Origin of the sequence: Noviherbaspirillum suwonense (genome assembly GCF_900182955.1) — a bacterium.
Lineage (GTDB): Bacteria > Pseudomonadota > Gammaproteobacteria > Burkholderiales > Burkholderiaceae_D > Noviherbaspirillum_A > Noviherbaspirillum_A suwonense.
The window spans coordinates 57,672-114,027 of record NZ_FXUL01000005.1; the positions used below are offsets into that span (position 1 = coordinate 57,672).

Annotated in this window: 50 protein-coding genes, 1 tRNA gene and 1 other RNA gene (2 of these 52 only partly in view); 31 read left to right on the plus strand and 21 right to left on the minus strand. The window is 63.8% G+C overall.

Annotated elements, in window-relative coordinates; genetic code table 11:
* Positions 1-325, plus strand: the final stretch of a protein-coding gene (locus QOL82_RS09000; RefSeq protein ID WP_283441921.1) for a D-amino acid dehydrogenase. The gene continues 992 nt to the left of window position 1, outside the view; only the last 325 of its 1,317 coding nucleotides appear in the window; its start codon lies beyond the left edge, outside the window; the stop codon is at positions 323-325.
* 63 nt (positions 326-388) lie between these two features.
* Here the strand turns inward: QOL82_RS09000 and QOL82_RS09005 are convergent, their stop codons facing one another.
* On the minus strand, positions 389-898 hold the full coding sequence (locus tag QOL82_RS09005) for an Lrp/AsnC family transcriptional regulator (RefSeq protein WP_283441922.1): 510 nt from the start codon (positions 896-898) through the stop codon (positions 389-391).
* A gap of 211 nt (positions 899-1,109) precedes the next feature.
* Between QOL82_RS09005 and QOL82_RS09010 the strand changes: the two genes are divergently transcribed.
* Positions 1,110-2,255: a branched-chain amino acid ABC transporter substrate-binding protein gene (locus QOL82_RS09010; RefSeq protein ID WP_283441923.1), complete on the plus strand. Its 1,146-nt coding sequence runs from the start codon at positions 1,110-1,112 to the stop codon at positions 2,253-2,255.
* Positions 2,256-2,339: 84 nt separating this feature from the next.
* Here QOL82_RS09010 and QOL82_RS09015 read toward each other — a convergent pair whose 3' ends face one another.
* Positions 2,340-2,648, minus strand: a complete 309-nt coding sequence (locus QOL82_RS09015) for a c-type cytochrome (RefSeq protein WP_283441924.1) — start codon at positions 2,646-2,648, stop codon at positions 2,340-2,342.
* Positions 2,649-2,766: 118 nt separating this feature from the next.
* Here QOL82_RS09015 and QOL82_RS09020 point away from each other — a divergent pair, with 118 nt between their 5' ends.
* The gene (locus tag QOL82_RS09020; protein ID WP_283441925.1) at positions 2,767-2,988 is read left to right on the plus strand and encodes a TIGR04438 family Trp-rich protein; all 222 of its coding nucleotides are present in this window, start codon (positions 2,767-2,769) and stop codon (positions 2,986-2,988) included.
* A gap of 84 nt (positions 2,989-3,072) precedes the next feature.
* Here QOL82_RS09020 and ilvD read toward each other — a convergent pair whose 3' ends face one another.
* Positions 3,073-4,746: a dihydroxy-acid dehydratase gene (gene ilvD, locus QOL82_RS09025; protein WP_283441926.1), complete on the minus strand. Its 1,674-nt coding sequence runs from the start codon at positions 4,744-4,746 to the stop codon at positions 3,073-3,075.
* Positions 4,747-4,847: 101 nt separating this feature from the next.
* Here ilvD and QOL82_RS09030 point away from each other — a divergent pair, with 101 nt between their 5' ends.
* The 3 genes from QOL82_RS09030 to QOL82_RS09040 are packed head-to-tail and all read left to right on the plus strand — an operon-like array spanning position 4,848 to position 8,114.
* Positions 4,848-5,750 carry a LysR family transcriptional regulator gene (locus QOL82_RS09030; RefSeq protein ID WP_283441927.1) on the plus strand — a complete coding sequence of 301 codons (903 nt, stop codon included), beginning with the start codon at positions 4,848-4,850 and terminating at the stop codon, positions 5,748-5,750.
* Positions 5,744-6,559, plus strand: a complete 816-nt coding sequence (lgt, locus tag QOL82_RS09035) for a prolipoprotein diacylglyceryl transferase (protein ID WP_283441928.1) — start codon at positions 5,744-5,746, stop codon at positions 6,557-6,559. Before QOL82_RS09030 ends, lgt begins: the two co-directional genes overlap by 7 nt.
* Before the next feature lie 34 nt (positions 6,560-6,593).
* Complete coding sequence (locus QOL82_RS09040) at positions 6,594-8,114, plus strand: malonate--CoA ligase (RefSeq protein ID WP_283441929.1); 1,521 nt, start codon at positions 6,594-6,596, stop codon at positions 8,112-8,114.
* A 112-nt stretch (positions 8,115-8,226) separates the two neighbouring features.
* Here QOL82_RS09040 and QOL82_RS09045 read toward each other — a convergent pair whose 3' ends face one another.
* The 6 genes from QOL82_RS09045 to QOL82_RS09070 form a co-directional block, all read right to left on the minus strand.
* Positions 8,227-8,721, minus strand: a complete 495-nt coding sequence (locus QOL82_RS09045; protein ID WP_283441930.1) for an EVE domain-containing protein — start codon at positions 8,719-8,721, stop codon at positions 8,227-8,229.
* 84 nt (positions 8,722-8,805) lie between these two features.
* Positions 8,806-8,985, minus strand: a non-coding RNA gene (gene ssrS, locus QOL82_RS09050) — 6S RNA.
* 58 nt (positions 8,986-9,043) lie between these two features.
* Positions 9,044-9,343, minus strand: coding sequence for a cell division protein ZapA (locus QOL82_RS09055; protein ID WP_283441931.1), 300 nt, complete (start codon positions 9,341-9,343; stop codon positions 9,044-9,046).
* Complete coding sequence (locus QOL82_RS09060) at positions 9,340-9,582, minus strand: DUF904 domain-containing protein (RefSeq protein ID WP_283441932.1); 243 nt, start codon at positions 9,580-9,582, stop codon at positions 9,340-9,342. Before QOL82_RS09060 ends, QOL82_RS09055 begins: the two co-directional genes overlap by 4 nt.
* 163 nt (positions 9,583-9,745) lie before the next feature.
* Positions 9,746-13,030, minus strand: a complete 3,285-nt coding sequence (locus QOL82_RS09065) for a UvrD-helicase domain-containing protein (RefSeq protein ID WP_283441933.1) — start codon at positions 13,028-13,030, stop codon at positions 9,746-9,748.
* A complete protein-coding gene (locus tag QOL82_RS09070) occupies positions 13,030-15,720 on the minus strand; it encodes a PD-(D/E)XK nuclease family protein (RefSeq protein WP_283441934.1) in 2,691 nt (896 codons plus the stop codon). Before QOL82_RS09070 ends, QOL82_RS09065 begins: the two co-directional genes overlap by 1 nt.
* 271 nt (positions 15,721-15,991) lie before the next feature.
* Between QOL82_RS09070 and trxA the strand changes: the two genes are divergently transcribed.
* The 6 genes from trxA (at position 15,992) to QOL82_RS09100 (ending at position 22,648) form a co-directional block, all read left to right on the plus strand.
* Positions 15,992-16,318: a thioredoxin TrxA gene (gene trxA / locus QOL82_RS09075; protein WP_283441935.1), complete on the plus strand. Its 327-nt coding sequence runs from the start codon at positions 15,992-15,994 to the stop codon at positions 16,316-16,318.
* A 101-nt stretch (positions 16,319-16,419) separates the two neighbouring features.
* Positions 16,420-17,685, plus strand: coding sequence for a transcription termination factor Rho (gene rho, locus QOL82_RS09080; RefSeq protein WP_283441936.1), 1,266 nt, complete (start codon positions 16,420-16,422; stop codon positions 17,683-17,685).
* 192 nt (positions 17,686-17,877) lie between these two features.
* On the plus strand, positions 17,878-18,150 hold the full coding sequence (locus QOL82_RS09085) for a type B 50S ribosomal protein L31 (protein WP_283442105.1): 273 nt from the start codon (positions 17,878-17,880) through the stop codon (positions 18,148-18,150).
* Between the two features lie 110 nt (positions 18,151-18,260).
* Positions 18,261-19,970 (plus strand): ArnT family glycosyltransferase, encoded by a 1,710-nt coding sequence (locus tag QOL82_RS09090; protein ID WP_283441937.1) that lies wholly within the window; start codon positions 18,261-18,263, stop codon positions 19,968-19,970.
* Positions 19,967-21,343 carry an MATE family efflux transporter gene (locus QOL82_RS09095; RefSeq protein ID WP_283441938.1) on the plus strand — a complete coding sequence of 459 codons (1,377 nt, stop codon included), beginning with the start codon at positions 19,967-19,969 and terminating at the stop codon, positions 21,341-21,343. The genes QOL82_RS09090 and QOL82_RS09095 overlap by 4 nt, the downstream gene beginning before the upstream one ends.
* Before the next feature lie 150 nt (positions 21,344-21,493).
* Positions 21,494-22,648 carry an F-box protein gene (locus tag QOL82_RS09100; RefSeq protein WP_283441939.1) on the plus strand — a complete coding sequence of 385 codons (1,155 nt, stop codon included), beginning with the start codon at positions 21,494-21,496 and terminating at the stop codon, positions 22,646-22,648.
* Between the two features lie 152 nt (positions 22,649-22,800).
* Here QOL82_RS09100 and QOL82_RS09105 read toward each other — a convergent pair whose 3' ends face one another.
* Complete coding sequence (locus tag QOL82_RS09105) at positions 22,801-23,025, minus strand: hypothetical protein (RefSeq protein WP_283441940.1); 225 nt, start codon at positions 23,023-23,025, stop codon at positions 22,801-22,803.
* 97 nt (positions 23,026-23,122) lie between these two features.
* Positions 23,123-23,341: a hypothetical protein gene (locus QOL82_RS09110; RefSeq protein WP_283441941.1), complete on the minus strand. Its 219-nt coding sequence runs from the start codon at positions 23,339-23,341 to the stop codon at positions 23,123-23,125.
* 311 nt (positions 23,342-23,652) lie between these two features.
* Between QOL82_RS09110 and QOL82_RS09115 the strand changes: the two genes are divergently transcribed.
* A complete protein-coding gene (locus QOL82_RS09115; protein WP_283441942.1) occupies positions 23,653-24,537 on the plus strand; it encodes a transglutaminase-like domain-containing protein in 885 nt (294 codons plus the stop codon).
* Positions 24,538-24,540: 3 nt separating this feature from the next.
* Here QOL82_RS09115 and QOL82_RS09120 read toward each other — a convergent pair whose 3' ends face one another.
* The 3 genes from QOL82_RS09120 to tkt all read right to left on the minus strand — a co-directional run bounded on the left by QOL82_RS09120 (position 24,541) and on the right by tkt (position 28,615).
* A complete protein-coding gene (locus QOL82_RS09120; protein ID WP_283441943.1) occupies positions 24,541-25,359 on the minus strand; it encodes a DUF4198 domain-containing protein in 819 nt (272 codons plus the stop codon).
* Positions 25,360-25,565: 206 nt separating this feature from the next.
* Positions 25,566-26,576 (minus strand): type I glyceraldehyde-3-phosphate dehydrogenase, encoded by a 1,011-nt coding sequence (gap, locus tag QOL82_RS09125; RefSeq protein ID WP_283441944.1) that lies wholly within the window; start codon positions 26,574-26,576, stop codon positions 25,566-25,568.
* 71 nt (positions 26,577-26,647) lie between these two features.
* Positions 26,648-28,615: a transketolase gene (gene tkt, locus QOL82_RS09130; protein ID WP_283441945.1), complete on the minus strand. Its 1,968-nt coding sequence runs from the start codon at positions 28,613-28,615 to the stop codon at positions 26,648-26,650.
* 245 nt (positions 28,616-28,860) lie between these two features.
* On the opposite strand from tkt, the gene QOL82_RS09135 reads away from it, so the two are divergent.
* The 8 genes from QOL82_RS09135 to QOL82_RS09170 all read left to right on the plus strand — a co-directional run bounded on the left by QOL82_RS09135 (position 28,861) and on the right by QOL82_RS09170 (position 37,915).
* Complete coding sequence (locus QOL82_RS09135; protein WP_283441946.1) at positions 28,861-29,586, plus strand: 16S rRNA (uracil(1498)-N(3))-methyltransferase; 726 nt, start codon at positions 28,861-28,863, stop codon at positions 29,584-29,586.
* A 10-nt stretch (positions 29,587-29,596) separates the two neighbouring features.
* Positions 29,597-30,436 carry a M90 family metallopeptidase gene (locus tag QOL82_RS09140; RefSeq protein WP_283441947.1) on the plus strand — a complete coding sequence of 280 codons (840 nt, stop codon included), beginning with the start codon at positions 29,597-29,599 and terminating at the stop codon, positions 30,434-30,436.
* A gap of 82 nt (positions 30,437-30,518) precedes the next feature.
* The gene (locus QOL82_RS09145) at positions 30,519-31,496 is read left to right on the plus strand and encodes a bifunctional riboflavin kinase/FAD synthetase (RefSeq protein ID WP_283441948.1); all 978 of its coding nucleotides are present in this window, start codon (positions 30,519-30,521) and stop codon (positions 31,494-31,496) included.
* Between the two features lie 102 nt (positions 31,497-31,598).
* The gene (gene ileS / locus QOL82_RS09150) at positions 31,599-34,481 is read left to right on the plus strand and encodes an isoleucine--tRNA ligase (RefSeq protein WP_283441949.1); all 2,883 of its coding nucleotides are present in this window, start codon (positions 31,599-31,601) and stop codon (positions 34,479-34,481) included.
* A gap of 78 nt (positions 34,482-34,559) precedes the next feature.
* On the plus strand, positions 34,560-35,066 hold the full coding sequence (gene lspA, locus QOL82_RS09155) for a signal peptidase II (RefSeq protein WP_283441950.1): 507 nt from the start codon (positions 34,560-34,562) through the stop codon (positions 35,064-35,066).
* Positions 35,067-35,098: 32 nt separating this feature from the next.
* Positions 35,099-36,295 carry a bifunctional phosphopantothenoylcysteine decarboxylase/phosphopantothenate--cysteine ligase CoaBC gene (gene coaBC / locus QOL82_RS09160; RefSeq protein WP_283441951.1) on the plus strand — a complete coding sequence of 399 codons (1,197 nt, stop codon included), beginning with the start codon at positions 35,099-35,101 and terminating at the stop codon, positions 36,293-36,295.
* A gap of 50 nt (positions 36,296-36,345) precedes the next feature.
* The gene (dut, locus tag QOL82_RS09165; protein ID WP_283441952.1) at positions 36,346-36,795 is read left to right on the plus strand and encodes a dUTP diphosphatase; all 450 of its coding nucleotides are present in this window, start codon (positions 36,346-36,348) and stop codon (positions 36,793-36,795) included.
* Between the two features lie 19 nt (positions 36,796-36,814).
* Positions 36,815-37,915, plus strand: coding sequence for a M48 family metallopeptidase (locus QOL82_RS09170; RefSeq protein ID WP_283441953.1), 1,101 nt, complete (start codon positions 36,815-36,817; stop codon positions 37,913-37,915).
* Between the two features lie 194 nt (positions 37,916-38,109).
* Here the strand turns inward: QOL82_RS09170 and clpA are convergent, their stop codons facing one another.
* Together clpA and clpS are read right to left on the minus strand one after the other, a co-directional pair.
* The gene (clpA, locus tag QOL82_RS09175) at positions 38,110-40,410 is read right to left on the minus strand and encodes an ATP-dependent Clp protease ATP-binding subunit ClpA (protein WP_283441954.1); all 2,301 of its coding nucleotides are present in this window, start codon (positions 40,408-40,410) and stop codon (positions 38,110-38,112) included.
* Positions 40,407-40,721, minus strand: a complete 315-nt coding sequence (clpS, locus tag QOL82_RS09180; protein WP_194712279.1) for an ATP-dependent Clp protease adapter ClpS — start codon at positions 40,719-40,721, stop codon at positions 40,407-40,409. Before clpS ends, clpA begins: the two co-directional genes overlap by 4 nt.
* A gap of 328 nt (positions 40,722-41,049) precedes the next feature.
* Between clpS and QOL82_RS09185 the strand changes: the two genes are divergently transcribed.
* Positions 41,050-41,256: a cold-shock protein gene (locus tag QOL82_RS09185; protein ID WP_217345357.1), complete on the plus strand. Its 207-nt coding sequence runs from the start codon at positions 41,050-41,052 to the stop codon at positions 41,254-41,256.
* 114 nt (positions 41,257-41,370) lie between these two features.
* Here QOL82_RS09185 and icd read toward each other — a convergent pair whose 3' ends face one another.
* Entirely contained in the window at positions 41,371-42,624 is a 1,254-nt protein-coding gene (gene icd, locus QOL82_RS09190) for an NADP-dependent isocitrate dehydrogenase (RefSeq protein WP_283441955.1), read from the minus strand.
* A 288-nt stretch (positions 42,625-42,912) separates the two neighbouring features.
* Between icd and QOL82_RS09195 the strand changes: the two genes are divergently transcribed.
* Positions 42,913-43,470 (plus strand): pseudouridine synthase, encoded by a 558-nt coding sequence (locus QOL82_RS09195; protein WP_283441956.1) that lies wholly within the window; start codon positions 42,913-42,915, stop codon positions 43,468-43,470.
* Here QOL82_RS09195 and QOL82_RS09200 read toward each other — a convergent pair whose 3' ends face one another.
* Both QOL82_RS09200 and QOL82_RS09205 read right to left on the minus strand, forming a co-directional pair.
* Entirely contained in the window at positions 43,471-44,601 is a 1,131-nt protein-coding gene (locus QOL82_RS09200; protein WP_283442106.1) for a HupE/UreJ family protein, read from the minus strand.
* Entirely contained in the window at positions 44,601-45,794 is a 1,194-nt protein-coding gene (locus QOL82_RS09205; protein WP_283441957.1) for a tetratricopeptide repeat protein, read from the minus strand. Before QOL82_RS09205 ends, QOL82_RS09200 begins: the two co-directional genes overlap by 1 nt.
* 192 nt (positions 45,795-45,986) lie before the next feature.
* Here QOL82_RS09205 and QOL82_RS09210 point away from each other — a divergent pair, with 192 nt between their 5' ends.
* Positions 45,987-46,205: a hypothetical protein gene (locus QOL82_RS09210; RefSeq protein ID WP_283441958.1), complete on the plus strand. Its 219-nt coding sequence runs from the start codon at positions 45,987-45,989 to the stop codon at positions 46,203-46,205.
* Between the two features lie 64 nt (positions 46,206-46,269).
* The gene (locus QOL82_RS09215; RefSeq protein ID WP_283441959.1) at positions 46,270-46,713 is read left to right on the plus strand and encodes a DUF192 domain-containing protein; all 444 of its coding nucleotides are present in this window, start codon (positions 46,270-46,272) and stop codon (positions 46,711-46,713) included.
* Positions 46,714-46,902: 189 nt separating this feature from the next.
* Here QOL82_RS09215 and rpsT read toward each other — a convergent pair whose 3' ends face one another.
* Positions 46,903-47,166: a 30S ribosomal protein S20 gene (gene rpsT / locus QOL82_RS09220; RefSeq protein WP_283441960.1), complete on the minus strand. Its 264-nt coding sequence runs from the start codon at positions 47,164-47,166 to the stop codon at positions 46,903-46,905.
* A gap of 178 nt (positions 47,167-47,344) precedes the next feature.
* Here rpsT and murJ point away from each other — a divergent pair, with 178 nt between their 5' ends.
* Together murJ and QOL82_RS09230 are read left to right on the plus strand one after the other, a co-directional pair.
* A complete protein-coding gene (gene murJ / locus QOL82_RS09225; RefSeq protein WP_283441961.1) occupies positions 47,345-48,895 on the plus strand; it encodes a murein biosynthesis integral membrane protein MurJ in 1,551 nt (516 codons plus the stop codon).
* A 53-nt stretch (positions 48,896-48,948) separates the two neighbouring features.
* Positions 48,949-49,782, plus strand: coding sequence for a SirB1 family protein (locus QOL82_RS09230; RefSeq protein ID WP_283441962.1), 834 nt, complete (start codon positions 48,949-48,951; stop codon positions 49,780-49,782).
* 164 nt (positions 49,783-49,946) lie between these two features.
* On the opposite strand, the gene QOL82_RS09235 is transcribed toward QOL82_RS09230, so the two are convergent.
* The gene (locus QOL82_RS09235; RefSeq protein WP_283441963.1) at positions 49,947-51,845 is read right to left on the minus strand and encodes an ATP-binding cassette domain-containing protein; all 1,899 of its coding nucleotides are present in this window, start codon (positions 51,843-51,845) and stop codon (positions 49,947-49,949) included.
* Between the two features lie 124 nt (positions 51,846-51,969).
* Here QOL82_RS09235 and QOL82_RS09240 point away from each other — a divergent pair.
* The 4 genes from QOL82_RS09240 to QOL82_RS09255 all read left to right on the plus strand — a co-directional run.
* A tRNA-Arg gene (locus tag QOL82_RS09240) sits at positions 51,970-52,044 on the plus strand.
* 623 nt (positions 52,045-52,667) lie between these two features.
* Positions 52,668-54,239 (plus strand): excalibur calcium-binding domain-containing protein, encoded by a 1,572-nt coding sequence (locus QOL82_RS09245; RefSeq protein ID WP_283441964.1) that lies wholly within the window; start codon positions 52,668-52,670, stop codon positions 54,237-54,239.
* 645 nt (positions 54,240-54,884) lie between these two features.
* Positions 54,885-55,103 carry a DUF3606 domain-containing protein gene (locus tag QOL82_RS09250; RefSeq protein WP_283441965.1) on the plus strand — a complete coding sequence of 73 codons (219 nt, stop codon included), beginning with the start codon at positions 54,885-54,887 and terminating at the stop codon, positions 55,101-55,103.
* 415 nt (positions 55,104-55,518) lie between these two features.
* Positions 55,519-56,356, plus strand: partial view of a type IV pilus assembly protein FimV gene (locus QOL82_RS09255; RefSeq protein ID WP_283441966.1) — the 5' end (the start) only. 1,067 nt of this gene lie beyond the right edge of the window; only the first 838 of its 1,905 coding nucleotides appear in the window; the start codon lies at positions 55,519-55,521; its stop codon lies off the right edge, out of view.

A 56,356-nucleotide genomic window follows, 5' to 3' on the forward strand; every position in this document is an offset into this window, starting at 1 on the left:
CGAACTCAACACCACCCGCTGCGAAGCCATCACCCGCCGCACCCGCGAACTGTTCCCCGGCGCCTGCGACTACGACAACCCCGCCTACTGGACCGGCCTGCGCCCGCTGACGCCATCCAACGTCCCCTATATCGGCCGCAGCCGCTACGGCAACCTGTTCCTGAACACCGGCCACGGCACGCTGGGATGGACCATGGGATGCGGTTCGGGCCGGGCCATTGCCGACATCGTGTCCGGCCGGCAGCCCGAGGTGGATTTCGCATTCACCGGAATGCCGCGCGGACAGCATGTCGCCCCGGTGGGCAAGCAGGTTGTGCAAGCCTGAGCGGCGAACGCAAGCAGCGGCGGCCGTCAGCGCATCCGCTGCATTAATACAGCGCGTTTGCCCTCAGCGTTCGGTCCGAACCTGCACTTCCGCGGTCTTTTCGTCGAATGCGACGCGGGTGACGAACTTCGCACGCTTCATCGGGAAGCGCGACTGGAAATGCCGGACGTTCCCCGAGCCGGAAATTGCCCGCCGGACGAACTGGTAATACGCGTCCATGTCCAGCACATGCACCACCAGGAAATAATCGTAATCGCCTGACACGAAATAGCATTGCAGCACTTCGGCCTCGCGGTTCATACGGCTTTCGAACGCCTTCATGTGCTCGTCGGACTGGTTGGTCAGCGACACTTCCAGAAAGGCCATCATCCCGTAGCCCAGCGCGAACGGGTCCACCATCGCCACGTCGTCGCTGATGACGCCGGCCTCGCGCAGTTCGCGCACCCGGCGCAGGCAGGTCGGCTGCGACACATGCACCTTCTCGGCCAGTTCCCGGGTCGGGATCTGGTTGTCTTTTTGCAGCAGGTTCAGCAGCTTTCGGTCGACCTTGTCGAGCGTACGGAATTTGGGCATGGTGGGGCAGGCATGGAGTGGTAGCCCAAGAGTGTTACAGCAAGCGCGGCCAAATTCAATTGCCAGCGATTAATTTATGCATACTCGTCTTTGGATGGGTTGAGCCGGGCCGGAAAAGTTAAGAAAAACCGCAAAAGGCGGCATAATGACGCGGCATTGATTCACAGTGTCGCAGCGCTCGTCGCCCCTATCTATCCTCAGGAGGAAAGTCATGCAGTTGATTACAAAAATGCTTCCGTTGGCAGCCGCCATCGCGCTGTTCGCCGGTTCTGCCCAGGCGCAGGAAATGGTGGTCAAGCTTGGCCACGTGGCGCCGATGTCGGGCGGACAGGCCCACTACGGCCGCGACAATGCCAATGGAGCGATCCTGGCAGTGGAAGACCTCAACGCCAAGGGCTTCATGATCGGCGGCAAGAAGGTGAAATTCGAGCTGCTGAACGAAGATGACGCGGCCGACCCCAAGCAGGGCACCGCGGTTGCGCAGAAGCTGGTCGACGCCAAGGTCAACGGCGTGATCGGCCACCTCAATTCCGGCACCACGATCCCCGCATCGCGCATCTACCATGACGCCGGCATCCCGCAGATCTCGCCGTCGGCCACCAATCCGAAGTACACCCAGCAGGGCTACAAGTCGGCCTTCCGCGTCGTCGCCAACGACGGCCAGCTTGGCGGCACGCTGGGCAAGTATGCGATCACCACGCTCAAGGGCAAGAACATCGCGGTCATCGACGACCGCACCGCCTACGGCCAGGGCGTCGCCACCGAGTTCGTCAAGGGCGCCAAGGCCGCGCTGCCGGGCGTGCAGATCACGCAGCAGTACACCACCGACAAGGCAACCGACTTCAATGCGATCCTGACCGCGATCAAGGGCAAGAATCCGGACATCGTGTTCTTCGGCGGCATGGACAACGTCGGCGGCCCGATGCTGCGCCAGATGAAGCAGCTGGGCATCAATGCGAAATTCATGGGCGGCGACGGCCTCTGCACCGCGGAACTGCCGAAGCTCGCGGGCGACGGCCTGTCCGACAACCAGGTCGTCTGCGCGGAAGCGGGCGGCGTCACCGGCGCCAAGGAAAAAGCGATGGAGCAGTTCGTCGCGCGCTACAAGAAGCGCTTCAACATGGACGTGCAGCTGTATGCGCCCTATGTCTACGACGCGGTGATGACCATGGCGACCGCCATGCAGAAGGCCAATTCGGCCGAGCCGGCGAAATATCTGCCTGAGCTGACGAAGATCAATTACGACGGCGTCACCGGCCCGATTTCCTTCGATGACAAGGGCGACATCAAGGATGGCACGCTGACCCTGTTCACCTTCAAGGAAGGCAAGAAGGAAAAGATCGCCGTGGTGAAGTAAGCAGGACAGGCGGCATCGGTTGCGCCTTGAATGAAAACGCCGGCTTCGCGCCGGCGTTTTTGCATCGTCAGACCTGACTCCGCATTATTTCTGGGACAGGATCCACTTGACCAGGGTGTGGGCTTCCGCGTCGTTGACCTGCGTGTTGGCCGGCATGGGCACCGGCCCCCAGACGCCGCTGCTGCCCTTCAGGACCTTCTGCACCAGCTTGTCTTCCGCGTCCTTCTGGCCCGCGTATTTGGCGGCGACGTCCTTGTAAGCCGGACCGAGCACCTTCTTGTCGACCGCGTGGCAAGCCATGCAATTCTTGGCCTTCGCCAGGTCGGCATTTGCAAGTGCGGCATTCGATGCCAGCGCACTGGCAGCCAGACCGATGAACAACAGTGCTTTCATTGAAGTTTCTCCAGGGTATCCATATGGGTTATTGTTGCGGGGCTACTTTATCACACGGTGCAAACCGGCCGGGTAGCCGTTACAACGCCTGACAATATGCTGCCGCAAAGGAGTTCTTATGCTGTTGATCGTCCTCATCGTCGGATTGAGCGCCCTTCGATTTTTCGAAATCGGCCCGTTCGCCACGCTTTCCTGGTGGTGGATAGGCGCGCTGTTCGCCGCCGCATTCATCTGGTTCGAATATATCGAAAAAATGCTCGGACGCGACAAGCGCCGTGCGCACGATGAATCGGAACAGGCGAGACGGAAACGGGTTTCGTCGACCTTCAAGAAAAAATAAAAGCCGGGAAGACCCGGCTTTCGGAAAAACGCAGAATCCGGGCTATGCCGGTTCGCCGCCGGCCGGGCCGGCGACGATGCGCTGTCAGCCGGTGACGGCGCCCTTGCTGGCCGAACTTGCCAGCGCAGCATACTTGGACAGGATGCCGCGGGTATAACGCGGCGCCGGCTGCTTCCATTCGGCGCGGCGGCGGGCGATTTCCTCGTCCGGCACGTTCAGCTGGATCAGCTGCACGTGCGCGTCGATCGTGACCGAGTCGCCTTCCTGCACCAGCGCGATGGTGCCGCCGGCATAGGCTTCCGGCGCGACGTGGCCGACCACCATGCCCCAGGTGCCGCCGGAGAAGCGGCCGTCGGTGATCAGGCCGACCGACTCGCCCAGCCCCTTGCCGATCAGCGCCGACGTCGGCGCCAGCATTTCCGGCATGCCCGGCCCGCCCTTCGGTCCCAGGTAACGCAGGATCAGCACGTCTCCCGCCTTGATCTTGTCAGCGAGGATCGCGTCCATTGCCGAATACTCGTCCTCGAAAACCCGGGCCGGCCCGGTGATGGACGGGTTTTTCAGGCCGCTGATCTTGGCCACGCAGCCTTCCGGCGCCAGGTTGCCCTTCAAAATGGCCAGATGGCCCTCGTCGTAGAGCGCCTTGTCGATGGTGCGGATCACGTCCTGGTCGGCGCGCGGCACGTCCGGCACGTCGGCCAGCTCCTCGGCAATGGTGCGGCCGGTGATGGTGATGCAGTCGCCATGCAGCAGGCCGGCCTTCAGCAGCACTTTCATGACCTGCGGAATGCCGCCGGCCTTGTGCAGGTCGGTCGCCACGTATTTGCCGGACGGCTTGAGGTCGCAGATCACCGGCACCTTCTTGCGCATGCGCTCGAAATCGTCGAGGTTCCATTCGATCTCGCCGGCATGGGCAATCGCCAGGTAATGCAGGATGGCGTTCGTGGAGCCGCCCGTCGCCATCAGCACCGCCACCGCGTTCTCGATCGACTTGCGGGTCACGATGTCGCGCGGCTTCAGGTCGCGCTTGACCGCGTCCACCAGCACCCGCGCCGACTCGGCGGCCGAGCCGACCTTCTCGTCGTCCGGGTTGGCCATCGTGGATGAATACATCAGCGCCATGCCCAGCGCCTCGAACGAGGACGACATGGTGTTGGCGGTGTACATGCCGCCGCAGGAACCGGACGACGGGCAGGCATTGCGCTCGATGCCGTCGAAGTCTTCCTGCGACATGCGCCCGGCGGTGAACTCGCCGACCGCCTCGAAGGCCGACACGATGGTCAGGTCGGTGCCCTTCCACTTGCCCGGCTTGATGGTGCCGCCGTAGACATAGATGCTGGGCACGTTGGTGCGCAGCATGCCTATCATCCCGCCCGGCATGTTCTTGTCGCAGCCGCCGATGACGACGCAGCCGTCCATCCACTGGCCGTTGACCGCGGTCTCGATGCAGTCGGCAATGACTTCGCGGGAGATCAGCGAATATTTCATGCCCTCGGTGCCCATCGACATGCCGTCGGAGATGGTCGGCGTGCCGAACACCTGCGGATTGGCGCCGGCGTCCTTGACCGCCTTGATGGCGACATCGGCCAGCTTCTGCAGGCCGGAATTGCAGGGGGTGATGGTGGAGTGGCCATTCGCAATGCCGATCATGGGCTTGTCGAAGTCAGCCTTTTCGTAACCCATCGCGTAATACATCGAGCGGTTGGGACTGCGGGCGACGCCCTGGGTAATATTTTTCGAGCGGCGATTGAATGCCATGATGCCTCCTGGAGCCTGCGTAAGTGAGCCGCTACAGTGCCTTGCCATCAAGTCCCTGTCAAATATATCATTCACGTTTCATCCATATAAATTGCATATCGATGAATCTTGAATTGCGCCAGTTGCGCTACTTTGTCGCAGTCGCCGAAGAGATGCATTTCGGCCGCGCCGCGCAGCGCCTGCACATGACGCAGCCGCCGCTGTCGCAGAGCATCCAGGCGCTCGAAGCACTGCTCGGCACGCCGCTCTTTGCGCGCACCAGCCGCAGCGTCACGCTGACGCCGGCCGGCGCCGCGCTGCTGCCGCACGTGCGCCAGCTGCTGCACGATGCACAGGCGCTGCCCGACCTTGCGCGGCGCGCCGCCGCAGGCGAGTCCGGCCGGCTGTCGCTGGCCTTCGTGTCGACCGCGGACTACAGCGTGCTGCCGCGCTTCCTGCACCGGTTCCGCAGCGCGTATCCGCAGGTGCAGATCGAGCTGCGCGAAGCGACGACCGACCTGCAGCTCGAGGCGCTGGAGCAGAACGAGATCGATGTCGGCCTGCTGATCCCGCCATTGACCGACCGCATGAAAGACCTGCTGGCGTATCGCCGGGTGCTGTCCGAACCGCTGGTGCTGGCCGCGCCGGAGGACGCCGCCGCGCTGCGCGCGGAAGGGCCGGTGCCGCTGCAGGCGGTGGCCGACCTGCCGCTGATCATCTTCCCGCGCCGCATAGCGCCCGCCTTCCATGACGCCATCCTCGGCTGCTACCGGGATGCCGGGCTGACGCCGCGCATCGGGCAGGAGGCGATACAGATGCAGACCATCGTCGGCCTGGTTTCGGCGGGCATGGGCATCGCTCTTGTGCCACAATCTGTCTCCAATTTGAAAAGGCCGGGCGTGGTCTACCGCGCGCTGGCCGGCACGACCGCCGTGATCGAGACCGGCCTGGCCTGGCGCCGGGACAATCCGTCGCCGGTATTGCACGCATTTTTAGAACTCCTCGAAAAGACCACCCTATGCTGATACATCCGATGCCCGACCCGATCGCCATTGCGATCGGCCCGATTGCAATACGCTGGTACGGGCTGATGTATCTGCTGGCCTTCGCCCTGTTCATCGGCCTCGGCCGGCTGCGCGTGAAGCAGCCGCATATCGCCGCCGCGGGCTGGAAGGCCGAGCATCTCGACGACATGCTGTTCTACGGCGTGCTGGGCGTGGTGATCGGCGGCCGGCTGGGCGAGGTGCTGTTCTATAACCCGGTGTACTACCTCGCGCATCCGCTCGACATCTTCGCGGTATGGAAAGGCGGCATGTCCTTCCACGGCGGCTTCCTCGGCGTGATGGCGGCAATGGCGATATGGGGCCGGCGCAACGGCCGCCGGCTGATGGACATCATGGACTTCATCGCGCCGCTGGTGCCGCTGGGGTATGCTGCGGGCCGCATCGGCAACTTCATCAATGCCGAACTGCCGGGCCGGGTCGCCGACGCCACCCTGCCATGGGCGATGATCTGGCCCAATGTCGACCAGCTGCCGCGCCATCCGTCGCCGATCTACCAGGCGCTGATCGACGGCGTGCTGCTGTTCATCGTGCTGTGGCTGTACGCAAGGAAGCCGCGCCCGCGCCTCGCGGTGTCCGGCGTGTTCGCCCTTGGCTATGGCTGCGCGCGCTTCTTCACCGAATACTTCCGCATCCCCGACTACGAAGTGCATTTCGCCGGCGTCACCATCTCGGCCGGCCAGATGCTGTCGGTGCCCATGATCGTGCTGGGCCTGGCGCTGCTCTTTATTGCCTACCGCCGCCAGGGCAGCGCCGCCGCCTCCACCGTCTGACCACTACTCACTCGACAAGATCGAACAAGATCGCATGAACGCCAACCTCTACGACATATTCGCCGCACGCTTTCCGCAGGACCGGACCGCCTGCTGCATCGAAACCGGCTGCGGCCGGCGCTATAGCTGGGACGAGATGGACCGTGCTAGCGCACGCATCGCCAGCCTGCTGGCAAGCCTGGACCTGCCGCACGGCGCCCGCGTCGCGGTGCAGGTCGACAAGTCGCCCGAGGCGGTCATGCTCTACCTGGCCACGCTGCGCGCCGGCCTGGTCTACCTGCCGCTCAACACCGCCTACCGGGCCGCCGAGATCGAGTACTTCCTGAACGATGCCCAGCCTTCGGTGGTCGTCTGTTCGCCGGCCAATGCCGACTGGGTGCAGCCGCTGGCCGACAGCGCCGGCACCCGTCATGTCTATACGCTCGACGAGCTGTGCGGCGGCGTCAACCGCGGCACGCTTCTCGACCAGGCGGCCTCGCATGCGGACCGTTTCGATACCGTGCAGCGGCAGGCCGACGACCTCGCGGCCATCCTGTACACCTCGGGCACCACCGGCCGCAGCAAGGGCGCGATGCTCAGCCACGGCAACCTGTCGTCGAATGCGCTGGTGCTGCGCGACTACTGGCAATGGCAGCCCGACGATGTGCTGCTGCATGCGCTGCCGCTATTCCACATCCACGGCCTGTTCGTCGCCTGCAACGGCGCGCTGATCAACGGCAGCAAAATGATCTTCCTGTCCAGGTTCGACAGCGCGGAGGTGGTGCGGCAGCTGCCGCAGGCGACCGTGTTCATGGGCGTGCCGACCTATTACACCCGGCTGCTGGACGAGCCCGGTTTCGACCGCGCCGCCTGCGCCCGCATGCGGCTCTTCATCTCCGGCTCCGCGCCGCTGCTGCCGGCGACCTTCACCGCCTTCAGGGAGCGCAGCGGCCATACGATACTGGAGCGCTATGGCATGAGCGAGACCGCGATGCTGACGTCCAACCCGTACGACGGCATGCGGCTGCCCGGCTCGGTCGGCAAGCCGCTGCCCGGCGTGGCGATACGTACCGCGAATGCGGAAGGCCATGCATGCGCGGTCGATGAAATCGGCGGCATCGAAGTGCGCGGCCCCAATGTGTTCAAGGGCTACTGGCGCATGCCTGAAAAGACCGCGGAGGAATTCACAGCGGACGGCTACTTCAGGACCGGCGACGTCGGCCGCTTCGACGCCAACGGTTACCTGTGGATCGTCGGACGCAGCAAGGACCTGATCATTTCCGGCGGCTACAACGTCTATCCGAAGGAAGTCGAAGCGGTCATCGATGACGTCGACGGCGTGCTCGAGTCCGCTGTGATCGGCGTGCCGCATGCGGACTTCGGCGAAGCGGTGGTGGCTGTGGTCGTGCTTGAACCCGGGGCCGGCGCTGCCGTCGGCGAGGCCGGCATCATCGCCGGCCTGAAGGAAAAAATCGCGAACTTCAAGGTGCCCAAGCGCGTGCACTTCGTCGATGAACTGCCGCGCAACACGATGGGCAAGGTGCAGAAGAACGTGCTGCGCAGCCGCTTTGCCTGATGGGCCGGGCAAGCGTCTTTCATCGTCTTGCCGGCAACGCGCAATAACAGTTCATTTATCCGCGGCGGACGCAATGCGGTCAGCGCAGACAGCCGCCTGATGCGTTTGCGCGCTAGGGTTTGGAGCGGGTATCGGCCGCTGTCGCAGGCCGGTCCAGCAGGCGAAGGATGTGACGCCAGTCGGCGGCTTCCACCGGCGTGATCGACAGGCGGCTGCCCCGCTGCAATATCATCAGGCCCGCCAGTTCGGGGTCGGCCCGCAGTTCGGCCAGCGGCAGCACGCGCGTCTTGCGCAATGCGCGTATGTCCACCATCTGCCAGCGCGGCGTCTCGGGCGTGGCTTTCGGGTCATGGTAATGACTGGCCGGATCGAACTGCGTCGGGTCCGGGTAAGCGGTGCTGGCCACTTCGGCAAGGCCGACGATGCCGGGCACCGCGCAGCCCGAATGATAGAACAGCACGCCGTCGCCGACATGCATCGCGTCGCGCATGAAGTTGCGGGCCTGGTAGTTGCGCACGCCGGTCCATGCAACCGTGCTGTCCGGCGCGGCCAGCGCGTCGTCGATGCTGACTTCTTCCGGTTCGGACTTCATCAACCAGTACCGCATGCCTGTGCCTTCTCCCCGCAAGGTATCAATCGCAAAAAATGGACGAAAAAAAAGCGACTGCATCAGGATGCAGCCGCTTTGGTATCAAGTCCCGCCTGTGCCGCTTTGCCGGCATCCCGAACCATGAGGTTCAAGGTGGTCACAGTCAGTTCAACTTCGGGTTCATCGGACTAGCGACGCTCACACCCGTCAAACTATATTCCGCAACCTATGCACATAAATGGTTCAAGGAATATATGGCAATGGCTAACACGGCAGGAGTGGCTAAGCATACGCTAATCGAGTCGCATGTCAAACCTTTTGGCGCGAAAAACTCCAGGGCTTATTTGGACGCAAGGGCGGCGTCCAGCACCGCATGCATCGCGCCGATTTTCTGCTTCACTTCCGCCATGCTCTGCCCGGCGAGCGGCCCTTGCGGCGCCTTGGTGGCCAGCAGTTCGGCAGCCATGCCCAGCGCCGCGATGACAGCGATGCGGTCATTGCCCTTGATGCGGCCGGCGTCGCGGATCACCGACATGCGCTGGTCGAGGTAGCGCACCGCCTGGAGCAGCGCGCCCTCCTCGCCTTCCTTGCAGGTCAGCGCGAACGACTGGCCCATGATCATGACGTTAAGCTGGCTCATGCGACTTCCTCGTCATGCGGTTCTTCGGGCTGTTCGATTTCGGGTTCCGGCGCGGGCAGCCGTTCGAGCACCGCGGCCATCCGTTCATGGGCTTCGCTCATGCGGGCGGCAAGGCCGGCCTTGTCGGCGGCAAGCGCTTCGATCTGCTGGCGCAGTTCAACGTTTTGCTGGCGCAATGCCTGCGTCAGCTGCACCAGTTTGCTGATCTTGTCGGAAAGTAGGTCGAATTCTGAAATCATCCCGCAACTATAGTGGGCGCGATAAAGTAACGTCAATATATTCCGGCAATACGCATCGTGCAGTCATCTGCCGCGAACTTGCATTTACTGCGCCGGCAAGCCCGGTCCGCGCGCGCCGGGCCGTTTCCGCCATTCCCCTTGATATCCTGCAATGGGCCGCCGGCTAGGCCAGCTCCCAGAACCGCCCGTCGACCGTGATCAGCGCCGAGCGGACGGTGCGCTCGCCGAACACTGCGCGCAGCGCCGAACGGTACTGGGCAAGCTGGTTCGCATAGCCGGCCCGCTGCACCTCGAGAAAGGCGCGCTTGTAATCCAGCACCCATACCTCGTCGTCGAAGACCACGACCCGGTCCAGCCGCAGCAGGCGGCCGGCCGCGATCACATCCATCTCGTTGTGCGCGGCGCGGTAAAGCGCCGGATCGAAAAACCGCCGCAGCTCCGGCTGCGCCAGGATGACGCCGGCCTGCTGCTGAACGACCTCGGCCAGGGCAACGGCACAGCCCAGCCAACGCGCCACCGCGGCGGGGTCGGGAAGCTGCACCGGCCATTCGGCGCCGTCGGTCAGCCGTTCGAGCAGTGCATGCAGCGCGATGCCTTCGTCGATGGCGGCCGCCGAGAACTCCGGTTCGGGGTCCGGCTGCGGCGCGCCCGGCATCGGCTGCGGCGCGAACAGCGCAAGGCTGAACTCCTGCTCGGGGCCGGACAGGCCCGGCAGGCCGGCGCCGCGCGGGACCAGCAGCGGCGCCGCGCCCAGCCTGTCATACCAGCTCGCCTCGACCACGCCGTCGGCGCCAGCGCCGCGCCTGCCGGCCACGCCGCTGACGATCAGCAAGTCCCTGGCCCGCGTTGCCGCGACATACAGCAGGTTCCAGTCCTCCTGCTGCCGGAAGCCCTGCTCTTCCGCGAACAGCGCGTCGCGCGCGGCGCCGCGCTGGTCCTGGCGGGCGAAGGCGGAGAAATGGCGCGGCATGTCGGCATCCTGCGGCCAGTCGCACAGGATGCCGACATCGTCGCGCGCCGGCTCGCTGTGATTGGCGTCCATCATCACGACGATGCGCGCCTCCAGTCCCTTGGCGCTGTGTATGGTGAGAATGCGCACGGCGTCGACCGCCGCGTCGACGCTGGCTTCATCGGGCGCCTCGTTGTCCAGCCCGTTCTGCAGCACGCGCAGCGCATCGATGAACCTGGGCAGGCTGGGATAGCGGCCGGCGTCGAGGTTCAGCGCCAGCGCGGTGAAGGCTTCGATATTGCCCAGCACCTTGCTGCGCGAGAGCGGCGTGGCGGCCTGCGCATAGCGCGCGACAAGGTCGCCCTCGTCCAGCATCCGGTCCAGCAGGTCGTGGACCGGCAGCCGCGCCGCGATCGCCAGCCAGCGTTCCAGCAGCATCGCGGCGCGCTGCAGCGCATCCGACGCGCCATCCTGCGCGATCGCCTGCAGCCGCAGCCACCAGTTCGCCTCGGTGCGCTGCGCGATGGCGATCAGGTCGGCGTCCGACGCATCCATGATCGGGCTCTTGAGCACGTGGGCCAGCGCGCGGCTGTCGCCCGGCGTGATCAGGAAGCCCAGCAGCGCGATCAGGTCCGCCACTTCCAGCGACTGCAGCAGGCCGCCGCGCCGGTCCGAGAGGAAGGGAATGCCGGCTTCGCGCAATGCGCTTTCATAGGCAGCCAGGTGCGTGCGCTTTTTCACCAGCAGCATGACGTCTGACCAACGGGTCGTGTCGATTTCCTGCATCGCCTCGGTGATCGCCGCGGCGACGGCCCTGCCTTCCTCCAGCCTGCGCGCATCCTCGTCCTCGGCGCGGGCAACGGTCAACGGGTCGCGCAGCACCGTCGCTTCCGCGGCTGCAGCCTGCGGCTCGGCTCCCTGCGCCTCGGCCGCCTGCACCAGCGGCAGCCGCCATACGATGCCGGCATCGCCCGCCAGCGTGGTCTGCGGCGCATACAGCGGATTGCTGCCCAGGCTGTCGTTCAGCAGCGCGACGATGGCCTCGCGGTTGCGCCGGGTCTGGTTGGTGCGCAGCACGGCCGCGCCCTGCTCGGCCAGCATCGCGGTGGCGGCGGCGAACACCCGCGGCTCGGCGCGGCGGAAACGGTAGATCGACTGCTTGGGATCGCCGACGATGAACACGCTGGGCTGGGACGCCTCGTCGCCATAGGCCGACAGCCAGGCGCGCACGATGCTCCATTGCAGCGGGTTGGTGTCCTGGAACTCGTCGAGCAGGATGTGGCTGTAGCGGGCATCCAGGCGGCCCTGCAAGTAGGCCGCATGCTCCTCGCTGTTGAGCAGCCGCCAGGCCTGCCATTCAAGGTCGGAAAAATCGAACACGCGGCGCTCGGCCTTCAGCGCCTGGTAACGCTCGAGATAAGCGGCGCCGACGGTAAACAGCGCTTCGTTCAGCGCCAGCACCATGCCTTCCCGGCTGCGCCGCTGCAGGCCCCAGAGCGCAGTCGCGAGCGTGCCGCACAGCAGCTCGAACATGGCGACGCCGCCGTCGCCCAGCTCGCGCTCGATCGCCGCCAGCAGCTTGCCGCGCCTGTGGTCATGACCCTTGGGCTCGCCCTTGTCGTCGCAGAACTGCGCAAGCAGCTGCTCGAATGCGGGCAGCGACGGCCCCTCGCTCATCGCCTGCTCGATCAGCCCGGCGCGTTCGACGTTGCGCTTGGCGCCTTGTCCCAGCAGCGCGGCGACCTGCCAGATGGTCTGCTGCAAAAGCTCGCTGTCCCAGACCGACAGGCGCGGGTCAGGCTCGTCGGCGCCGCACTGCGCGCGCAGCCAGGACAGCGGGTCGCCGGCCTTGTTTGCGGCCCACCATTCGGCGCGCTTGCCGGCGAAGGCCTCGATCAGGCGGCGCGTGTTCCAGTCGCCGACCTGGTCGTAGAGCGCCAGCAGCGCGGCGCGCACCGGCGCCATGTCGGGCTCGTCGAGCGACTGCATCAGGCCGTTGTACGCATCGGTCATCAGCTCGCCGCTGTTCTCGGCCATCGCATAGCCGTGCGGCACGTCCGACGACAGCGGCGCCAGCTGGAGCAGGCGCGCGAACCAGCTGTGGAAGGTGTCGATCGACAGCGACTGTCCGCAGGACAGCACGCGTTCATACAGGCCGCGCGCAAGCGGCATCGCCTCGGCCAGCTCGCGCTCCTGCACGCCGCGCTCGACCAGCAGCATGCGCACCGCCGCATCGGACTGCAGCGCCAGGTCGCGCAGCAGCAGCATCAGCCGCTCGCGCATTTCCTGCGCGGCCTTGCGGGTGAACGTGATGGCAAGCAGTTCGGACGGCTCGGCGCCCGCCAGCAGCAGACGCAGCATGCGCGCGACCAGCAGCCAGGTCTTGCCGCTGCCGGCGCAGGCTTCCACCGCGACCGAGCGCGCGGGGTCGCAGGCGACGGCGATGAAGCGGCCGGCGTCGACCGCGTCGCCATCGATCTCGTAAGCGCGGGCCGCCATCACCAGGCGCCCTTGCGGCACAGGCCGCGCACTTCGCAGTACTGGCAGACGCTCCCGGCGCCGTTGGCCGGCAGCGGCGCGCCGTCGGCGACGGCGGCCATGCTGGCCAGGATATGCGCGCGCAGCGCCTGCTGCGACTCGGCATAGCGCGGCGCCTCGGCCTCGCCGGCCTTGTCGCGGGTGGGTTCCAGCGCGACATAGCTGGCGCTGGCGACCGGCTCGTCCGACAGCAGGCCGTAGAACGCCAGCTGGTGATCCTCGCCATCCTTGAGCTTGCTGCGCAGGCTGGCGGCGTCGCGGGTCTTGTAGTCCAGCACCGCGCGCTCGCCGCCGGCATTGCAGTCGATGCGGTCGATGCGCCCGTGCAGCGTGACGCTGCCGCCGCCCCATTCCAGCGTCCTCTCGAAACGGCGTTCGCCCATCACGAACTGCCATCCCTGCGCCTCGCGTTCATTGGCCCAGGCCAGGTAGGCCGGCAGGGCTTTCTGCCAGCGCGCGTAATACGCGATGACGGCGCTGTTTCTCGCCAGCGCCTCGTTGAACACCTGGTCGGTGCATTGCCGCAGCAGGCCTTCGCGCTGCTCCTGCGGCACCGCGCCGGCCAGCAGCGCGCCGTGATAGGCATGCAGCACCCGGTGCAGCCAGTCGCCGTAGTCGCGCTTTTCGGGCATGTCGGAAAACTCGTCGAGGCCGGCCAGGCCCAGCATGCGGGTTGCGAAAAACTGGTACGGGCAGGCGATGAAACTGTTGTAGCCGCTGGCCGAGAGCCGCTGCGGCAGCAGCGCCGGGGCCGACGGCGCCGGCGGCGACGGCGGCGACGCGCGCAGGCGCCGCGGCGTGGACTCGACCTGGTGCGTGCGCAGCTCGCCCAGGCCGGCGCGCGCCAGGCTCAGCTGCAGCCGTTCTATCCAGACGCTGACGGGATTGGGCTCGCCGTCTTGCTGCGCCTGCCAGGACAGCACGACCGCCGGATTGGCCTGGAGCAGGCCGGCGAAGTCGCGCAGCTGCTGGCGCTGGCGGCTCTCGCGGGTCGGCAGGCCAAGCTCGCGCCGCACCGCGTTGGCAAAGAACAGCGATTCGTTCTGCGCCGACGGCAGGTGCCGGGCGTCGGCCCCGACCAGCAGCACCGCGTCGAAGCTGCGCAGCCGGGCGGCCGCCAGCGGCAGCATCAGCACGCGGTCGTCCACCGCCGGCGCGATGAAGGGCGTGGCTTCCATCTGCAGGCCGACCAGCGCCCGCCACTCGCTGAAGGAAAAGGCCGGCGTCACCGCCGCCGACTCGGCGTCGAGCTGGTCCAGCATGCGCACCACCTGGACGCCGGCGGCGTCGGCTTCGAGCACGTCGCGCATTTCCAGCTCGACCATCGCGGCGTCGGTCACCTTCACCCAGTCGTTCAGCGACTTGCGTCCGGTGAAACGCTGCGCCAGCTGCTGCATCTGCGAGACCGCCGCATGCGCCGACGGCACGGCGCGCAACGCCAGGCGCACCGCGTCCCAGCCGCCGGCGACGTTGGCCGCGCGCAGCGCCAGCTCGGCTTCCAGCACCAGCGCGGGCTTGTCGGCATGGTCGGCCAGCACGAACGGCGATTTCAGCAGGTCCAGCAGCGCCGGCGTGCGGGCGCGCGTCGCGACCACCTCGAACCATGCGTGCAGCGATGCCGCGGCGCGCGTGGTGGATAGCTTCCAGCCGGTCTCGTCGGTCACCATGACCTGCGCCCGTTCCAGCAGCGCCCGGATGCGGCGGGCGACCACGCGGTCCTGGGCGACGATGGCGACATGGCTGCGGCCCCCGGCCAGCCAGCCCAGCACGGTGCGCGCGCCGCTGACGGCCTCGTCCTCCATGCTGGTTGCGGCCAGCACCGACACCTGCGGCAATGGCTGCGGCGCGACGCGCGCGGCCTCCTCGCCGGCGTCGGACAGCACTTCGGGCCAGGCCGCGGCGCAAACCGGCGCCACGGCGTCGCGGCGCCAGTCGGGCAGCACGGTCAGGACCGGCTGCCGCTCCGCGCATGCGGCCAGGAAAGCGCGCTCGCAGGCGTCGGGCTCGCTTCCGGCGATCCAGACCAGCGGTTCCTTCAGCCGGCCAGCCAGCAGCAGCATCCGGCTGAAGCGGTCGGTGCAGCCTTCGTTGTGGTCGAGCTGGTTTTTCCACAGGCTCCAGACCATCTGGCCCTCGTCCGACAGCAGCGCCTGCGCCGAGGGCGGCAGCTGCGCCAGCGCGGCCTGCCACAGCGCATCGGTCGCTTCGATGCTGTCGCGTATCGCCGGCAGCAGCGTGCAGTTGAGTTCGTCGAACAGGGTCAGCAGGGTTTCGGCCAGCGGCAGCAGGTCGGTGTTGCGGCGCGCGCTGAACAGCTTCTTGAGCCAGGCGTTCTCGCGCAGCTGCGCATACAGCGTCATCAGGCGTTCGCTGCCGCCCTGCTGCGGCCGGCTGCTGTCCGGCGGCAGCAGGTCGAGCCAGGCCGCCATGGTGCCGGTGCGCGGCGGGATCAGCGCCGGGCCCAGCCGCGCGACCAGCGCGCGCTGCAGCAGCCTGCCGTGCGCGAAGCCGGGCGCCAGCACCCGCAGCCCCGACAGGTCGAGCGGACTGCGCCTTTCCGGCAGTACTTCCTGCGCATGCGCAATGAGCGCATCGGCCATGGACGGCCAGAATGCGGGGTCGGAGGGAAGCAGCAGCGTACGGTTGGGCATTAAGGAAAAACCGGGAGGATGATCAGGGCACAGCGCATTTTAGGCGAGCCCCGTGGAAATCCGGTAGGACTGTCACACAAATCTTGAAAATCGGTTATGATTTCCAGAAATCCCGCCGCAGCACCTCTTGCCACCCCGCTTCTAACTTGATTTTGCATGTCTCGTCCACAACTGCTTACTGCATTAAGTCAGCGTGCAGCGCAGGTCCGGAGCAGGCTCGGCGATCCGCACTGCAGCGTCCATTCCCTTATCCCCGCACCATGAGGAAACCATGAGCGAAAACATTAAATACATTACCGACTCCTCCTTCGATGCCGACGTGCTGAAGTCCGACAAACCGGTGCTGGTCGACTTCTGGGCCGAATGGTGCGGTCCGTGCAAGATGATTGCGCCCATCCTTGAAGAAGTAGCCAAGGAATACGACGGCAAGATCCAGATCGCCAAGATGGACGTCGACGCCAACCAGGCCGTGCCGGCCCAGTTCGGCATCCGCGGCATCCCGACGCTGATCCTGTTCAAGAATGGCGAAGTCGCCGCGCAGAAAGTCGGCGCGCTCGGCAAGGGTCAGCTGACCTCGTTCATCGACAGCAACATCTGATGTATTAAGCCGCAGCGGTGCCCTGCACCGCTGCATTTAACGACTACTTCCACGCAGTTCCCTCCCCCACCTTTTACCTTCCCATCCCGGGACACATACTCATGCATTTATCTGAACTCAAGGCGCTGCACGTCTCCGCCCTGCTCGAAATGGCGATCGGCCTGGACATCGACAATGCGGCCCGCCTGCGCAAGCAGGAGCTGATGTTCGCGATCCTGAAGAAGCGCGCCAAGTCCGGCGAGCAGATTTTCGGCGACGGCGCCCTCGAAGTGCTGCCGGACGGCTTCGGCTTCCTGCGTTCGCCCGACGCCAGCTACATGGCCTCGACCGACGACATCTATATCTCGCCGTCGCAGATCCGCCGCTTCAACCTGCACACCGGCGACTCGATCGAAGGCGAAGTGCGCACGCCGAAAGACGGCGAACGCTATTTCGCGCTGGTCAAGGTCGACAAGGTCAACGGCGAGTCGCCCGAGGCGTCCAAGCACAAGATCCTGTTCGAGAACCTGACGCCGCTGCACCCGAACAAGCCGCTGATGCTCGAGCGCGAGATGCGCGGCGAGGAAAACATCACCGGCCGCATCATCGACATGATCGCACCCATCGGCAAGGGCCAGCGCGGCCTGCTGGTGGCGTCGCCGAAGTCCGGCAAATCGGTGATGCTGCAGCACATCGCGCATGCGATTACCGCGAACCACCCGGACATAGTGCTGATCGTGCTGCTGATCGACGAGCGGCCCGAGGAAGTGACGGAAATGCAGCGCTCGGTGCGCGGCGAAGTGGTGGCGTCGACCTTCGACGAACCCGCCACGCGCCACGTGCAGGTCGCCGAGATGGTGCTGGAGAAAGCCAAGCGCCTGGTCGAGATGAAGAAGGACGTCGTGATCCTGCTGGACTCGATCACCCGCCTGGCCCGCGCCTACAACACCGTGATCCCGGCGTCGGGCAAGGTGCTGACCGGCGGCGTCGACGCCAATGCGCTGCAGCGCCCGAAGCGTTTCTTCGGCGCAGCCCGCAACATCGAGGAAGGCGGCTCGCTGACCATCATCGCGACCGCGCTGATCGAGACCGGCAGCCGGATGGACGACGTGATCTACGAGGAATTCAAGGGCACCGGCAACATGGAAGTGCACCTGGAGCGCCGCCTGGCCGAAAAGCGGGTCTACCCGTCCATCAACCTCAACAAGTCCGGCACCCGCCGCGAGGAACTGCTGATCAAGCCCGACCAGCTGCAGAAGATCTGGGTGCTCAGGAAACTGCTCTACAGCATGGACGAGATCGAGGCGATGGAGTTCATCCTCGACAAGATGAAGGCGACCAAGAACAATGCCGAATTCTTCGACATGATGCGGCGCGGAAATTCCTGATTTCCGCTGCGCCATTCCCAAAGGGCGCTTGCTTCGGCAAGCGCCTTTTTCATGGGCGAACCGGCTTTCCTGCCGCCATCCATTTTCAGGGTATAATCCTGCCTCCAATTTCCGGCAAGTGATCGACAATCGGGTCAAGAAGCAGTGAGACCGACGAAGTGACGATTGGCTACCTATCCCACCGAGGCATACATGAAGACCGATATCCACCCAAATTACCGCGAAGTCCTGTTCCACGACGTTTCCAGCGACTTCAAGTTCATCACCCGCTCCACGCTGTCCACGCGTGAAAAAATGGAATACGAAGGCAAGGAATACCCGCTCGTGAAGATCGAGGTGTCGTCCGAGTCGCATCCGTTCTACACCGGCAAGCACAAGATCGTCGACACCGCCGGCCGCGTCGAGAAATTCCGCCAGAAATTCGGCAAGGTCGGTTCCAAGACCGCCGTGGCAGAGTCAGAGTAATTTCCCCGCCCGGGCCAGAAAGGCAGCTTCGGCTGCCTTTTTCATGTGCGCCACGCAGATGAGCCGCCGGTGACGTCGCCCGGCTGGATGCATACCTTTCTACAGCACCGATGAAGCCTGTCCGCCTTCCCGCTTCCGCCACCCTCGCGCTGCCGCGCTGGGGCCTGGTCGCCCTGTGCCTGCTCTACATCCTGCCGGGACTGATCCGGCGCGACCCGTGGAAGAGCGACGACGCCGCCGGCTTCGGCATCATGTGGACCATGGCGCGCGGCGGCTGGCAGGACTGGCTGCTGCCGCATATCGCCGGCCTGCAGGTGCCCGGCGAAGGGCCGCTGGCATTCTGGCTGGGCGCGCTGTTCATCCACCTGTTCGGCTGGCTGCTGGGCGACGCGCTCGCCGCCCGCATCGCCACCATCGGTTTCTTCCTGATCGGCGCGCTGTCGGTCTGGTATTCCACCTACCTGCTCGGGCGACGCGCCGAGACCCAGCCGATCCGGCTGGCCTTCGGCGGACAGCCCGAAGCACGCGACTACGGCCGCACGCTGGCCGACGGCGCGCTGCTGATCTACCTCGGCTGCCTGGGCCTGCTGCTGCGCAGCCACGAGACCACGGCCGAGGCGCTGCAGATTTCCCTGATCGCCTTTGCCGTCTATGCCAGCGTGCGCCTGTTCGAGTCGCAGTCGCTGCGCGCGGCCCTCATGCTCGGCACGACGCTGGGCCTGCTGGTGCTCACGCGCGGCTGGCTGGCGCCGCTTGCGATGTGGAGCGCGCTGGTGCTGGCCTCGCCGCGCCACGGCGACCGGCTGCTGCAGCGGCTGACCCTGGTCGCGCTGCCGATGGGCTTCGCGATCGGCGCCATCTGGCCGCTGCTCAACGCGCTGTTCCTGCCCTACGGCGTCAACCCGACACAATCCTGGCTGGAATGGAATGCGGCGCAGCTGGCGCTGCCGTCGACGCACAGCCTGGTGTATTTCCTCAAGTACAGCATCTGGTTCGCCTGGCCGGCATGGCCATTTGCCGGCTGGGCGCTGTATGCATGGCGGCAGCAGCATGCGGCGCTGCATGTCCGGCTGCCGCTGGCGCTCGTCGCCGCCTTCACGCTGCTGGCGCTGTGCAGCCCGCACGGCGAGGAAGGCGTGCTGCTGCCGCTGCTGCCGCCGATGGCCATCCTCGCCGCCTTCGGGCTGCCGACGATGAAGCGCGGCGCGATCAACGCGGTGGACTGGTTCGCGATGATGACGCTGTCCACCTGCGCCGGTTTCATCTGGGTCGGCTGGATCGCCAAGCAGACCGGCTGGCCGGCCCAGATCGCGCGCAACGCGTTCAAGCTCGCGCCCGGCTTCAAGCCCGAATTCAACCTGCTCGCGATGCTGATCGCGGCGGCGGCCACGGTGGGCTGGATCATGCTGGTGCGGTGGCGCATCGCCCGCCATCCGTCGGTGCTGTGGCGCGCGGTGGTGCTGTCGTCGGGCGGCGTGATCCTGTGCTGGCTGCTGCTAATGACGCTGTGGCTGCCCTGGCTGAACTACGGCAAGAGCTATGCGGGCGTGAGCCACCAGATCGGCGAGAAGCTGCCGGACTCGGGCTATTGCGTCGACACCAATGTCGGCCCGGCGCAGCGCGCGTCCTTCGCCTATTTCGGCCAGGTCGAGTTCTCCCGTTTCGGCAACCATGACTGCGAATACCTGCTGCTGCAGGACAGCGGCCACAGCCCGCTGATCACCAAGGACGCCGAGGGCAGCCTGCACCTGCTGTGGGAAGGTCGGCGTCCATCCGACCGCGACGAACGCTACCGGCTCTACCGGCGCGGGACCCGATGACGGCAGCCGTCGAAAGCCACGGCTCGCGCAGCCGCCGCATCGGCGCGCTCGCCTGGCCGCTGCTGGTCGGACAGCTGGCGGTGATCGCCAACGGCGTCATCGACACAGCGATGACCTCGCGCTTCTCGTCCGCCGACCTGGCCGCGCTGGCGGTGGGCGCATCGATCTACGTCAGCTCCTTCGTCGGCCTGTCCGGCGTGCTGCAGGCAGTGTCGCCCATCATCGGCCAGCTCTACGGCGCCCGCAAATACGGCGAGATCGGCTACGAGATCAAGCAGAGCATCTGGCTCGCGCTGTTCCTGTGCGTGGCCGGCTTCGTGCTGCTGCTGTTTCCGCAGCCGCTGCTGGCGCTGGCCCATGCATCGCCCGAGACCGCCGAGAAGGTCACGCTCTACCTGCGCATCCTCGCGCTGGCGCTGCCTGCCACGCTGGGCTTTCGCATCTACGGCTCGCTCAACACCGCGCTGTCGCGGCCCAAGATGGTGATGGCGATACAGGTCGGCACGCTGCTGCTGAAAATCCCGCTGAACATGCTTTTCATTTTCGGCGGCCTGGGGCTGCCGGCGATGGGCGGGCCGGGCTGCGCGGTGGCCACGGCCATCGCGGCCTGGATGGCGGTCGCCGCGGGCCTGGTGCTGCTCAAGGGCGACAGCTTCTACACGCCGTTCCGCCTGTTCGGGACCGGCTTCGTCGCGCCGCACTGGAAGGCGCAGAAGGCGTTTTTGAAGCTGGGCATCCCGATGGGCCTGTCCTACCTGATCGAGGTCACCGCCTATACCTTCATGGCGTTGTTCATCGCGCGCATCGGCAACACGGCTGTCGCGAGCCACCAGGTGACCGCCAACTTCGGCACGGTGCTCTACATGCTGCCGCTGTCGATCGCCAATGCCACCGGCACGCTGGTCGCGCAGGCGCTCGGCGCGAAGCACCTGGATGAAGCCCGCCGCATCGGCCATGCCGGCATCCGGCTGGCGGCGCTGGCCTCGGTGACGGTCGGCGTGCTGGTCTGGCTGTTTCGCGGCGCCATCATCCGCGCCTATACGCCAGACGAGGCGGTCATCGCGGCAGCCATGCCGCTGTTCCTGTTCATTGCGTTCTACCAGCTGTTCGACTCGGTGCAGGTGACCACGGCCTTCGTGCTGCGGGCCTACAAGGTGGCGGTGGTGCCGACCGTGATCTATGCAGTGGCGCTGTGGGGCGTGGGCCTGGCCGGCGGCTACCTGATGGGACTGGATCCGCTGGGCATCGCGCCGGCGGCGCTTCGCGGCGCGGCCGGCTTCTGGCTCGGCAACAGCGCCAGCCTCGGGCTGGTGGCGATCGGTCTGCTGTGGTACCTGCTGCGGGTGGAACGGCGGGCCGCGGCCGGCGCCTAGGCAATCTCCGGCCCGGCACGCATTTTCAGCCGCCGGGAAGGCATGCAGCGCCGCCGGATCCTTTCGAGCGACCGACGCTACTGACGTGGCCCTATCCCTGAAGACCACGCCATGCAACCCGCTTCCACCAGACCTTGCCGCGCCCTCGCAATGCACCAGACTCGCACATCGATTGCGGACCTGCCGGACGATATCCTCCCGATCATCTTCAGCAAACTGCCAGGGCAGGATGTGCGCCTGCTTCCCCTGCTCAGCAGTCGATTCCAGCGCCTTTCCGAGCCGGCGATCCAGGCCATGGCGGCAAGCATGCTTCACGCCGCGCTCCCTCTGACAACGCCGGCTGACTGGCAAAAGCTGTCGCGCGTCCTGAAAATGCATGCGCATCACATCACGCTGGACAACTGGAAGGGCTTTCTCGGCGCCGTGGCCGATGCGGGAGGCAGCACCGTGCTGGTGCAACTGCTGTTGCTGGCGCCGTCGGTCGGCGCAGGAGATGCGGACATCGCGCGATTCACCGGCGACATGCCGCTCCAGCTCGATCAGCAGGATCTTCCCTTCCTGAAGGAATTGAACGCAACACGCCGCATCGGGAATAGCTCGAGCATCCAGGTCGTATCGAACACCGCCGGAAACCAGCTGGCGCAAAAAATAATTGCCAGCGGCCTGGCCCACCAGTTCCGCTCCGAAGGCAAGCGCGGCAATTCATCGGCGGGCGACCAGGCGCCGTCATGCATGCCGGCAGGCCGGACCACCCTGGCCGCGGCCCTTGAGCAATTGACGCCGCTGGAATTCGCTGGCGCGCTCTGGCATGCGGGCGCATGGGACCAGCGGGATGCAGGCATCAACGCATGGATAAGGGGGATGGTCGGCGCGCACCTGAAAAAATGCGCGGGAAGCCAGGAAATCGCGAAGCTCAACCTGCGCTGCTACATATCCGACCCGGAAAGGAAAGCCCCGTGGTTCGAGATGCTGGCCGCGACAGGCGAACTCGGGCCGGCCCCGGGCGCAAGACCTTATCTCGGCACCCTGTTCAGCCAATTCTTCGAATACGCCACGCGCGACAACCCGGCTATCCCGTGGCGCGAACAAGTGCCCGCCTTCGCCCGCTGCGCGCTGATCGCAATGGCCTCCGAAACGCCAGCCGGGAAAGGAGAATTTTCCTTTTCGAAAACACTGGTCAACTGCAGGTTCATTACAAGGAAGGAGGCGCAGGATTTTGTCAGGAAGCTTGAAAAGCGCGCCCCCGGGTCGATGCCGCTTGCAGCCGCGGTCAGGCAATGGATGGAAGACCGTCGCGCGCAGTGAACGCGAACAGCGTTTTACATGGCCGATGCAAGCCTTCAGGACGGCCCAACCGGGACCGCGCCGGTTGACCCTGGCCGCCGGCGGCAGCCGGAGCGGTGAACCTCACCCCGGCCGGCCGGCAAGCGGGTTCTCCCGGGACGGGCTGCCTGGCCCTATACCCCGCCGACGTCCGCCAGCAGGCGGTGCGCCAGCGCCTTGGCCTCTTCCAGCGCCTCTTCCGGCGTTTCCGACACGCCATTGACCATTTGCGGCGCATTGTCTTCGGAAGGGCTGCCCATCCGGGTCAGAAGCACAACGCCCTGGAACGTGCCATCGGGCAGGCGCTGGATATCCGCTTCCGCTTTCCAGTCGAGCTTGGTATAGGTCACTGCTGCCATAGGGGTTTTCCTGTCGTTGATGGGAATAAAATCATCGCCCGGCATGTTTGCGTCCGGTCAAGGGACACGCGATGCCGTGCATGCATGATGGCCTGCGTCAGAACTCGTGATTGTCGAGCGCCCGCCGGGCACGTTGTTGGGCAGCTTCCAGCGCCGAACGTTCATCGGGATGGATGCCTGCCGGGATATAGGTCTCGGCCACTTCAGGTTCGCGCGTCAGGCGAACGAAGACCTGGGCTTCGTACGTGCCGTCGGGCATGAGCCTGACGTCGGTACGGGCGACATGGGTGCCGCTCTGCAAGGTGTTTCCAGCCATTCGGTTCTCCTGTATGAGGCTAGCTCGGATTAGGGTCGGGGACCGGGTCCTCGTCCGGTCCCGGCACGCCGGGAACCGGGGTGGAATCGTCCTCTTCCAGCGGTTCATTGTCCGGATGGGGTATGGGCGCCCTATGCATGAAAGCCTCGTGGTCAGGTTGGATGAAAATCCTAGCATGCCCTCTCCGGGTCTTCTTGCGCTCAATCACGCAGCAGGACAGGCCGGCCTTGCATGCTTTGTTCGGTGGCGTACCGATCCGTTCATGCTGCAGGTGCACAATGATTGCAGACACTTTTTCCGGGAAACGTACCATGGTCAGGATGAAATTTTCGATCGAGCTGGCGTATGAGATCTTCGACCGCTCCGCCGACTTCATATTCAATATCGAGGCAGCGCAGACGCCGCACCAGACCGTCGTCTCCGAGAAACTGGATGTCAGCCAGCAGGTCCGGCAGGATTCCTACACCGACCAGCGCCTGGCGGCCCGCTTCCTGCGGCTGCAGGCGGCCGCCGGCCCGCTGACCGTGCGCTACGAAGCGACGGTGGACATCAACCACCATGCCGCCTCGCCGACCGCGCTGCAGGAAATGCCGATTTCCACACTGCCGCTGGAGGCGCTGCCGTATATCGTGCCGAGCCGCTACTGCCAGTCTGACCGGCTGCAGAAGTTCGCCACCGCCGAGTTCGGCATGCTGCCGCGCGGCTACGGACGGGTGAAAGCCATCCAGGAATGGGTACGCAACCATGTCAAATTCCAGAGCGGCAGTTCCAACGGCAGCACCTCGGCGATGGACACCATCATCGAGCGTGGCGGCGTCTGCCGCGATTTCGCCCATCTGATGATTGCGCTGTGCCGCGCAGTCAACATCCCGGCGCGCTTCGTCTCGGGCATCGACTACGGCGCCGACCCTTCGCTCGGGCCGACCGACTTCCATGCCTATGTCGAGGTCATGCTCAGCGGCCGCTGGTACCTGTTCGACCCGAGCGGCGTGTCGCCGCCTATGGGCCTGGTCCGGCTGGGCACCGGCCGGGACGCCGCCGATGCCGCATTCGCCACGGTCTTCGGCATGGTGCGCTCGGCGCCGCCCGTGATCCAGATCGAAGCGATCACCGACGGCGGCGGCCAGCTGGTGATGCCGGCAATCTGCGACGACCTGCTGTCCACCAGCGGGCTGGAGACGGAAACGGCTGCCTGAGCCTCAGGGCGCCGGCAGCGCGAAGGTCAGGTTGCCCCAGAAGCTGTCCCAGTCCGCGTTCGGCGCATCCTTGGCCGGGGTCATGTGGACGACGCTGACCATCCATTCGCCTGCGTAAGGCAGGCTGAGCGCGACTTCGCCGGCGGCGTCGGTCCTGGCCTTGATCAGCAATAACTGGCTGTCATGCTTGTGCCAGCCCTTGACCAGCGCATTGGCCAGCGGCCGGTTCTCGAAAGTCAGGCGAAAGCGCAGCGTGCTGCCCGGCCGCGCCGCATACGGATCGGACAGCGCGGTAATTTCCAGCCGCTGGCCGGTCCGCACCGCATAGGTGTCGTCGGAAACGCCGCCCGACTTCAGCAGGGACTTCACATGGCGCCGGTAGCGCTCGCGGCCGGGCGCAGCGGCCTTGCCGGCCGCTTCGCGCTGCTCGATCACGTAGTCGAGCCCTTCATCGTGAAGATAGGCCTGGAATTTATCCACTGACAGCGTAAAGGTAATCGGCTGGCTGTCGAAGGCGATCAGGTGCGAGCCGGCATTGGCGATCGGCACGTCCAGCCGCGGCAGCGCGGTCCTGCGCGGCAGGCGCGGCATCAGGTCGACGACCGAACCCGCCGAATAATGCCGCAGCGCAGCGGTGCGCTCATCCACCAGCGGCGTCAGTTCCCCATCGAAATTTTCCCCGACATGCAGTGAAATGGCCGCGCTTGCGCCTGCCGCCGGCGTGAACGGCTGCGCCTCCAGCCAGAATTCATGGCCGTGGGCCAGTGGCGCCAGAACGGCGAAAAGAGTAGCCAGCAGGCCGGTTTTGAGTCTGGTTCGCATGGGTTGGCGGGCAGTGAAGGAGTCGGAGTGCCGCAACTATTGCATATTGCCGGCGCGGACACATTGCCTGCGGACAAAGCCGTTTTGCCGGCGGTATGCCGGTTCGCCGCTTCGCCAGTGGCCGCAGGCAGCCGGCACCGGCGAATATTCCTGCGCAAAAAAAACGCCCCGCAGCAGCGGGGCGTTTTCAATCAGCGGCAAACCGGTTACTTGGCGGCCATCAGCGCAACCGTGGTGTCGAGCATGCGGTTCGAGAAACCCCACTCGTTGTCATACCACGACGACACCTTCACCAGGCGGCCCGACACCTTGGTCAGGGTCGAGTCGAAGTTGCTCGACGCCGGGTTGTGGTTGAAGTCGACCGACACCAGCGGCTCGGTCTGGTAGGTCAGGATGCCCTTGAGCGCGCCTTCGGACGCTTCCTTCATGATGCTGTTGATCTCGTCCACCGTGGTGTCGCGCTTGGCGATGAAGGACAGGTCGACGATGGACACGTTGATGGTCGGCACGCGGATCGCGTAGCCGTCCAGCTTGCCGTTGAGTTCGGGCAGCACCAGGCCCACCGCGGCGGCGGCGCCGGTCTTGGTCGGGATCATGCTCATCGTGGCGGAACGGGCGCGGCGCAGGTCCTCGTGCATCACGTCGGTCAGCACCTGGTCGTTGGTGTACGCATGGACCGTGGTCATCAGGCCGTTTTCCAGGCCGATCTTGTCGTTCAGCGGCTTGACCAGCGGGGCCAGGCAGTTGGTCGTGCAGGATGCGTTGGAAATCACGGTGTCGGACGCCTTGAGCACGGCATGGTTGACGCCGTAGACGATGGTCGCGTCGACGTCCTTGCCGCCCGGCGCCGAGATGATGACCTTCTTCGCGCCGCCCTTCAGGTGGGCCGACGCCTTTTCCTTGGTGGTGAAGAAGCCGGTGCATTCCAGCACCACGTCCACGCCCAGCTCGCCCCATGGGATCTCGGCCGGATTGCGCTGCGCGAAGACGCGGATGCGGTCGCCGTTGACGACCATGAAGTCGCCGTCGACTTCCACGGTGCCCGGGAACTTGCCGTGCGCGGTGTCATAGCGGGTCAGGTGGGCGTTCGACTTGGCGTCGCCCAGGTCGTTGATCGCGACGATCTGGATGTCGTTTTTCTTGCCGCCTTCGTAGTGCGCGCGCAGCACATTGCGGCCGATGCGGCCGTAACCGTTGATTGCAACCTTGATGGTCATTTTTTATCTCCAGGACAGTTTAAGCAAATCGAATTTTTGGCCCGGCGTCGCCGCCGGCCGCGGGTTCAGGCTCAGGCCAGCACCATCTTGACGGCATCCACCACTTTTTCGGTCGTGAAGCCGAAGTGCTTGAACAGCACATTCGCCGGCGCGGATTCGCCAAAGGTGTCGATGCCGATGACCGCGCCTTCAAGGCCGACATACTTGTACCAGAAGTCGGATACGCCGGCTTCGATCGCGACACGCGGCACGCCTTTGGTCAACACGCTGGCCTTGTAGGCAGCGTCCTGGCGGTCAAAGACGTCGGAGCAGGGCATCGACACGATGCGCGCCGCCACGCCCTGCTGCGCCAGCGCATCGGCCGCCTTGACCGCCAGTTCGATTTCCGAACCGGTCGCGATCAGGATGATTTTCGCATCCGGCGCGTCGCGCAGCACATAGCCGCCGCGCGCGATATCGGCCACCTGCGCATCGCTGCGCTGCTGGAACGGCAGGTTCTGGCGCGAGAAGATCAGCGTGGACGGGCCGGCCTTGCGCTTGACGGATTCCGCCCAGGCAACCGCGGACTCGACCGTGTCGCAAGGACGCCAGTTGTCCAGGTTCGGGATCAGCCGCAGGCTGGACACGTGCTCGACCGCCTGGTGCGTCGGGCCGTCCTCGCCGAGGCCGATCGAATCGTGGGTGAACACGAACAGCGTGCGGATCTTCATCAGCGCGGCCATGCGCAGCGCATTGCGGCTGTAGTCGGAGAACGTCAGGAAGGTCGCGCCGAACGGGATGAAGCCGCCATGCAGCGTGATGCCGTTCATGATGGCGCTCATGCCGAATTCGCGTACGCCGTAATTGATATGGTTGCCCGGCTGGTTGGCGCGGACGGCCACCGATTCCTTCCAGTTGGTCAGGTTGGAGCCGGTCAGGTCGGCCGAGCCGCCGAGGAACTCCGGCAGCACCTGCGCCAGCGCCTGGATCGCATTCTGGCTGGCCTTGCGGGTCGCGATGGTTTCCTGCTTTTCGATGCAGCTGGCGAGATAGCTGCGCACGGTCTCGTCGAAGTTGGCCGGCAGTTCGCCCTTCATCCGGCGCTGCAGTTCGGCCGCTTCCTGCGGATAGGCTTCCCGGTACAGCGCGAACTGCTTGTTCCAGTCGTCCTCGACGCGGGCGCCTTCCTTACGGGCGTCCCAGTCGGCATAGACGTCGGCCGGGATCTCGAACGGCTGCTCGGACCAGCCCAGCGCCTCACGGGTCAGGCCGATTTCCTTGTCGCCGAGCGCGGCGCCGTGGACCTTGTCGCTGCCCTGCAGCGTCGGCGCGCCCTTGCCGATCACGGTCTTGCAGCAGATCAGCGTCGGCTTGCCGGCGTCGCGCGCCTGGCGGATCGCGCCGTCGACCGCGTCGACGTCATGGCCGTCGACGCCGCGGATCACGTTCCAGCCATAGGCCTCGAAACGCTTGGGCGTGTCGTCGCTGAACCAGCCTTCGACCTTGCCGTCGATGGAAATGCCGTTGTCGTCATACAGCACGATCAGCTTGGACAGGCCCAGCGTGCCGGCCAGCGAGCAGGCTTCGTGGGAAATGCCCTCCATCAGGCAGCCGTCGCCGGTAAACACGTAGGTGTTGTGGTCGACGATGTCCATGCCGGGCCGGTTGAAATGCGCGGCCAGCAGCTTTTCGGCGAGCGCCATGCCGACCGCGTTGGCCAGGCCCTGGCCCAGCGGGCCGGTGCTGGTCTCGACGCCCGGCGTGATTTCGTATTCGGGATGGCCCGGCGTCTTCGAATGCAGCTGGCGGAAGTTGCGGATCTCGTCCATCGACAGTTCGTGGCCGGTCAGGTGCAGCAGCGCGTACAGCAGCATGGAGCCGTGGCCGTTTGACAGCACGAAGCGGTCGCGGTTGATCCAGCGCGGGTTGGCCGGATTGTGGCGGTAATGACGGCTCCACAGGGCTACTGCGATCTCCGCCATGCCCATCGGCATCCCGGGGTGGCCGGAATTGGCTTTTTGCACGGCGTCCATTGCCAGCGCACGGATTGCATTGGCCATTCTGTTCGAGGAGGAGAGTGAAGTCATGATCGCTAAGGGTAGTGGAGGAGGCGCGGCGCACGCGCGGGCCTTGCTGCAAAGCCGCATATTTTAGCAGACTGATGTACGCGACCGTAGTTCCCGGTTGCGCCAAACCATTGCCTGCCGGTAAATATCCGCCCCGGCACGGGCGGGATGAGCCGACCGCCCGTGACAGCATGGCAAGCCTGGCCTAGAATCGTTCGCCCACCATCGATGGAAAGACCATGCCCCGATTTTATTGCCCTGAACCGCTGGTTGTCGGCGCCACGATCACGCTGCCGGATGCCATCGCGCACCATCTGCACGTCCTGCGGATGGAGACCGGGGCGCAGGTCACCTTGTTCGACGGCACCGGCGGCGAGTATGCGGCATCCCTGACCAGCCTGGAGAAGCGCCGCGCCACGGCCGAAGTCAAGCTGTTCACGCCGCGCGAAGCCGAGCTGCCGCATGCGATCACGCTGGCGCAGGCGCTGCCGGAGGGCAGCAAGATGGAATGGATCATCGAGAAGGCAGTCGAACTCGGCGCCACCGCGATCCAGCCGCTGGCCGCGCAGCGCTGCGTCGTGCGCCTGTCCGCCGACAGGGCGTCGAAGAAAGCGGCGCACTGGCAGGGCATCATCGTCGCCGCCGCCGAGCAGAGCGGCCGCAACCGCCTGCCCCACCTCGCGGACATCGCCGACTTTTCCGCCTGGATCGGCCAGCATGACATGCACCGGCGCATCCTGCTGACGCCGCGCGCCGAGCAGCCGCTGTCGGACTGGGCCCGCCATCATCCGCCGCAGCCGGTGACGCTGATGATCGGCCCGGAAGGCGGATTTTCCGATGCCGAGGAAAAAGCCGCGCTGGACCATGGCGCGCTGGCCCTGTCCATGGGTCCGCGGATATTGCGCACCGAGACCGCGGGCCTGGCCGCGCTGTCCGCGCTTACCGCACTGTGGGGCGCGATGTGATGCGGCGGCCATGGAACTGATCAGGCGCCTGTTCCGGCGCGCGCCGCCGCGGATACCCGGCAGGCTCTGGGCCGAAGCGCTCGACAGCATGCCCTGCCTGGCGCGACTGCAGGACGGCGACCTGCGCCGCCTGCAGGCATTGACGGAGCGTTTCCTGGCCGAACATGCAATCAGCGGCGCCGGCGGCTTCGCCGTCACCGACGAGATCGCGCTGCGCATTGCCGCCCAGGCCTGCCTGCCGGTGCTGAACCTGACGCTGGACCTGTACCGCGACATGGCCGGCGTCATCGTCTACCCGTCCGCCTTCATCGTGCGCCACAGCGAGGTCGACGAGGCCGGCGTGGTGCATGAATGGGAAGCGCCGATGGCCGGCGAGGCGCTCGACGCCGGCGGCGCGGTCGTGCTTTCGTGGGAAGACGCGCTGGAAGACCATGAATGGGACGACGGCAGCAACCTGGTAATTCATGAATTCGTGCACAAGATCGACATGGGCAGCGGCGGCGCGAACGGCTGCCCGCCCTTCCTTGCCGAATTCCACCAGGGCATCGACCCGGCCCGGTGGACCCGGGTGTTCACCGCCGCCTACGAGGATTTTCGCCGCCGCGTCGATGCGATGGAACGCCGGCTGCCCGCGGACTTCGACGAGGACGATGACGAGCATCTCGACCGCTACGCCGAACTCGCGCAGGGCCTGCCGATGGACCCGTACGGCGCCGAAAACCCCGCGGAATTTTTCGCGGTGGCCTCCGAGGCGTTTTTCGTGCAGCCGGCGGCCCTGGCGGCAGCATATGGCCAAGTCGTTGAATTGCTTGAACAATATTACCTGCAGAAGGCGCTGCGCGCGGACTGAACAGGCCCGGTGATACGGAAAGGCAAAGGTTTGCCCGTATAATCGGCGGTTTTGCGACCCGTTTTCCACCGGCTTCCCGACCATGAAGGTATTTCGCGGACTACCCAATGCCGAATCGCGCGCGCCCTGCGCGCTGACCATCGGCAATTTCGACGGCGTGCACCGTGGTCACCAGGCCCTGCTGGCGCAGCAGCGCGACGCCGCCGATCGCCTGGGCCTGGAAACCGCGGTGATGACCTTCGAGCCGCATCCACGCGAGTATTTCGCACAGCGCGCAGGCGACCTTTCCAAGGCGCCGGCCCGCATCGCCAGTCTGCGCGACAAGCTGCAGTCGCTGGCCAACGCCGGCGTGGACCGGGTGATCGTCGAGCATTTCAATGCGCAGTTCGCTTCGCTTACGCCTGAAGAATTCGTGAAGAACGTGCTGGTCGACGGCCTGCACGTCAAGTGGCTGATCGTCGGCGAGGACTTCTGCTACGGCAGCCGGCGCGCCGGCAACATCGCCACGCTGATGGAAGCCGGGCAGCGCTACGGCTTCGAAGTGGTCGCGCTGCCGGCGGTGAACAATCAGGGCAGCCGCATTTCATCGTCGGCCATCCGCCAGGCGCTGGCCGCGGCCGATTTCGATCATGCCCGCGCGCTGCTCGGCCACAGCTATACGATATCCGGGCACGTGATCCACGGCCAGAAGCTGGGACGCACGCTGGGTTTCCCGACGCTGAACCTGCGCATCAGCCATCGCCGCCCCGCGCTGTCCGGCATTTTCGTGGTCCAGGTGCATGGCCTGGCGCCGCATCCGCTGCCGGCCGTCGCCAGCCTCGGCGTGCGGCCGACCGTGGACGACAGCGGCCGGGTGCTGCTGGAAACCCACGTGTTCGACTTCGACCAGCATTGCTACGGCAAGCTGATCCGCGTCGAATTCCTGGCCAAGCTGCGCGACGAGGAAAAATACGACGGCCTGGCGGCGCTGACCGCCGCCATCGACCATGACGGGCGGCGCGCGCGCGGCTGGTTCCGCGAGCGCAACAGCGGCGCCGTCTCCGCGACCGACCGAATTTGACGCTGCGCCCAACGCCAGCATCACCGCACAGATTGCCTCCGACGGCTGCATCGCACCGTCCGGGCGCCCGAACAGATATCCCGATTCCAGCAAGGCCATTCCATGTCAGATAACAAACCCAGCAAACCGAGCAAGCCGTCCGGCAAGCCGCAAAGCCGTTACCCGGTCAACATGCCCGAAACGCCCTTCCCGATGCGCGGCGACCTCGCCAAGCGCGAGCCGCAATGGGTCAAGCAGTGGCAGGAGCGCCGCGTCTACCAGAAGATCCGCGAAGCCTCGCGCGGCCGCGAGAAATTCATCCTGCACGATGGCCCGCCGTATGCGAACGGCGACATCCACATCGGCCACGCGGTCAACAAGATCCTGAAGGACATGATCGTCAAGGCGCGCCAGCTGGCAGGCTTCGACGCGCAGTACGTGCCAGGCTGGGACTGCCACGGCATGCCGATCGAGATCCAGATCGAGAAGCAGTACGGCAAGGGCCTGCCGACCGCCGAGGTGCTGGAAAAGTCGCGCGCCTACGCAGCCGAGCAGATCGAACGCCAGAAGAAGGATTTCATCCGGCTGGGCGTGCTGGGCGAATGGGACAACCCCTACCAGACCATGAACTTCAGCAATGAAGCCGACGAGATCCGCGCGCTGGGCGCCATCCTGGAGAAGGGCTACGTCTACCGCGGCCTGAAGCCGGTCAACTGGTGCTTCGACTGCGGCTCGGCGCTGGCCGAGGCCGAGGTGGAATACCAGGACAAGCGCGACCCGGCGATCGACGTCGGCTTCGCCTTCGCCCAGCACGAGCGGCTGGCCACCGCCTTCAACCTGGCCGCGCTGCCGACCGAACGCGGCTACGCGGTGATCTGGACTACCACGCCGTGGACCATCCCGGCCAACCAGGCGCTGAACGTGCACCCGGAATTCAGCTATGCGCTGGTGCAGACCGAGCGCAACGGCGAGCCGCTGCTGCTGATCCTGGCCGAAGACCTGGTCACCGCCTGCCTGCAGCGCTACGGCCTGGAAGGCCGCGTCATCGCCACCTGCGCCGGCGCAGCGCTGTCCGGCATCGCCTTCCGCCATCCGCTGGCCAGCGCCGACGCCGGCTACGACCGGCTGTCGCCGATCTACCTGGGCGACTACGTGACGCTGGACACCGGCACCGGCATCGTCCACTCGTCCCCGGCCTATGGCGTCGACGACTTTATCTCGTGCAAGGCGCACGGCATGAAGGACGACGACATCCTGAACCCGGTGATGGGCGACGGCCGCTATGCCTCCTGGCTGCCGCTGTTCGGCGGCATGACGATCTGGGAAGCGTCCAAGCCGATCTGCGGCGCGCTGGAAGCGACCGGATCGCTGTTCAAGCTGGTGATGTTCGACCACAGCTACATGCACTGCTGGCGCCACAAGACGCCCATCATCTACCGCGCGACCTCGCAATGGTTCGCCGGCATGGACGTGCCGCCGAAAGACGGCGGCGAAACCCTGCGCGACGCCGCGCTGCGCGGCATCGAGGAAACCGCGTTCTACCCGAGCTGGGGCAAGGCCCGCCTGCACGGCATGATAGCCAACCGGCCGGACTGGACGCTGTCGCGCCAGCGCCAGTGGGGCGTGCCGATGGCCTTCTTCGTCCACAAGGAGAGCGGCCAGCTGCATCCGAAAACGCCCGAGCTGCTCGAAGCGGTGGCGAAGCTGGTCGAGCAGCACGGCATCGAAGCCTGGCATGCGCTCGACCCGCGCGACCTGCTGGGCAGCGACGCCGACCAGTACCAGAAGAACCGCGACACGCTGGACGTCTGGTTCGACTCCGGCACCACGCACCAGACCGTGCTGCGCGGCTCGCATGCGCAGCAGTCGCATTTCCCGGCCGACCTCTATCTCGAAGGCTCGGACCAGCATCGCGGCTGGTTCCATTCGTCGCTGCTGACCTCGTCGATGCTCAATGGCCGGCCGCCCTACAAGGCGCTGCTGACGCACGGCTTCGTTGTCGACGGCGAAGGCAAGAAGATGTCCAAGTCCAAGGGCAACGTGGTCGCGCCGCAAAAGGTGTCGGACTCGCTGGGCGCCGAGATCCTGCGGCTGTGGGTCGCCGCCACCGACTACTCGGGCGAGCTGTCGATCTCGGACGAGATCCTGAAGCGGGTGGTGGAAAGCTACCGCCGCATCCGCAACACGCTGCGCTTCCTGCTGGCCAACACCTCGGACTTCGACCCGGCGCTGCATGCGGTGCCCGTGGCCGAGCTGCTGGAGGTCGACCGCTATGCGCTGGCCCGGATGCAGCAGCTGCAGGACGAGATCCTGGCGCACCTGCAGGCCTACGAATTCCACCCGGTGACCGGCAAGCTGCAGATGTACTGTTCGGAAGACCTGGGCGGCTTCTACCTCGACATCCTGAAGGACAGGCTCTACACCGCCGGCGCCGATTCGCAGATCCGGCGCTCCGCGCAGACCGCGATCTGGCACATCACGCATGCGCTGCTGCGGCTGATGGCGCCCATCCTGTCCTTCACCGCGGAAGAAGCCTGGGCCAGTTTCGCCAGCCCGGAAACCTATGCGGCAAGCGGCGAGACCATCTTCACCCAGACCTTCCATCTGCTGCCGCAGGTCGAGGGCCATGCGGCGCTGCTGGACAAGTACAGCCGCATCCGCGAGGTGCGCGCCGACGTCACCAAGGAACTGGAGGAAGTGCGGGTGTCCGGCGCGATCGGCTCGTCGCTGCAGGCCGAAGTCGAGATCCATGCGAGCGGCGAACGCCGGGCCTTGCTGGAAAGCCTGGGCGACGACCTGAAGTTCGTGCTGATCACCTCCGCCGCCCGCGTCACCGGGGCGGCGGACGGCGCCGACAGCGTGAAGGTCATCGCGTCGGACGCCGAGAAATGCGAACGCTGCTGGCACTACCGCAAGGATGTCGGCGCCGATGCGCGCTATCCCGGCATCTGCGCGCGCTGCGTGAGCAACCTTTACGGCCAGGGCGAAGCGCGCCGCTATGCCTGACCCTCTGAGCCAGCATGGGCGGGGCCGGCAGGCCGGCTCCGCCTTCCTCCATAACCCGTAGCGCATCCGACAAGCTTTATGGCCACCGCAAAGAAAACCGCCTTCACGCCCAAACCCGCCGCCAGCATCACCCAGTGGCTCTGCATCGCCGCGCTGGTGATGCTGCTCGACCAGCTGACCAAGATCATGGTCATGCAGATGTTCACCTATGGACAGAGCAAGCCCGTGACCTCGTTTTTCAACCTGGTGCTGGCCTATAACAAGGGCGCGGCTTTCAGCTTCCTAGCGGCCGAGGGCGGCTGGCAGCGCTACCTGTTTTCCGCGATCGCGGTGGCTGCCGCCATCTTCATCGTCTACCTGCTCAAGCGCCACGCCGGCCAGCGCCTGTTCTGCTGGGCGCTGTCGCTGGTGCTGGGCGGCGCGATCGGCAACCTGATCGACCGCATCGCCTACGGCCACGTGATCGACTTCCTCGATTTCCACGTCGCCGGCTGGCACTGGCCGGCCTTCAATGTCGCCGACAGCGCCATCTGCATCGGCGCGGCGATGTTCATCATCGACGAACTGCGCCGGGTCAACCGCTAGGCGCGGCGCCTACATCAGCACGGAGCAAGAGCATGGATCTCGACGGCAGGAAAATCGTTCTCGGCCTGACTGGCGGCGTCGCCTGCTACAAGTCGGCCGAACTCACCCGCGCGCTGGTCAAGGCCGGCGCCTCGGTGCAGGTGGTCATGACCGAGGCGGCCACGCATTTCATCACGCCGGTGACGATGCAGGCGCTATCGGGCAAGCCGGTCCATGTCGACCAGTGGGATGCGCGCATTCCCAACAACATGGCGCATATCGACCTGACGCGCGACGCCGACGCCATCGTCATTGCGCCATGCTCGGCCGATTTCATGGCCAAGCTGGCGCACGGCGCCTGCGACGACCTGCTGTCGACGCTGTGCGTGGCGCGCCCGGCGACGCTGCCGCTGATGGTGGCGCCGGCGATGAATGTCGAGATGTGGCAGAACCCGGCGACCCGGCGCAATGCCGCCACCCTGCGCGGCGACGGCATCGCCCTCCTCGGCCCGGCCGCCGGCGAGCAGGCCTGCGGCGAGGTCGGCATGGGCCGGGTGCTGGAGCCGGAACAGCTGCTGGAGGAAATCATCGCGTCCTTCATCGGCAAGTCGCTGGCCGGCAGGCGGGTGCTGATCACCGCCGGCCCGACCTTCGAGCCGATCGACCCGGTGCGCGGCATCACCAACCTGTCGTCGGGCAAGATGGGCTATGCGCTGGCCCGCGCCGCGCGCGAAGCCGGCGCCGACGTGCTGCTGGTCTCCGGCCCGACCGCCCTGGCCGCGCCGTATGGCGTGCGCCGCGTCGATGTCCAGACCGCGCAGCAGATGTATGACGCGGTGATGTCCCAGGTCGCCGGCCAGGACGTGTTCATCGCGGTGGCCGCGGTCGCCGACTGGCGCGTGGCCAACGCTAGCAGCCATAAGCTGAAGAAGGATGCCGGCGGCGCGATGCCGGCGCTGGTCTTCGAGCAGAATCCGGACATCCTGGCCTCGGTTGCCGCTTTGGCAAATAAGCCGTATTGTGTCGGCTTCGCCGCCGAATCGGGCAACCTGCTCGAGTTCGGCCGCGCCAAGCGCGAGAAGAAAGGCATCCCGCTCCTGGTCGGCAATATCGGCCCGGACACCTTCGGCAGCGACCGCAACGAACTGGTGCTGTTCGACCAGAACGGCCATGCCGCATTACCCGCAGCGGGCAAGCTGGATCTCGCAAGACAGTTGATCCGTGAAATCGCCAGCCGGCTGCGCGCCTGAAGCAGCGCCAGCGTTCGATGGCTGCCGGTTTCACCACCACCGACAAAGCCATGAAAAAAATCGACGTCAAGGTACTTGATCCCCGCATGAAGGAACTGCTGCCCGCCTATGCCACCGCGGGCAGTGCCGGCCTGGACCTGCGCGCCGCCATCCGCGAGCCGCTGACCATCGCACCCGGCAGCACCCACCTGGTGCCGACCGGCCTCGCCATCCATATCGCCGATCCGGCCTATGCGGCGATGATCCTGCCGCGCAGCGGCATGGGCCACAAGCACGGCATCGTGCTCGGGAACCTGATTGGCCTGATCGACTCGGACTACCAGGGCGAACTGATGATCTCCACCTGGAACCGCGGCCAGACCGAATTCACGCTGCAGCCGATGGACAGGCTGGCGCAGCTGGTCATCGTCCCCGTGCTCCAGGTCGAACTGAACGTGGTGGAAGAATTCGGCGCCAGCGACCGCGGCGCCGGCGGCTTTGGCAGCACCGGAAAACATTGAGGGAGCCAACATGCATCGAATGACCAACACCGTAATTTCCCACCTGCGTCACGGCCGGCGGCTGGCGCTGCTGCCGATTGCCTTCCTTGCCGCCTGCGCCAGCAACGTGCCGCTGAACACGCCGGCGGTCCCGCCGCTGTCGGCGCCCGCGTCGCCGGCGGCGCCTACGGTCGCCGTGCCGGCGGCGCCGACGCCGCAGCAGCTCATGCTGCGCGATATCGTCGCCCAGCAGGACAGGCTGTACCGCGTCGCTGCGCCGCTGCTGGTCAACAACACCGATCTGTGCAAGGGCAATGCGCGCAACCTGCTCGGCTTTACCGCGAAGAACAAGTACTCGTTTTCCGACGAGCTCAGCGAAGCGGCGCAGCAGGCATACGGCATGGACGACAGGCTGCAGGTGATGGGCGTGCTGGCCGGCAGCGGTGCCGCACGCGCCGGCATCCGTGTCGGCGACAAGCTCGACATGGTCGAAGGCAAGCCGGTTCCGCCGGGCGTCGACGCCGAACGGCAGGCCGCGACCATGCTGGCGCCATTGATCACGCGCGGCGCGTCGGCCAGGCTGACCATGCTGCGCAACGGCATGCCGGTGCAGGTCAACGTGCCGTTCACCCGCGCCTGCGCATACAGCATCGAGCTCGGCAACGCCGACAACGTGACTGCCTACAATGACGGCCGGCGCGTGCTGATCACGCGCGGCATGATGAACTTCGCGGCCAACGACAATGAACTGGCCTATGTGCTGGCCAAGGAAATGGCCCATAACTCGCTGAACCATGCGCGCGTGCAGCGCACCACCGCGACTGCCGGAGCGATCATCGACAACCTGATCCGCATCCGTCCCGACATGTCGGCGATGTCCGGCCTGTCCGGCATGAAGCCGATGCCGCAGACAATGGATGCCGCTTCCGACACGCTATCGCTGTACATGGTGGCCCGCGCCGGCTACGACATCGACGCTGCGCCGCGTTTCTGGGAGCGCCTGGCATCCCAGTACCCGCCAAGTGCGCTGAACGGCTATACGGCGCTGCATCCGGCCACTTCCTACCGGCTGTCGGTGATGGACAAGATCATCGTCGACGTCAAGGGCAAGAGGGACCGGCGGCAGCCGCTGCTGCCGTAGGCGAAAACCGGCTGGTCGCCTGCCTGGTGGGACAGGCGACGCGCAGTGGGGCCGCCTGCGGCGGGATGAAGACGACGATTGATCCGCAATCGCGCCGCGCCCGCGGCGCGGCCAATCGAACTGCCCAGACCCGGCCGAAGGCCAAAAAAAAGCCCGGACTGTTTCCAGTCCGGGCTTTTTGACGATACAGCCGCTTATTCGACTTCGACCGCTTCCGGCGTCGATGCCGCCGGGGGCACGTCGCCCTCGGTGAACTCGAGCTTGATCTGGTCGTTTTCGTCGAGATCCACGGTGACACGGCCGCCTTCCACCAGCTTGCCGAACAACAGTTCGTCGGCCAGCGCCTTGCGGATCATGTCCTGGATCAGCCGCGACATCGGTCGCGCGCCCATCAGCGGATCGAATCCCTTGCGCGCCAGGAACTTGCGCAGGTTTTCCGAGAACACCGCCTCGACCTTCTTCTCATGCAGCTGCTCTTCCAGCTGCATCAGGAACTTGTCGACCACGCGCAGGATGATTTCCTCGTCCAGCGCACGGAAGCTGATGGTTGCATCGAGACGGTTGCGGAACTCGGGCGTGAACATCCGCTTGATATCCGCCATCTCGTCGCCGGCTTCCTTCTTGTCGGTGAAACCGATCGAACGCTTCTGCAGGCTTTCCGCGCCGGCATTGGTCGTCATGATGATGATGACGTTGCGGAAGTCCGCCTTGCGGCCGTTGTTGTCGGTCAGCGTTCCATGGTCCATCACCTGCAGCAGGATATTGAAGATATCCGGATGCGCCTTCTCGATCTCGTCGAGCAGCAGCACCGCATGCGGCTTCTTGGTGATCGCCTCGGTCAGCAAGCCGCCCTGGTCGAAACCGACGTAGCCCGGGGGCGCGCCGATCAGCCGGCTCACCGCATGGCGCTCCATGTACTCGGACATGTCGAAGCGGATCAGCTCGATGCCCAGGATGAAGGCCAGCTGCTTCGCCACCTCGGTCTTGCCGACACCGGTCGGGCCGGAGAACAGGAAGGAGCCGATCGGCTTGTCGGTCTTGCCCAGGCCGGCGCGCGCCATCTTGATGGCCGACGCGAGCGCCTCGATGGCCGGATCCTGGCCAAACACCACGTTTTTCAGGTCGCGGTCTATGGTCTGCAGCTTGGTCCGGTCGTCCTGGTTGACCGACTGCGGTGGAATCCGCGCGATCTTCGAGATGATGTCCTCGATGTCCGACTTGCCGATGGTCTTCTTCTGCTTCGACTTTGGCAGGATGCGCTGCGCTGCGCCCGCCTCGTCGATCACGTCGATCGCCTTGTCCGGCAGATGCCGGTCGTTGATGAAGCGCGCCGCCAGTTCAGCCGCCGAGGTCAGCGCGGACGCCGAGTACTTGACGCCGTGATGCTCCTCGAAACGCGACTTCAGCCCGCGCAGGATCTGTATGGTCTGCTCGACCGTCGGCTCGTTGACGTCGATCTTCTGGAACCGGCGCGACAGCGCATGGTCCTTCTCGAACACGCCGCGGAACTCGGTGTAGGTCGTCGCGCCGATGCATTTCAGCTGGCCGCTGGACAGGGCCGGCTTGAGCAGGTTGGACGCGTCCAGCGTGCCGCCCGACGCCGAGCCGGCACCGATGATGGTGTGGATCTCGTCGACGAACAGGATGCCGTTCGGGTTGTCCTTCAACTGCTTCAGCACGGATTTCAGCCGCTGCTCGAAGTCGCCGCGGTACTTGGTGCCGGCCAGCAGCGCGCCCATGTCGAGGGAATAGACCACGGCATTCTGCAGGATTTCCGGCACTTCGCCCTGGACCACCCGCCAGGCCAGGCCCTCGGCGATCGCGGTCTTGCCGACGCCAGCCTCGCCCACCAGCAGCGGGTTGTTCTTGCGGCGACGGCACAGGGTCTGGATCACGCGCTCGACTTCGGCTTCGCGGCCGATCAAAGGATCGATCTTGCCTTCCGCGGCCAGCTTGTTGAGGTTGGACGTGAACTGGTCCAGGGGGCTTTCCTTCTGCTGGGCTTCGGTCGCTGTTTCTTCCGAACCTTCCGGCGCTTTCTGCGGGTCGGTCTGGTTGTCCTTGCGAACGCCATGCGAAATGAAATTCACCACATCGAGGCGGGTCACGCCCTGCTGGTGCAGGTAATACACCGCGTGCGAGTCCTTTTCGCCGAAGATCGCCACCAGCACATTCGCGCCGGTGACTTCCTTCTTGCCGTTGGATGCGGACTGCACGTGCATGATTGCGCGCTGGATCACCCGCTGGAAACCAAGCGTAGGCTGGGTATCAACCTCGCTCGAGCCAGGGACGGTCGGCGTATTATCATTAATAAAATTTGTCAGCGTCTTGCGCAGGTCTTCGATGTTGACCGCGCAGGCCCGCATCACTTCCGCAGCTGACGGATTATCGAGCAGTGCCAGCAGCAGGTGCTCTACCGTAATAAATTCGTGCCGGGCCTGTCGGGCCTCGACAAAAGCCATGTGCAAACTTACTTCCAATTCCTGAGCAATCATGCTTCCTCCATCACGCATTGCAGGGGATGCCCCGCCTTGCGCGCGTGCGTTAAAACCAGTTCCACTTTAGTGCTGGCGATATCTTTCGGATATACGCCACACATGCCTTTACCATCCCGATGAACCTTGAGCATGATTTGCGTCGCCGTTTCACGATCCTTGTTGAAGTACTCCTGGATGATCGCCACGACAAATTCCATGGGTGTGTAATCGTCGTTCAACAATAATACTTGATACATCGGCGGCGGTTGGAGCTTTTCCTGCTGCTCCTTGCGCTCTATAACAGTATCGTTTTGGTCCTTGGTTGCCATGCGTTTATTCTACTGCCTTCATATTGGCTCCCATCCGGCGAAGCCAGCGGTCGTTAAGTGTGTTCATCGATATTACGCCCTTTCTGCATAGTGCGCAGATGACGATGGAATGCTTGAAATCAAGGGAAGTTTGCGCGAGTTTTGAAGATTTTGCCTGAATGACAATTTAGTTGACAATTTTAAAATTTCGTCGAACAATGCAGATCATCAATTAATGCAGGGATGCATTAATGGTGGAAGGAGAGCAAGTTATAAGAGGGGGCAAAGCTGTGCAAAGCTTCTCGCTTTTACGGCTCGTGTGATTGGTTCTTAGATGAAAGACGCTTTCATGGCAACTGGTACCGTTAAATGGTTCAACGACTCCAAGGGTTTTGGCTTCATCACTCCTGACGACGGCGGCGAAGATCTGTTCGCGCACTTTTCCGCCATCAACATGAGTGGCTTCAAGACGCTCAAAGAGGGTCAAAAAGTCAATTTCGATGTCACGCAAGGCCCGAAAGGCAAGCAGGCTTCAAATATCCAGTCGGCTTCCTGACGAGACCGGAGCGCACTGCAAAAATCCCCGCACTGCGGGGATTTTTTTATGGCGGCGCCCCGGCGCATAAAAAAAGCCGGACAGCGTCCGGCTTTCGTTTTGCGACAGCGGCAGTTACATGTTTTCGATCATCACTTCGCCGAAGCCCGAGCACGATACCTGGCTCGCGCCTTCCATCAGGCGGGCGAAGTCATAGGTGACCTTCTTCGAGGTGATCGACTTTTCCATCGACGAGATGATCAGGTCGGCCGCTTCGATCCAGCCCATGTGACGCAGCATCATTTCCGCGGACAGGATCAGCGAACCCGGATTGACGTAGTCCTTGCCCGCATACTTGGGCGCGGTGCCGTGGGTCGCTTCGAACATCGCAACCGAGTCGGACAGGTTTGCGCCCGGCGCGATGCCGATGCCGCCGACCTGGGCCGCCAGCGCGTCCGAAATATAGTCGCCGTTCAGGTTCAGCGTGGCGATCACGCTGTACTCGTTCGGGCGCAGCAGGATCTGCTGCAGGAAGGCGTCGGCGATCGAATCCTTGACGATGATTTCCTTGCCGGTCTTCGGATTCTTGAACTTGCACCATGGCCCGCCATCGATCAGTTCGGCGCCGAATTCCTTCTGTGCCAGCGCATAGGCCCAGTCACGGAAGCCACCCTCGGTGTACTTCATGATGTTGCCCTTGTGGACGATGGTCAGCGAAGGCTTGTCATTGTCGATGGTGTACTGCAGCGCCTTGCGCACCAGGCGCTCGGTGCCTTCGCGCGAGACCGGCTTGATGCCGATGCCCGACGTGTCCGGGAAGCGGATCTTCTTGACGCCCATTTCCTTGATCAGGAATTCGATCACTTTCTTGGCGCCGTCCGAGCCTTCCGCCCATTCGATGCCGGCGTAGATGTCTTCCGAGTTCTCGCGGAAGATCACCATGTCGGTCTTTTCAGGCTCGCGGACCGGCGAAGGCACGCCCTTGAAGTAGCGGACCGGGCGCAGGCAGACGTAGAGATCGAGTTCCTGGCGCAGCGCGACGTTGAGCGAACGGATGCCGCCGCCAACCGGGGTCGTCAGCGGGCCCTTGATGGACACCACGTAATCCTTCAGCACTTTCAGGGTTTCTTCAGGCAGCCAGACGTCGGGGCCGTAGACGCTGGTCGACTTTTCCCCGGCGAAGATTTCCATCCAGCTGATCTTGCGCTTGCCGCCGTATGCCTTGGCTACCGCTGCGTCGACAACCTTGATCATGACCGGGGAAATGTCCACGCCGGTGCCGTCGCCCTCGATGTAAGGGATGATCGGGTTGTCTGGTACGGTCAGCGAGAAATCGGCATTGACGGAAATCTTGCTGCCCTCGGCAGGTATTTGGATATGTTGAAACATCGTTGTCTCCGGAAGGAAGGCGGATGGAAAGAGTACATCGAATACGAAACCGGGTTAAGCAAAATGACGGACCGGCCCATTGCGGCTTGCTTATGGCTTATTCATGTCTTATATAAGACATAAGACGACGTTTCGTATTATGCACTAGAATTTTACCGTATGCCATCGTTTCGCAGTAGCGCGGCGGCGCGCCCGGCGCTTTCGGCAGGCGTCGGCCGGCGCGCACAGCCGGGACCGGCGGCGCCGTCGGTACAATAGGCAGCCGCCCGCTCCCGACGTTTCCATTCCATGCCGCTCATCCTGTTCAACAAGCCCTTCCAGGTGATGTGCCAGTTCTCGCCGCATCCCAGCCGGCCGACGCTGGCGGACCATATCGACGTGCCCGGCGTCTACCCCGCCGGCCGGCTCGACGCCGACAGCGAGGGACTGGTGCTGCTCACCGACGACGGCCGGCTGCAGCATGACATCAGCCATCCTCTGAAAAAGCTGGCGAAGACCTACCTGGCGCAGGTGGAGGGAACGGTCACGGAATCGGCGCTGGCCCGCTTGCGGGCGCCGCTGGACCTGGGCGATTTCACGACCCTGCCCTGCCAGGCGGTGCGGATCGAGGCGCCGGCCTGGCTGTGGCCGCGCACGCCGCCGATCCGCCAGCGCGCCGACATCCCGGCCGGCTGGCTGGCGCTGACGCTGACCGAAGGAAAGAACCGGCAGGTGCGGCGGATGACGGCCGCCGTCGGGCTGCCGACGCTCAGGCTGGTGCGCATCGCGATCGGACCGTATGCGCTGGCCAGCCATCCGCTGCTGCCCGGCGAATGGCAGGAAGTATCGCCGCTGGAAATGCGCTGATCAGGGCGTGACCAGCTTGATGTCGAACGCCCGCTCGACGAACCAGACCGACGCCAGCACCGCGATCAGGATGGACCCGCCCATCAGCAGGACGCGGCGGTAGAACCAGGTGCCGCGCAGGAAGTAGATCAGCGGCAGGAAACCGGCGACGATGGCCAGCTGACCGGTCTCGACGCCGACGTTGAAGCCGACCAGCGCGATCACCAGCGCATCCTGCGGCAGGCCGAGGTCGGTCAGCACGCTGGCGAAGCCGAAGCCGTGGATCAGGCCGAACAGGAACGCCATCACCCATCGCCGCTCGCGAAACAGCGGATAGACATTGTTGAGCGCGGCGATGATGACCGAGGCGGCGATCGTCGACTCGACCCATCGCGACGGCAGGCTGATCACGCCCAGCGTCGCCAGCGTGAGCGTGACCGAATGCGCGACGGTGAATGCGGTGACGATCCTGAGCACGGACCAGAAGGCGGGCCGGAATGCCGGTACGGCCTGCCAGCGCCCCGCCTCGCGCACGACGACCGCGGGCAGCAGCAGCGCCAGCAGGAACAGGATATGGTCGTAGCCTATCCAGATATGCCAGATGCCTTCGCGCAGGTAGTCGACAAACTGGCGAAGCCGGCTCGGCGCCTGCAGGGAAAATGTCTGGTCGGCCTGTTCCGGGCTGAATATCCCGGTGATCGACGCGCCGTGGTATTGCAGCCGGAGCAAGCCCTTGTGCTGCGGATCGATATCGAAAAACAATTTGTACCTGACCTGCACGCTGCCCGCGATCGCCGCACAGCTTGCCTGGAAGCGCAGCACCGCGTAGGCGCCGTCCGTATGGTCGTCGATCAGGTGCTCGGTCGCCCGCATCGGGCATGCCTGGCCGCCGGCGGACACCTGCAGCCGCGACAGCGCATAGGCGTCGATCTCCTTCTGCCGGGCCTGCACCTCGCCCCAGGTGATGGCGCCGTCGGCATTGGTATCCAGGCCGATCGCGAAATCGAGGTCGCGCAGCGCGATGTCCCATTGCCCCTCGACCTGGTTTTCCTCGACGGTCAGCGTCAGGTAGCTGTCGCTGGGCTTGTGCGCATTCGCCGGCAGGGAACAGAGGGAAGACAGCAAGCAGAGCAGAAACAGCAGGCGGCGCATCACTTGCGCACCTCGCGCAGCTTGGCGGCCAGGTCCTGCAGGCGCTTGTCCTCGATGCGGCTGTCTTTCAACCATTGCACGGCGGGCGCCGCCGCGGCCGGCGCCCTGGCGGCAAGCGCCGACTCCAGCAATATCCGGGCGTCGCGCGGCTCCTTCTGCACCTTCCAGTTTTCCTGCGCCAGGGGCAGCGCATTTTTCGCATCGTTATAGATTTCGAGACGGAAGCGCGCCTCTTCCTGCTGGTGCACGGTGTCGCCGCGCAACTGCGCCGCATGGTAGCGCGCCGCCAGCGTGGCCGCCCGGCTCTCGGCGGTGGGCAGTTTCATCTCGGTTTCCGCCAGCACCAGGCGCAGCAGCAGGCCGTCCGACGGCGTCTTGTCTTTCAGCATGGCGACCACTTCGCCATAGCGCTTGTGGTCCAGCAGGAAATCGGCATAGGCGGCGAGCAGGAAGGTGTCGGTGATGCCCAGGCCCACGGCCTGGCGGAAATAGGCTTCGGCCTGCAGCGCCCGGTCCTGGCGCTGCGCCATTTCGGCAAGGCGGATCAGGACCCACAGTTTCTCCGCGGCCGACGCGTCGGGATGGTGGGCCAGCGTATCGGCCAGCCGCTGGTGGGCGACGTCGAGCTTGCCGGTCAGGCCATCGACCATCGCTGCGCACCCGGTCGCAATCAGTTCGCTGGTGACCTCGCGCAGCGCGACGCAGTCGGCGCTGGCCTCGGCATAGCGCGCCTGCACGATATGGATCGTCGCCCGCAGCGCGCGTGCCTGCGCATTGCCCGGGTCACGCGCAAGCACGCTGGAAAGATCGCTCAACGCACCCGAGAAATTGTGGCTGAACTGCGCCAGCCCGGCGCGCAGCACCTGCACCTCGACCGGCGGCTCGGGCGCATTCCACCAGGGCGCCAGCGCCGCCTGCGCATAGCCGAGGTAGCGGGGGTCGCCCTCCTCCCCGACCATTTCGTAATACCGCCGCGCCAGCGCCGTCGCGACCCCGACATTGTTCGGGTCGGCGCGCAGCTGACTGCGCAGCTGCTGCATTTCACGCGCGACCGGATCGTTCGGGCGCAGCGGCAGGCGCTCCAGAACCTGGTCGTCCGATTTCGGCAGGTAGGGCGCGGCCTGCGCTGCGAAGCCGGATGCCGCCAACAGCAATACAGCGGGGTGCAGGAAAGTTGGCAGGATGCGCGGCATGGTTTAACGGCGGGAAATTATGAGCCATGCATGATAGCAAGCCCAACCAGGGTCGCAATGCCCTGGAAATTTTAATTATTTTCCTGGCGTCCACTAATTATTTGTCAACCTGCCTGCCGCTTGCTCGTTACTGGCAGTGATTCGAAAGAATCGCCTGGAAATCAACTACATTGCCGAATTGAAGGAATGAAAATGAAAAAACTGATCGCTGCCCTCGTCGCTGGCCTGTTCTCCCTTTCCGCTTTCGCTGCGGCACACACCGCTGCACCGGCAGCTCCGGCAACGCCGGCTGCACCGGCAGCCGCTGCAGCCCCGGCCGCTCCTGCCGCAGCAGCACCGACCACCAAGAAGGCCAAAAAAGCCAAGAAGGCAAAGAAAGCCAAGGCAATGAACTCGACCGCCGCCAAGTAATTCCGGTTTGCAGCACACCGAAGGGCAGATTTCATCTGCCCTTTTTTCGTTTACACTTCCAGCCATGAAAATTCCACCGCTGTCACACGCCGCTTTCGCGCTGCTATGCCTGTCGACGATCCAGGCCCATGCGGAAGACAAATTTCCCGTCGTCCCGCTTACGGCCGGCATGTATGTGATCCAGGCGGAAGTCGCCGCCACCGAGCCGCAGCGCCAGCAAGGGCTGATGTTCCGCGAAAAACTCGCGCCTAATTCCGGCATGGTTTTCCTGTTCGGCGAACCGGCCCAGGTATGCATGTGGATGAAGAACACGCTGATCCCGTTGTCCGTGGCATTTCTCGACGACAGTGGAAAAATCCTGAATATCGAGGAAATGCAGCCGCAAACGCTGAATTCCCATTGCGCGGCAGGGCGTGCCGCTTATGCGCTGGAGATGAACAAGGGCTGGTTTGCCCAGAAGAACATCAAGTCCGGGACCACGATCGCCGGGCTGCCGAAAGCGAAATAAGGCTTCTAGAACTCGGTGCCTGCATTTTCCTGATGCCGGAGGCAAGCGAAAAAACCCGCCAGGACGAATCCTGGCGGGTTTTTTCAATTCGACGCTGCTGCTAAACGCCTGTATTTCTCGCTAGCGCAACAAACGCCAAGGCTTCCGGCGCTTGCGCTACAAGGCTGACCGTCGGCCAGCCCGGCAAACTTAAGCCAGCGCCTTCAGCGCAGCCGACAGGCGGCTCTTGTGGCGTGCTGCCTTGTTCTTGTGGATGATTTTCTTGTCGGCGATACGATCGATGATCGAGATCGAGGACTGGAACACCTGGGCCGCTGCTAACTTGTCGCCGGCTTCGATTGCCTTGCGAACTGCCTTGACTGCGGTACGCAGCGTCGAGCGCTGGCTCGAGTTGTGTGCGTTTTGCTTGACTGCTTGACGAGCACGCTTGCGTGCTTGTGCGGTATTTGCCATGAAATTTCCTAAACGTGGTCGGTTGCGTTCGCAACACCTACCAGTTGCGAAACAAATTCAATACAGCCGCAGATTATAAACTGGATTGGCACTGCCGGTAAACAGCTTACTGACGCGGTCCGGAACAATACCGTTGCCTTGGCGTAGTTGCAACCCCCGAGCCGCTATAATGCCGCGCATGAATTTGCATAGAACCCTCGCCGCGGTCTCGGGCATGACCATGGTGTCCCGGGTAACCGGCCTGATCCGCGAGTTTCTGATTGCCCGCGCTTTTGGCGCCTCCTCCTATACCGACGCTTTCTTCATCGCCTTCCGCATACCGAACCTGCTGCGCCGCCTGTTTGCCGAAGGCGCGTTCTCGCAGGCCTTCGTGCCCATTCTCGCGGAGTACAAGAACCGGAAGGGCGACGAGGCGACCCGCACGCTGGTGGACCATGTCGCGACCATCCTGCTGTGGGCGCTGCTGCTGACCTGCGTGCTCGGCATCGTCGCGGCGCCCGCGGTGGTCTACCTGATGGCGACCGGCCTGAAGTCCGACCCGGATGCGTTCGCCGCGTCGGTCGTGATGACCCGCATCATGTTTCCGTACATCGTTTTCATGTCGCTGGTGGCGCTCGCAGGCGGCATCCTGAACACCTGGCGGCAATTCAAGGTCGCCGCATTCACGCCGGTCCTGCTGAACCTGAGCTTCATCGCCGCTTCCCTCTTCCTCGCGCCTTTCCTGAAGCAGCCGGTCTACGCGCTGGCGATTGCGGTCTTCGTCGGCGGCGTCCTGCAGCTGGCGATACAGATCCCGCCGCTGATCAAGATAGGGATGCTGCCCCGGCTGTCGCTGAACCCGCGCGCCGCCTTGTCCGACGCCGGCGTCAGGCGGGTCATGCGGCAGATGGTGCCGGCGACCTTCGCGGTATCGGTCGCGCAGATCAGCCTGATCGTCAACACGAATATCGCTTCCCACCTGCAGAACGGCAGCGTCTCCTGGCTCTCCTATGCCGACCGCCTGATGGAATTGCCGACCGGCCTGCTGGGCGTGGCGCTGGGCACCATTTTGCTGCCGAGCCTGGCCAAGGCCCATGCCGACCGCGACACCGTCGAATATTCATCGCTGCTGGACTGGGGCCTGCGCCTGACCTTCCTGCTGGCCCTGCCGGCCGCCGTCTCGCTCGCGTCGCTCTCTGAACCGATCACGACAACCTTGTTTCATTACGGCAAGTTCGATGCGCAATCCGTCGTGATGACCGGCCGGGCCCTGATCGCCTACGGCGTCGGGCTGATCGGGCTGATCGTCGTGAAGATCCTCGCCCCGGGGTTTTACGCGCGCCAGGACATCCGCACGCCGGTCAAAATCGCCGTCGGCGTCCTGATCGCGACCCAGTTGATGAACCTCGTGTTCGTTCCGTGGATCGCCCATGCCGGACTGGCATTGTCGATCGGACTGGGCGCCTGCCTGAATGCACTGTTCCTGTTCCTGGGATTGCGCAAGCGCGGGATCTACCAGGCAAGGCCGGGCTGGGCGAAGTTCTTCGGCCAGCTGGCAGGCGCGCTGTTCCTGTTGTCCGGCGTAACGATGTGGGTCGCCGGCCACTTCGACTGGATCGCGATGCAGGCCCACCCCTTCCTGCGGATGGGCGCATTGCTGCTGGTAATGGCGGTGGGCGCAGCAGTGTATTTCGGCGCGCTGGTGCTGACCGGTTTCCGGCTTGCCGACTTCAAGCGTATTGCGCGATAAGGTATCGCGCGCAGATTTCTGAAACGCGCGCGCCTGCCCGCGGTCACATCCCCATGCTTAAATCGCTCGATTACTTTAGTTCACTGGTCCAGCAGGATGAATCCATCCCGCTGTTCGAAGCCGCCCTGTCGATTGCGCAGGACATCGATCCGCAGCTGGACCTTGGCGCCACGCAGGTGGAAGTCGACACCATGGCGGCGCGGCTGGCCAAGCGGCTGCCGTCCGATGCCTCGCACGTGCAGAAGCTGCGCATGCTGAACCACTTCTTTTACCAGGAACTCGGTTTCGCGGGCAACGTGAATAATTATTACGACCCTGACAACAGCTACCTGAACTGCGTGCTCAGTTCGCGGCGCGGCATCCCGATCTCGCTGGCGCTGCTCTATATGGAGCTGGCGCACCAGGTCGGCCTGGAGGTGAAGGGCATTTCCTTTCCCGGCCATTTCCTGATGAAACTGTCGGTGCAGTCAGGCGAGATCGTGCTCGACCCGGTCAGCGGCGCAAGCCTGTCGCGCGAGGATCTCGAGGAACGGCTGGAGCCCTACCTTTCCCAGAATTCGGAGCGGGATGCGCCGCTTTCCGCCTATCTCCAGGAAGCCGAACCGCGCGAAATCCTGGTGCGCATGCTGCGCAACCTGAAATCGCTGTATTTCGAGCGAGCCGAATGGGAACTGGCGCTGGGCGTGCAGCAGCGGCTGGTGATCCTGCTGCCGGAAGACGTGGCCGAACGGCGCGACCGGGGAATGGCGTATGCGAACCTCGAATGCCCGCAAGCCGCGTTGAAAGACCTGGAGGATTACCTGGCAAGCAGGCCGCATGCGCAGGATGCGGGCATGCTGCGGGAGATGCTGCCGTCGCTGCGGGACGCGGCGGGACGGCTGAATTGAACTGAGCTGATTTGAATTGCACTGAAACTACCGGCTAGGGCAATGCTGCGCTGCCCGGCCGGTGGCTGGCGTTCGCTGACAGGACTGGCTTTGCCTGCCGCCAGGCTAGCAGCTAGCAGCTAGCAGTTAGCGGCTAGCACCCGGCGACAGCCGGCCTCAGTCGATCAGCCCTTGCTCTTTGCCTCGATGGTTTCCCATTTTTCCAGCGTTTCCAGCAGCTTTTCGTCGATCTCGGCGAAGCGCTGGTTCAGCTTTTTTGCTTCTTCCGGCTGCTGGCGGTACAGGTCGGCCACCGCCAGCTTGTCGGTAATGGCTTTCTGCTCCGCTTCCAGCGCGGCGATCAGCACCGGCAGTTCTTCCAGCTCGCGCTGCTCCTTGTAGCTGAGCTTTTTCGGCTTGGCCGCGGGCGCAGCCTCCCTGGCCTGCGGCTTGGCTTCCGCCTTCGGCGCCGCCGGCCGGCTTGCCGCGGCAGCCCGCACCCGTTCCCAGTCGGTGTAGCCGCCGATGTATTCCTGCCAGTTGCCGGCGCCTTCCGCGACGATCACCTGGGTCACCACGTTGTCGAGGAACATCCGGTCATGGCTGACCAGGAATACCGTGCCGGCATAGTCTTCGAGCAATTCTTCCAGCAGCTCCAGGGTGTCGATGTCCAGATCGTTGGTCGGCTCGTCCAGCACCAGCACATTCGCCGGCTTGGCGAACAGGCGCGCCAGCAGCAAGCGGTTGCGTTCGCCGCCCGACAGGGACTTGACCGGCGAGCGCGCGCGTTCCGGCGCGAACAGGAAGTCGTTCAGGTAAGTCATCACGTGCTTTTTCTGGCCGTTGATTTCCACCCAGTCGCTGCCCGGGGCGATTGTGTCGGCCAGGCTGGCTTCCTCGTTGAGCTGCGCCCGCATCTGGTCGAAATACGCGACCTGCAGCTTGGTGCCCTGGCGGATGCTCCCGCTGTCCGGGCGCTCCTCGCCCAGGATCAGCTTCAGCAGCGTGGTCTTGCCGGCGCCGTTCGGCCCGATCAGGCCCACCTTGTCGCCGCGCAGTATCGTGGCGCTGAAGTTGCTGACGATCGGCCGGTCGCCGTACGACTTGCTGACTTCCACCAGTTCCGCCACGATCTTGCCCGAACGGTCGCCGGTCGACACGTCGAGTCGCACCTGGCCCTGCTGGTCGCGCCGCACGCTGCGCTGCAGCCTCAGTTGTTCGAGGCGGCGGACGCGGCCTTCGTCGCGGGTGCGCCGGGCCTGGACGCCCTTGCGTATCCAGACTTCTTCCTGGGCCAGGAACTTGTCGAACTTGGCGTTCTCCACTTCCTCGTTTTCCAGCAGCTCGGCCTTGCGCGCCTGGTAGGTCGTGAAGTTGCCCGGGAAGGACAGCAGCCGGCCCCGGTCCAGTTCGATGATGCGGGTGGCGACGTTGTCCAGGAAACTGCGGTCATGGGTAATGAACAGGATGCTGCCGCGATAATCGCGCAGCAGTCCTTCGAGCCACAGGATGGACGTGAAGTCGAGATGGTTGGTCGGCTCGTCGAGCAGCAGCACGTCCGGCGCGCTGACCAGCGCACAGGCCAGCGCGACCCGCTTCTGCATGCCGCCGGACAGGGTGCCCATCAGCGACGACTTGTTCAGGTTCAGCCGGTCGAGCGTGGCTTCGACCCGGTTGTTCAGCGTCCATGCGTCGGCGGCGTCCAGCCGCATCTGGATCTCGTGCATCCGCTCCATCAGCGCGTCGTCATTGTCGCCGCCGAACTGGGTCGTCAGGTGGTCATACTCGGCCAGCAGCCCCGGCAAATCGCCGAGGCCGGATGCGACCGCGTCGAACACCGACATCTCCGGCATAAAATGCGGCTCCTGCTCGACATAGGCGATTTTCAGGCCCTGCTGCATGACCATCAGGCCGTCGTCGAGTTTCGACTGGCCGGCGATGATCTTCAGCAGCGAGGACTTGCCTGTGCCATTGCGGCCGATCAGCCCGACGCGTTCGGCAGACTCCAGGGAAAATTCCGCATGGTCGAGCAAGGCGACGTGCCCGAATGCGAGTTGGGCGTTGGAGAGGGAAATGACTGCCATGGCGTTCTGATTGTCGGTGAAGAGAGGCGGCATTGTACCGCCTGCCGTTATGGGACTGGAGATTGCCTCGATCTCAGCTATAATCTCCGGCGTAATTAGGCGCCCAGCGCTTATTTATGCGCGTCTCGCCGTAGTTCAATGGATAGAACGAGTGCCTCCTAAGCGCTAGATACAGGTTCGATTCCTGTCGGCGGGACCAAGTTTCTCCTCTGCAAACCACCTTTTCCCCTCGATAACGCCTAGTGACGCGAAAACGCGAAACTTGTCCTATCTGCGTTACGTTTCTTGCAACTGTTCTCGCGGACCGTACCTTCCGCCAAGTAGCTTCGCCAACCTCGAAAAGCAACCTGTCAATCCGTAAAGCACGGCACTCACCCAGCGCACAGCTGAGGACTAGAGCCGTGTAGCGTCACTTGTATTGCATCAGCACAACCAATTTCCAACGTGAGCAAAAGCGGCGATGTGCTTCATGGTAGCGATCTGAAGCTAAATCGCTCTTAAGCAGCTTGTTTATTTCTGACAAAGTTGGGTCGGTCGGAGCATAAATGCAATCGGCACTAAATCCTGTGTTTATCCGATAGATATGTCGGCGACACATCGCGAACTACGTGCGCTTATTTTTTTTATCGAAGTGCTCGCAAAAGCCATCCATTAATTTCAGAGACACTTGGGTTTCAAAAAATTTACATGCATAGCGTCCCGAGAACTTAGGTCTTCAACACTTCATGAATTTGGAAATATCCCCAAAAATAGGGATTGCCATTAAACAATAAATCAGATTTAATTTCAATTATTGCAATCCATTCGATAAATCAGGAAGAGATGAAAAAAATAATCATTAGCTCCGTGTTGACCACCATATTAGTGGCCTGTGGTGGTGGTGGTGGTGGCGGCGGCGACAATGGCAGCAACTCCACAACGAGTGCTCCTGCGCCCTCCGGAAGTCTTTCAGCATCTGAACTCGTCGTTGTTGCCAAAGTCGATGGCTTAATCGTGCCAGGGTACCCGGCAGTTGGCAATAACCTGCCACCAGTAGCGCTTATATCCGGGCAGGAGTTGGAGATCATCTCCGATGCCAATGCAACCATTTCTTCTGATCTTAATGGTGCCGTTGCTGCGCTGAAATCAACTACGCCATTGAATTACAAAGCCATTTTGGCTGCCAATAGGAATACCAATGCAACCATAACTGTGAAATCCGCTGCCGTTGCGGCACTGGGCGCAACGGTTCCCGTCGTCATCCAGGTAGCACAATTCCAGCCAGTCCTCCCTAAAGTTGGAGAAGCATTTGTCTACTCCGAAAAAGACGAGAAATTGGATGGCACTTTCATCGTATTTGAAAATACAAAACGTAAAGTTGCATCGGTAAATAGCGATGGCAGTTGGACGGAACAATTCCTGAACCCGTTAGATCAAATCCTGTCGACAGTAAATCTTTCGAAAAACGGCAACCGTACCAGCATGCTTGCTGTCGGAATAAATTCTCAAGCTTGCAATGCAAGTGGCGATAGGGAAGCGAGGTTCAGCCCAGAGGAAAAACTGCTCGATTTCCCTTTATTTGTTAATAAAAGCTTCGATGGAGCGTGGTTAAGCACATGCGGCACGATCGATGGCCAAGCCGAAAGCATGACTGCCAAGGTAATTGGATTTGAAAATGTAACAACGCCAGCAGGCACATTTAACAGCCTGAGAATCGACCAGACAATAGTCGTCACAAACAGCACAAATTCCGCTTACCTTGGACAAGGCTATACACAGAAAGCTATGTTGTGGTTTGACCCAGTATTAGGTCGAATGGTGAAATTCGTTGGCCAGCGCTATTATGATTCTCCCGCCGTTTCTAAAACTTTAGTTAGCAAAGCTAATATCGAACTTGTTAGCTACGTCCGTCAGCCGTTTGGTGCAAATAATATTCAGACACTTTCTGCTGCGAACGCGTTACTTTCGGGAGTTCCACAACCGGCATCTAGCACAGTGACCTTTGCTGATACAGGGCGTTACCGTTGCTCGGCGCTATCCAGCGGAGAGGCTTACTCACTGTATTTGCAAGGGCACACTTACTTAGACCGTGACCGTGACGGAAAACCCTGTGAAGCGAACGATGTGAACATTGAGAATGTTTCTTATGGACTCGGGCCTACAGGAACATCTTCTTTAGCCAATTCAAATAACCAGTGCTACGTGTCCGGTTATTATCGAACCGATGGAACTTATGTTCAGGGTTATTACAGGAGTTGCTCTACACCTTTGCAACCTTCGACGCCTACGTCATCTTCTACGCCAGCAGCCACGACAAGTGGATCGACCTCTTCCACTTCGGGTGGCCGATGCTACGTCAATGGTTATCGTCGCAGCAACGGGACCTATGTTTCAGGCTATTACAGAAGCTGCTAAATTTTTTTCCAAAATTGGCGTCTTGAAAAAGGCGCCAATTTAACTTCATTCAGCAGTAACGCAATTATTTTAGTTAACGTTCGAATTTTTCAAATCAAACATTTTTCAGTGCTCCCTGATTTACTGTAACTGGATCGAAAAGAATCTTTAAGAACCGCTAAGATAACCATTTAATCTTCTCGCCAGCGACTCCCTAGAGACCCGTTTAACTTGGCATCGTAAAGATTCAATTGCCATTTTGCATTCGGCGTTTCTTCAGCGTCTACGAAAGATGTGAATCGTAGTATTTTCTGAGGATTAACACTTCGGAAGGTCGCGTGCCTTCACTCGTGGGTGTGAAGCAAATCAATCATCGGCTCTTACTATTTTATTAAAGAAATAATTTACTATTATCGTCCATCTAAATTGTTTCTTAACCGAATCTATCCTGTCGGCGGGACCAAACTCCCTCAAGCAAGTCCCACAAGTCCCGCAAATCCCCTACCCGCTTTGACTGCAGTTAAGCCACCGGCCATCTTCTTTGACCTCGGGCTGGACCGCATGCGACGATCTTTCCCACTTCTTGCCCGTCCGTTGACCATGGTTTGTCATGGACGGGTCCATCATCCCGTCTAGGGAACGACTAACTACTACCAGGAGCACAGCATGTCAGACAACAAGGCACCAAGTATCCAGCAGGACCAGATGCGCATCGACCTGCAGGATGAAGCGTCGATGAAGGAATGGGAAAAGAAGCTCGATGCGACTGCCGAGCAATTGAAGGAAGCGGTTGCGGCCGTCGGCGACCTCGCAAGCGATGTAGAGGCGCACCTGAAGGGAAGTCGGAGCAGCGTCAACAGCGAGCGGGTCCACAACGCGCTGTAAGGCAAGCGGGCGTTCAACCTGACGTACGACCAGTCCGGCGGTGATGCTGCAAGCACCGCCGGCTTGCAAGGATAATGTGACCGCCTGATTTCCCCGGTAGTCGACTTTCACTAGTCGGACCGGCACCAGCTTTAGTACTACCGCACAATAGTATCGCCGCCGACGCAGCCCTTCCAGCGCGTCCGGCCCCGGCCCGAATCCGGCAATGCATGCCGGATTTGCTTGCCCTTCTCTTAATGGCAAAGAAATAACCAAGTTTCTATTGCCTGTTGTTACCTTTCGTTCACTTGTTCTTTTGCCGCGACATATGCCGGAATTGGCAGGTAGAAGCCCGTATATTCGGTGGTATATTGCCTCCAGTTATCATTTAACGTTCGTTATTCCATCATTAGTTCGCACAGCGGCCAAAATCACCATGATGCGTGTCCGATCACAACAGCCCGCACTTGGGCTAATCCTGATTCCCCTGGCTGTCTGGGGCGGGCAGGCGCACGCGCTTGGATTAGGCGCCATCACGCTGCAATCCGGCCTGGGCCGGCCGCTGCAGGCAAAAATACCAGTCTACGGCCTGGCGGCGGATGACGCCGGCGCAGCCTGCCTGAAGTCGCGGCTGCTGGCGCTGGACGGCACGACGATTTCGCGCCCCGTGGCGGAACTGGCTGGCAGCGGCGCGAACGCGGTGCTCAGCCTGCGCACCGTCGAGGGCATCAACGAGCCGGCGGTGAATGTGTCGGTGGAAATCGGCTGCACCAATACCGTCAAGCGGGAATACGCGCTTCTGCTGGACCCGGTGGCGACGACGTCGCCGCTCGCCTCCCCGGCAATCGCCGAGCGCGCCGAGCGCAGGACGTCGTCCCGTGCCGGCGCGGCGGTCCCGCCGGCGCAAGCGGTGCTGCCGCCGCCTGCCGTCGACGCGGCGGACCTGCCGGCGGCGGCGAAGGCGCCGGCAAGCGTCGTGCGCAAGCCGCCGGCGCCAAGCAAGCCCAAGCCGGCGCCCGCAAGCAAGAGCGTACTGATGCTGTCCGGCGGCGCCGATGCCGAAATCGAACAGGTGCGGGCCAGCATCGCGCTGCGTTCCGCGACGATGCTGTCGGAGCCGCGCGTCGAAACCGATCCGGCCAGGCTGGCGGCGCAACGCGCCGACCAGGCCAGGGTGGCCGCCCTGCTGCGCGGCGAAGATCCGCTTGCAGGCGCGCAGGCACAACTTCGTGATGCACAGGGCAAGCTGCTTGCGGTGCAAAAATCGGCGGCCA

Bases quoted from the DNA above. Each gene is read 5' to 3' on its own strand.
- QOL82_RS09005 (WP_283441922.1), bottom strand. From the start codon at position 898: ATGCCCAAATTCCGTACGCTCGACAAGGTCGACCGAAAGCTGCTGAAC.
- QOL82_RS09010 (WP_283441923.1), top strand. From the start codon at position 1,110: ATGCAGTTGATTACAAAAATGCTTCCGTTGGCAGCCGCCATCGCGCTG.
- QOL82_RS09015 (WP_283441924.1), bottom strand. From the start codon at position 2,648: ATGAAAGCACTGTTGTTCATCGGTCTGGCTGCCAGTGCGCTGGCATCG.
- QOL82_RS09020 (WP_283441925.1), top strand. From the start codon at position 2,767: ATGCTGTTGATCGTCCTCATCGTCGGATTGAGCGCCCTTCGATTTTTC.
- ilvD (WP_283441926.1), bottom strand. From the start codon at position 4,746: ATGGCATTCAATCGCCGCTCGAAAAATATTACCCAGGGCGTCGCCCGC.
- QOL82_RS09030 (WP_283441927.1), top strand. From the start codon at position 4,848: ATGAATCTTGAATTGCGCCAGTTGCGCTACTTTGTCGCAGTCGCCGAA.
- lgt (WP_283441928.1), top strand. From the start codon at position 5,744: ATGCTGATACATCCGATGCCCGACCCGATCGCCATTGCGATCGGCCCG.
- QOL82_RS09040 (WP_283441929.1), top strand. From the start codon at position 6,594: ATGAACGCCAACCTCTACGACATATTCGCCGCACGCTTTCCGCAGGAC.
- QOL82_RS09045 (WP_283441930.1), bottom strand. From the start codon at position 8,721: ATGCGGTACTGGTTGATGAAGTCCGAACCGGAAGAAGTCAGCATCGAC.
- QOL82_RS09055 (WP_283441931.1), bottom strand. From the start codon at position 9,343: ATGAGCCAGCTTAACGTCATGATCATGGGCCAGTCGTTCGCGCTGACC.
- QOL82_RS09060 (WP_283441932.1), bottom strand. From the start codon at position 9,582: ATGATTTCAGAATTCGACCTACTTTCCGACAAGATCAGCAAACTGGTG.
- QOL82_RS09065 (WP_283441933.1), bottom strand. From the start codon at position 13,030: ATGGCGGCCCGCGCTTACGAGATCGATGGCGACGCGGTCGACGCCGGC.
- QOL82_RS09070 (WP_283441934.1), bottom strand. From the start codon at position 15,720: ATGCCCAACCGTACGCTGCTGCTTCCCTCCGACCCCGCATTCTGGCCG.
- trxA (WP_283441935.1), top strand. From the start codon at position 15,992: ATGAGCGAAAACATTAAATACATTACCGACTCCTCCTTCGATGCCGAC.
- rho (WP_283441936.1), top strand. From the start codon at position 16,420: ATGCATTTATCTGAACTCAAGGCGCTGCACGTCTCCGCCCTGCTCGAA.
- QOL82_RS09085 (WP_283442105.1), top strand. From the start codon at position 17,878: ATGAAGACCGATATCCACCCAAATTACCGCGAAGTCCTGTTCCACGAC.
- QOL82_RS09090 (WP_283441937.1), top strand. From the start codon at position 18,261: ATGAAGCCTGTCCGCCTTCCCGCTTCCGCCACCCTCGCGCTGCCGCGC.
- QOL82_RS09095 (WP_283441938.1), top strand. From the start codon at position 19,967: ATGACGGCAGCCGTCGAAAGCCACGGCTCGCGCAGCCGCCGCATCGGC.
- QOL82_RS09100 (WP_283441939.1), top strand. From the start codon at position 21,494: ATGCACCAGACTCGCACATCGATTGCGGACCTGCCGGACGATATCCTC.
- QOL82_RS09105 (WP_283441940.1), bottom strand. From the start codon at position 23,025: ATGGCAGCAGTGACCTATACCAAGCTCGACTGGAAAGCGGAAGCGGAT.
- QOL82_RS09110 (WP_283441941.1), bottom strand. From the start codon at position 23,341: ATGGCTGGAAACACCTTGCAGAGCGGCACCCATGTCGCCCGTACCGAC.
- QOL82_RS09115 (WP_283441942.1), top strand. From the start codon at position 23,653: ATGGTCAGGATGAAATTTTCGATCGAGCTGGCGTATGAGATCTTCGAC.
- QOL82_RS09120 (WP_283441943.1), bottom strand. From the start codon at position 25,359: ATGCGAACCAGACTCAAAACCGGCCTGCTGGCTACTCTTTTCGCCGTT.
- gap (WP_283441944.1), bottom strand. From the start codon at position 26,576: ATGACCATCAAGGTTGCAATCAACGGTTACGGCCGCATCGGCCGCAAT.
- tkt (WP_283441945.1), bottom strand. From the start codon at position 28,615: ATGGCCAATGCAATCCGTGCGCTGGCAATGGACGCCGTGCAAAAAGCC.
- QOL82_RS09135 (WP_283441946.1), top strand. From the start codon at position 28,861: ATGCCCCGATTTTATTGCCCTGAACCGCTGGTTGTCGGCGCCACGATC.
- QOL82_RS09140 (WP_283441947.1), top strand. From the start codon at position 29,597: ATGGAACTGATCAGGCGCCTGTTCCGGCGCGCGCCGCCGCGGATACCC.
- QOL82_RS09145 (WP_283441948.1), top strand. From the start codon at position 30,519: ATGAAGGTATTTCGCGGACTACCCAATGCCGAATCGCGCGCGCCCTGC.
- ileS (WP_283441949.1), top strand. From the start codon at position 31,599: ATGTCAGATAACAAACCCAGCAAACCGAGCAAGCCGTCCGGCAAGCCG.
- lspA (WP_283441950.1), top strand. From the start codon at position 34,560: ATGGCCACCGCAAAGAAAACCGCCTTCACGCCCAAACCCGCCGCCAGC.
- coaBC (WP_283441951.1), top strand. From the start codon at position 35,099: ATGGATCTCGACGGCAGGAAAATCGTTCTCGGCCTGACTGGCGGCGTC.
- dut (WP_283441952.1), top strand. From the start codon at position 36,346: ATGAAAAAAATCGACGTCAAGGTACTTGATCCCCGCATGAAGGAACTG.
- QOL82_RS09170 (WP_283441953.1), top strand. From the start codon at position 36,815: ATGACCAACACCGTAATTTCCCACCTGCGTCACGGCCGGCGGCTGGCG.
- clpA (WP_283441954.1), bottom strand. From the start codon at position 40,410: ATGATTGCTCAGGAATTGGAAGTAAGTTTGCACATGGCTTTTGTCGAG.
- clpS (WP_194712279.1), bottom strand. From the start codon at position 40,721: ATGGCAACCAAGGACCAAAACGATACTGTTATAGAGCGCAAGGAGCAG.
- QOL82_RS09185 (WP_217345357.1), top strand. From the start codon at position 41,050: ATGGCAACTGGTACCGTTAAATGGTTCAACGACTCCAAGGGTTTTGGC.
- icd (WP_283441955.1), bottom strand. From the start codon at position 42,624: ATGTTTCAACATATCCAAATACCTGCCGAGGGCAGCAAGATTTCCGTC.
- QOL82_RS09195 (WP_283441956.1), top strand. From the start codon at position 42,913: ATGCCGCTCATCCTGTTCAACAAGCCCTTCCAGGTGATGTGCCAGTTC.
- QOL82_RS09200 (WP_283442106.1), bottom strand. From the start codon at position 44,601: ATGCGCCGCCTGCTGTTTCTGCTCTGCTTGCTGTCTTCCCTCTGTTCC.
- QOL82_RS09205 (WP_283441957.1), bottom strand. From the start codon at position 45,794: ATGCCGCGCATCCTGCCAACTTTCCTGCACCCCGCTGTATTGCTGTTG.
- QOL82_RS09210 (WP_283441958.1), top strand. From the start codon at position 45,987: ATGAAAAAACTGATCGCTGCCCTCGTCGCTGGCCTGTTCTCCCTTTCC.
- QOL82_RS09215 (WP_283441959.1), top strand. From the start codon at position 46,270: ATGAAAATTCCACCGCTGTCACACGCCGCTTTCGCGCTGCTATGCCTG.
- rpsT (WP_283441960.1), bottom strand. From the start codon at position 47,166: ATGGCAAATACCGCACAAGCACGCAAGCGTGCTCGTCAAGCAGTCAAG.
- murJ (WP_283441961.1), top strand. From the start codon at position 47,345: ATGAATTTGCATAGAACCCTCGCCGCGGTCTCGGGCATGACCATGGTG.
- QOL82_RS09230 (WP_283441962.1), top strand. From the start codon at position 48,949: ATGCTTAAATCGCTCGATTACTTTAGTTCACTGGTCCAGCAGGATGAA.
- QOL82_RS09235 (WP_283441963.1), bottom strand. From the start codon at position 51,845: ATGGCAGTCATTTCCCTCTCCAACGCCCAACTCGCATTCGGGCACGTC.
- QOL82_RS09245 (WP_283441964.1), top strand. From the start codon at position 52,668: ATGAAAAAAATAATCATTAGCTCCGTGTTGACCACCATATTAGTGGCC.
- QOL82_RS09250 (WP_283441965.1), top strand. From the start codon at position 54,885: ATGTCAGACAACAAGGCACCAAGTATCCAGCAGGACCAGATGCGCATC.